Source organism: Micromonospora sp. NBC_01655 (genome assembly GCF_026339755.1).
Taxonomy (GTDB): Bacteria; Actinomycetota; Actinomycetes; order Mycobacteriales; family Micromonosporaceae; genus Micromonospora.
In genome coordinates this window covers 5,043,962-5,101,632 of sequence record NZ_JAPEQF010000001.1, presented here as the reverse complement: position 1 = coordinate 5,101,632, position 57,671 = coordinate 5,043,962, and the positions used below count along the sequence as shown (strand labels likewise).

At 73.3% G+C, this 57,671-nt stretch carries 51 protein-coding genes, 3 rRNA genes and 1 pseudogene (2 of these 55 running past the window's edge); 44 read left to right on the top strand and 11 right to left on the bottom strand.

The features are described 5' to 3' along the window. The 12 genes and pseudogenes from rplT to argH form a co-directional block, all read left to right on the top strand. Positions 1 to 387, top strand: the 3' portion of a protein-coding gene (gene rplT, locus OOK41_RS23030) for a 50S ribosomal protein L20 (protein ID WP_117671700.1). It extends 6 nt beyond the left edge of the window; the window shows 387 of its 393 coding nt (coding positions 7–393); its start codon lies off the left edge, out of view; its stop codon occupies positions 385 to 387. Between the two features lie 82 nt (positions 388 to 469). Next, positions 470 to 1,267, top strand: a complete 798-nt coding sequence (locus OOK41_RS23025) for an RNA methyltransferase (RefSeq protein ID WP_266266668.1) — start codon at positions 470 to 472, stop codon at positions 1,265 to 1,267. Between the two features lie 249 nt (positions 1,268 to 1,516). Next, positions 1,517 to 2,596, top strand: a complete 1,080-nt coding sequence (gene pheS, locus OOK41_RS23020; RefSeq protein ID WP_117671704.1) for a phenylalanine--tRNA ligase subunit alpha — start codon at positions 1,517 to 1,519, stop codon at positions 2,594 to 2,596. Between the two features lie 39 nt (positions 2,597 to 2,635). After that, positions 2,636 to 4,598: pseudogene (locus OOK41_RS23015) on the top strand (phenylalanine--tRNA ligase subunit beta). A 169-nt stretch (positions 4,599 to 4,767) separates the two neighbouring features. Beyond that, positions 4,768 to 5,769, top strand: coding sequence for an N-acetyl-gamma-glutamyl-phosphate reductase (argC, locus tag OOK41_RS23010; protein WP_266266667.1), 1,002 nt, complete (start codon positions 4,768 to 4,770; stop codon positions 5,767 to 5,769). Then, on the top strand, positions 5,766 to 6,938 hold the full coding sequence (gene argJ / locus OOK41_RS23005; RefSeq protein ID WP_266266666.1) for a bifunctional glutamate N-acetyltransferase/amino-acid acetyltransferase ArgJ: 1,173 nt from the start codon (positions 5,766 to 5,768) through the stop codon (positions 6,936 to 6,938). Before argC ends, argJ begins: the two co-directional genes overlap by 4 nt. A gap of 232 nt (positions 6,939 to 7,170) precedes the next feature. Beyond that, the gene (argB, locus tag OOK41_RS23000) at positions 7,171 to 8,166 is read left to right on the top strand and encodes an acetylglutamate kinase (protein ID WP_266266665.1); all 996 of its coding nucleotides are present in this window, start codon (positions 7,171 to 7,173) and stop codon (positions 8,164 to 8,166) included. Next, positions 8,163 to 9,344 (top strand): acetylornithine transaminase, encoded by a 1,182-nt coding sequence (locus OOK41_RS22995; RefSeq protein WP_117671719.1) that lies wholly within the window; start codon positions 8,163 to 8,165, stop codon positions 9,342 to 9,344. Before argB ends, OOK41_RS22995 begins: the two co-directional genes overlap by 4 nt. Then, positions 9,341 to 10,267 (top strand): ornithine carbamoyltransferase, encoded by a 927-nt coding sequence (gene argF / locus OOK41_RS22990; protein WP_266266664.1) that lies wholly within the window; start codon positions 9,341 to 9,343, stop codon positions 10,265 to 10,267. The genes OOK41_RS22995 and argF overlap by 4 nt, the downstream gene beginning before the upstream one ends. Then, a complete protein-coding gene (locus OOK41_RS22985) occupies positions 10,264 to 10,779 on the top strand; it encodes an arginine repressor (RefSeq protein WP_117671723.1) in 516 nt (171 codons plus the stop codon). Before argF ends, OOK41_RS22985 begins: the two co-directional genes overlap by 4 nt. Continuing rightward, on the top strand, positions 10,776 to 11,981 hold the full coding sequence (locus OOK41_RS22980) for an argininosuccinate synthase (RefSeq protein ID WP_266266663.1): 1,206 nt from the start codon (positions 10,776 to 10,778) through the stop codon (positions 11,979 to 11,981). The genes OOK41_RS22985 and OOK41_RS22980 overlap by 4 nt, the downstream gene beginning before the upstream one ends. A gap of 76 nt (positions 11,982 to 12,057) precedes the next feature. Further along, complete coding sequence (gene argH / locus OOK41_RS22975; protein WP_266266662.1) at positions 12,058 to 13,521, top strand: argininosuccinate lyase; 1,464 nt, start codon at positions 12,058 to 12,060, stop codon at positions 13,519 to 13,521. A gap of 80 nt (positions 13,522 to 13,601) precedes the next feature. Here argH and OOK41_RS22970 read toward each other — a convergent pair whose 3' ends face one another. Then, on the bottom strand, positions 13,602 to 13,955 hold the full coding sequence (locus OOK41_RS22970) for an MmcQ/YjbR family DNA-binding protein (protein WP_266267950.1): 354 nt from the start codon (positions 13,953 to 13,955) through the stop codon (positions 13,602 to 13,604). Further along, positions 13,955 to 14,437 (bottom strand): DNA-binding protein, encoded by a 483-nt coding sequence (locus OOK41_RS22965; protein WP_266266661.1) that lies wholly within the window; start codon positions 14,435 to 14,437, stop codon positions 13,955 to 13,957. The genes OOK41_RS22970 and OOK41_RS22965 overlap by 1 nt, the downstream gene beginning before the upstream one ends. Before the next feature lie 142 nt (positions 14,438 to 14,579). On the opposite strand from OOK41_RS22965, the gene OOK41_RS22960 reads away from it, so the two are divergent. From OOK41_RS22960 to OOK41_RS22940, 5 genes are all read left to right on the top strand, one after another. Next, positions 14,580 to 15,221, top strand: coding sequence for a DNA-3-methyladenine glycosylase (locus OOK41_RS22960; protein WP_266266660.1), 642 nt, complete (start codon positions 14,580 to 14,582; stop codon positions 15,219 to 15,221). Positions 15,222 to 15,317: 96 nt separating this feature from the next. Further along, positions 15,318 to 16,403: an exo-alpha-sialidase gene (locus OOK41_RS22955; RefSeq protein WP_266266659.1), complete on the top strand. Its 1,086-nt coding sequence runs from the start codon at positions 15,318 to 15,320 to the stop codon at positions 16,401 to 16,403. Further along, a complete protein-coding gene (locus tag OOK41_RS22950) occupies positions 16,404 to 16,679 on the top strand; it encodes a ubiquitin-like small modifier protein 1 (protein ID WP_266266658.1) in 276 nt (91 codons plus the stop codon). A gap of 107 nt (positions 16,680 to 16,786) precedes the next feature. Beyond that, positions 16,787 to 17,929 (top strand): LLM class flavin-dependent oxidoreductase, encoded by a 1,143-nt coding sequence (locus tag OOK41_RS22945; protein ID WP_266266657.1) that lies wholly within the window; start codon positions 16,787 to 16,789, stop codon positions 17,927 to 17,929. Next, positions 17,926 to 18,549, top strand: coding sequence for an FMN reductase (locus tag OOK41_RS22940; RefSeq protein ID WP_117671735.1), 624 nt, complete (start codon positions 17,926 to 17,928; stop codon positions 18,547 to 18,549). The genes OOK41_RS22945 and OOK41_RS22940 overlap by 4 nt, the downstream gene beginning before the upstream one ends. Before the next feature lie 150 nt (positions 18,550 to 18,699). On the opposite strand, the gene OOK41_RS22935 is transcribed toward OOK41_RS22940, so the two are convergent. Continuing rightward, on the bottom strand, positions 18,700 to 19,584 hold the full coding sequence (locus OOK41_RS22935) for a universal stress protein (protein WP_117671737.1): 885 nt from the start codon (positions 19,582 to 19,584) through the stop codon (positions 18,700 to 18,702). 297 nt (positions 19,585 to 19,881) lie between these two features. Here OOK41_RS22935 and OOK41_RS22930 point away from each other — a divergent pair, with 297 nt between their 5' ends. Further along, the gene (locus OOK41_RS22930; protein WP_266266656.1) at positions 19,882 to 20,358 is read left to right on the top strand and encodes a cyclic nucleotide-binding domain-containing protein; all 477 of its coding nucleotides are present in this window, start codon (positions 19,882 to 19,884) and stop codon (positions 20,356 to 20,358) included. A 116-nt stretch (positions 20,359 to 20,474) separates the two neighbouring features. On the opposite strand, the gene OOK41_RS22925 is transcribed toward OOK41_RS22930, so the two are convergent. Next, positions 20,475 to 20,804 (bottom strand): hypothetical protein, encoded by a 330-nt coding sequence (locus OOK41_RS22925; protein WP_266266655.1) that lies wholly within the window; start codon positions 20,802 to 20,804, stop codon positions 20,475 to 20,477. Between the two features lie 78 nt (positions 20,805 to 20,882). Between OOK41_RS22925 and OOK41_RS22920 the strand changes: the two genes are divergently transcribed. From OOK41_RS22920 to OOK41_RS22910, 3 genes are all read left to right on the top strand, one after another. Then, on the top strand, positions 20,883 to 21,365 hold the full coding sequence (locus OOK41_RS22920) for a GNAT family N-acetyltransferase (RefSeq protein WP_117671742.1): 483 nt from the start codon (positions 20,883 to 20,885) through the stop codon (positions 21,363 to 21,365). Between the two features lie 65 nt (positions 21,366 to 21,430). Continuing rightward, complete coding sequence (locus OOK41_RS22915; protein ID WP_266266654.1) at positions 21,431 to 22,072, top strand: hypothetical protein; 642 nt, start codon at positions 21,431 to 21,433, stop codon at positions 22,070 to 22,072. Positions 22,073 to 22,227: 155 nt separating this feature from the next. Then, positions 22,228 to 23,598 (top strand): hemolysin family protein, encoded by a 1,371-nt coding sequence (locus tag OOK41_RS22910; RefSeq protein WP_266266653.1) that lies wholly within the window; start codon positions 22,228 to 22,230, stop codon positions 23,596 to 23,598. Between the two features lie 124 nt (positions 23,599 to 23,722). Here OOK41_RS22910 and OOK41_RS22905 read toward each other — a convergent pair whose 3' ends face one another. From OOK41_RS22905 to OOK41_RS22890, 4 genes are all read right to left on the bottom strand, one after another. Then, positions 23,723 to 24,040: a PRC-barrel domain containing protein gene (locus OOK41_RS22905; protein WP_117671748.1), complete on the bottom strand. Its 318-nt coding sequence runs from the start codon at positions 24,038 to 24,040 to the stop codon at positions 23,723 to 23,725. Further along, a complete protein-coding gene (locus tag OOK41_RS22900; protein WP_266267947.1) occupies positions 24,027 to 24,401 on the bottom strand; it encodes a hypothetical protein in 375 nt (124 codons plus the stop codon). The genes OOK41_RS22905 and OOK41_RS22900 overlap by 14 nt, the downstream gene beginning before the upstream one ends. A 2-nt stretch (positions 24,402 to 24,403) precedes the next feature. Beyond that, positions 24,404 to 25,630 (bottom strand): NRAMP family divalent metal transporter, encoded by a 1,227-nt coding sequence (locus OOK41_RS22895; RefSeq protein WP_266266652.1) that lies wholly within the window; start codon positions 25,628 to 25,630, stop codon positions 24,404 to 24,406. An 88-nt stretch (positions 25,631 to 25,718) separates the two neighbouring features. Next, positions 25,719 to 26,102, bottom strand: a complete 384-nt coding sequence (locus tag OOK41_RS22890; RefSeq protein ID WP_207892876.1) for a PaaI family thioesterase — start codon at positions 26,100 to 26,102, stop codon at positions 25,719 to 25,721. 106 nt (positions 26,103 to 26,208) lie between these two features. On the opposite strand from OOK41_RS22890, the gene tyrS reads away from it, so the two are divergent. From tyrS to rrf, 4 genes are all read left to right on the top strand, one after another. Beyond that, positions 26,209 to 27,516, top strand: coding sequence for a tyrosine--tRNA ligase (gene tyrS / locus OOK41_RS22885; RefSeq protein WP_266267943.1), 1,308 nt, complete (start codon positions 26,209 to 26,211; stop codon positions 27,514 to 27,516). Positions 27,517 to 28,138: 622 nt separating this feature from the next. Next, positions 28,139 to 29,651, top strand: a 16S ribosomal RNA gene (locus OOK41_RS22880). Between the two features lie 376 nt (positions 29,652 to 30,027). Next, positions 30,028 to 33,134, top strand: a 23S ribosomal RNA gene (locus OOK41_RS22875). A gap of 85 nt (positions 33,135 to 33,219) precedes the next feature. After that, a 5S ribosomal RNA gene (rrf, locus tag OOK41_RS22870) occupies positions 33,220 to 33,336 on the top strand. Together the 16S, 23S and 5S rRNA genes form the textbook arrangement of a ribosomal RNA operon. Positions 33,337 to 33,427: 91 nt before the next feature. Here the strand turns inward: rrf and OOK41_RS22865 are convergent. Continuing rightward, positions 33,428 to 35,065, bottom strand: coding sequence for a hypothetical protein (locus OOK41_RS22865; protein ID WP_266266651.1), 1,638 nt, complete (start codon positions 35,063 to 35,065; stop codon positions 33,428 to 33,430). 57 nt (positions 35,066 to 35,122) lie between these two features. Here OOK41_RS22865 and OOK41_RS22860 point away from each other — a divergent pair, with 57 nt between their 5' ends. Next, positions 35,123 to 35,977, top strand: a complete 855-nt coding sequence (locus tag OOK41_RS22860; protein ID WP_266267942.1) for a Replicase polyprotein 1ab — start codon at positions 35,123 to 35,125, stop codon at positions 35,975 to 35,977. Next, positions 35,974 to 36,996, top strand: coding sequence for an HAD-IIA family hydrolase (locus OOK41_RS22855; protein ID WP_117672990.1), 1,023 nt, complete (start codon positions 35,974 to 35,976; stop codon positions 36,994 to 36,996). Before OOK41_RS22860 ends, OOK41_RS22855 begins: the two co-directional genes overlap by 4 nt. Before the next feature lie 86 nt (positions 36,997 to 37,082). Here OOK41_RS22855 and OOK41_RS22850 read toward each other — a convergent pair whose 3' ends face one another. Next, positions 37,083 to 37,421, bottom strand: coding sequence for an SCP2 sterol-binding domain-containing protein (locus tag OOK41_RS22850; RefSeq protein WP_117672992.1), 339 nt, complete (start codon positions 37,419 to 37,421; stop codon positions 37,083 to 37,085). 111 nt (positions 37,422 to 37,532) lie between these two features. On the opposite strand from OOK41_RS22850, the gene OOK41_RS22845 reads away from it, so the two are divergent. The 13 genes from OOK41_RS22845 to OOK41_RS22785 all read left to right on the top strand — a co-directional run bounded on the left by OOK41_RS22845 (position 37,533) and on the right by OOK41_RS22785 (position 53,155). Then, on the top strand, positions 37,533 to 38,114 hold the full coding sequence (locus OOK41_RS22845) for a phasin family protein (RefSeq protein WP_117672994.1): 582 nt from the start codon (positions 37,533 to 37,535) through the stop codon (positions 38,112 to 38,114). A gap of 28 nt (positions 38,115 to 38,142) precedes the next feature. Then, positions 38,143 to 38,367: a hypothetical protein gene (locus OOK41_RS22840; protein ID WP_117673032.1), complete on the top strand. Its 225-nt coding sequence runs from the start codon at positions 38,143 to 38,145 to the stop codon at positions 38,365 to 38,367. Positions 38,368 to 38,386: 19 nt separating this feature from the next. Then, on the top strand, positions 38,387 to 39,268 hold the full coding sequence (locus tag OOK41_RS22835) for a TlyA family RNA methyltransferase (protein WP_266266650.1): 882 nt from the start codon (positions 38,387 to 38,389) through the stop codon (positions 39,266 to 39,268). Between the two features lie 160 nt (positions 39,269 to 39,428). Then, positions 39,429 to 40,313, top strand: a complete 885-nt coding sequence (locus tag OOK41_RS22830; protein ID WP_117672998.1) for an NAD kinase — start codon at positions 39,429 to 39,431, stop codon at positions 40,311 to 40,313. Positions 40,314 to 40,463: 150 nt separating this feature from the next. Next, a complete protein-coding gene (gene recN, locus OOK41_RS22825; RefSeq protein WP_266266649.1) occupies positions 40,464 to 42,221 on the top strand; it encodes a DNA repair protein RecN in 1,758 nt (585 codons plus the stop codon). Between the two features lie 120 nt (positions 42,222 to 42,341). Further along, positions 42,342 to 43,520, top strand: a complete 1,179-nt coding sequence (gene steA, locus OOK41_RS22820; protein ID WP_117673002.1) for a putative cytokinetic ring protein SteA — start codon at positions 42,342 to 42,344, stop codon at positions 43,518 to 43,520. Between the two features lie 27 nt (positions 43,521 to 43,547). Beyond that, the gene (locus tag OOK41_RS22815) at positions 43,548 to 44,483 is read left to right on the top strand and encodes a copper transporter (RefSeq protein WP_117673004.1); all 936 of its coding nucleotides are present in this window, start codon (positions 43,548 to 43,550) and stop codon (positions 44,481 to 44,483) included. 67 nt (positions 44,484 to 44,550) lie between these two features. Then, positions 44,551 to 45,417: a hypothetical protein gene (locus OOK41_RS22810; protein WP_117673006.1), complete on the top strand. Its 867-nt coding sequence runs from the start codon at positions 44,551 to 44,553 to the stop codon at positions 45,415 to 45,417. Position 45,418: 1 nt separating this feature from the next. Beyond that, entirely contained in the window at positions 45,419 to 47,116 is a 1,698-nt protein-coding gene (murJ, locus tag OOK41_RS22805) for a murein biosynthesis integral membrane protein MurJ (RefSeq protein WP_266266648.1), read from the top strand. A 52-nt stretch (positions 47,117 to 47,168) separates the two neighbouring features. Continuing rightward, the gene (locus OOK41_RS22800) at positions 47,169 to 48,335 is read left to right on the top strand and encodes a glycosyltransferase family 4 protein (RefSeq protein ID WP_266266647.1); all 1,167 of its coding nucleotides are present in this window, start codon (positions 47,169 to 47,171) and stop codon (positions 48,333 to 48,335) included. Continuing rightward, positions 48,335 to 50,638 (top strand): hypothetical protein, encoded by a 2,304-nt coding sequence (locus tag OOK41_RS22795; protein WP_266266646.1) that lies wholly within the window; start codon positions 48,335 to 48,337, stop codon positions 50,636 to 50,638. The genes OOK41_RS22800 and OOK41_RS22795 overlap by 1 nt, the downstream gene beginning before the upstream one ends. 151 nt (positions 50,639 to 50,789) lie before the next feature. Beyond that, positions 50,790 to 52,553, top strand: a complete 1,764-nt coding sequence (locus OOK41_RS22790; protein WP_266266645.1) for a CTP synthase — start codon at positions 50,790 to 50,792, stop codon at positions 52,551 to 52,553. Continuing rightward, positions 52,550 to 53,155 carry an NUDIX domain-containing protein gene (locus OOK41_RS22785; protein WP_266266644.1) on the top strand — a complete coding sequence of 202 codons (606 nt, stop codon included), beginning with the start codon at positions 52,550 to 52,552 and terminating at the stop codon, positions 53,153 to 53,155. The genes OOK41_RS22790 and OOK41_RS22785 overlap by 4 nt, the downstream gene beginning before the upstream one ends. Positions 53,156 to 53,251: 96 nt before the next feature. Here the strand turns inward: OOK41_RS22785 and OOK41_RS22780 are convergent, their stop codons facing one another. Beyond that, entirely contained in the window at positions 53,252 to 53,569 is a 318-nt protein-coding gene (locus tag OOK41_RS22780; RefSeq protein WP_266267940.1) for a TM2 domain-containing protein, read from the bottom strand. Positions 53,570 to 53,793: 224 nt separating this feature from the next. Between OOK41_RS22780 and ald the strand changes: the two genes are divergently transcribed. The 4 genes from ald to OOK41_RS22760 all read left to right on the top strand — a co-directional run. Then, a complete protein-coding gene (gene ald / locus OOK41_RS22775) occupies positions 53,794 to 54,909 on the top strand; it encodes an alanine dehydrogenase (RefSeq protein ID WP_117673036.1) in 1,116 nt (371 codons plus the stop codon). After that, entirely contained in the window at positions 54,906 to 55,913 is a 1,008-nt protein-coding gene (locus OOK41_RS22770) for a site-specific tyrosine recombinase XerD (RefSeq protein WP_266267939.1), read from the top strand. The genes ald and OOK41_RS22770 overlap by 4 nt, the downstream gene beginning before the upstream one ends. A gap of 220 nt (positions 55,914 to 56,133) precedes the next feature. Then, entirely contained in the window at positions 56,134 to 57,057 is a 924-nt protein-coding gene (locus OOK41_RS22765) for a ParA family protein (RefSeq protein WP_117673016.1), read from the top strand. Positions 57,058 to 57,145: 88 nt separating this feature from the next. Next, a protein-coding gene (locus OOK41_RS22760) for a ScpA family protein (protein WP_266266643.1) crosses the window boundary here: on the top strand, positions 57,146 to 57,671 show its 5' portion. It continues 464 nt past the right edge of the window; only the first 526 of its 990 coding nucleotides appear in the window; its start codon is at positions 57,146 to 57,148; the stop codon falls past the right edge of the window.

Sequence of the window (57,671 nt, the reverse complement as noted above, 5' to 3'; positions counted from 1 at the left end):
CGCGTCAAGCGGGCTGTGAACGCCCAGAAGAAGCGTCGTACCCTGCTGGAGTCCGCGAGCGGTTACCGCGGTCAGCGCTCCCGGCTGTACCGCAAGGCCAAGGAGCAGGTGCTGCACTCGATGCAGTACGCCTACCGGGACCGTCGCGACCGCAAGGGCGACTTCCGGCAGCTGTGGATCACCCGGATCAACGCGGGTGCCCGCGCCAACGGGATGACCTACAACCGGCTGATCCAGGGCCTGCGCCTGGCCGGCGTCGAGGTCGACCGGAAGATCCTGGCCGACCTGGCCGTCAACGACGCCACCGCGTTCGCCGCGATCGTCGAGGTCGCCCGCGTCGCCGTGGCGGCCGAGGGCACCGGTGGCGCGGCGGCCCAGGCCGCCTGATCCGCCAGCACCCGACCGAGGCGCCCCCGTGTCGTCCACGACGCGCGGCGGGCGCCTCGGCCGTGCTCCGGAGCCGGACACCATGCCCTTCACCCCACGTACCCCCAGGGTCGTCGCCGCCCGCCGGCTGCACCGGCGCCGCGACCGCGACGCCGGCGGCCGGTTCCTCGCCGAGGGGCCGCAGGCCGTCCGGGAGGCCCTCGCCCGCCCCGGCACCGTCGTCGAGCTGTTCGGCACCCCGGCCGCCCTCGACCGGTACGCCGACCTGGCCGCCCACACCGCCCGCGTCGACGTGCCGGTGTCCGAGGTCACCGACGACGCCCTCGCCGCGCTCGCCGAGACCGTCGCCCCGCAGGGCCTGGTCGCCGTCTGCCGGCACCTGGACGTGCCGCTGGACGACGCGCTCGCCGCCGCCCCCCGACTGGTGGCGGTGCTCGCCGAGATCCGTGACCCGGGCAACGCCGGCACCGTGCTGCGCACCGCCGACGCCGCCGGGGCCGGAGCCGTGGTCTTCGCCGGCGACGCGGTCGACCCGTACAACGGCAAGTGCGTGCGAGCCTCGGCCGGCAGCCTCTTCCACGTCGACGTGGTCCGCGCGCCGGACCCCCTCGCCGTGGTCGCCGCGCTGCACGCCGCCGGGCTCTCGGTTCTCGCCACCACCGGGTACGGCGACAGCGACCTCGACGACCTGGCCGACGCCGGCCGGCTGGCCACCCCGACCGCCTGGCTGTTCGGCTCGGAGGCGCACGGGCTGCCCGAGGAGCTGACCGCCGCCGCCGACGCCCGGGTGCGGGTGCCGCTGCACGGGCGCGCCGAGAGCCTCAACCTGGCTGCGGCTGCCGCCGTGTGCCTGTACGCTTCAGCGAGAGCGCTGCGCTGACGTCCGAGCGTGTCCGCACCCGGTGTCGGGTGCCCGGTCGGCGGCGCGGCCCCACCGCAGGGGAGTCGTCCACATGATGAACGCGCCACGGCGTTCGTTTAGCCAGCCCGCCGGTGTCGGCGGGCGGCGGGCCTGACCCTTCCCCCTGCGCGACCTCCCACCGGCGGGCTGCGGCACAGCCGCGCGTCCGTAGACTCGCTTCGCCGCCCGTGCAGGGCCGGCGCCGCCGTGAGGGAGTGCCCGTACGCCATGACCTATCGCAACGATCCGTACGACCCGAAGCAGGTCGCCCTGCTCGACCCGGACGCCCTGGCCGGGGCCGTGGCCGACGCCGAGCAGGCGTTCGCCGCCGCCGCCGACCCCGACGCGCTGACCGCGCTGCGACCCGCGCACCTCGGTGACCGGTCCCCGGTCTCGCTGGCCCGCCGGGAGATCGGCGCGCTGCCGCCGGCCGCCAAGTCCGACGCCGGCAAGCGGGTCAACGAGGCCCGCCGGGCGATCGAGGCCGGCTACGCCGCCCGCGCCGAGGTCCTCGAACGCGAGCAGGCCGAGCGGGTGCTGGTCACCGAGCGGGTCGACGTCACGCTGCCCTACGACCGCCGGCCGCGCGGCGCCCGGCACCCGCTGAGCACGCTGATGGAGCAGATCAGCGACCTGTTCGTCGGGATGGGCTACGAGGTGGCCGAGGGGCCCGAGGTCGAGCTGGAGTGGACCAACTTCGACGCCCTCAACATCCCCGCCGACCACCCGGCGCGCGGCCTGATGGACACCTTCCACATCGCACCGCCGCCGGGCGCGGAGAGCTCCGGGCTGGTGCTGCGCACCCACACCTCCCCGGTGCAGGCGCGCACCATGCTGACCCGCAGGCCGCCGATCTACGTGGTGGTGCCCGGCCGGGTGTACCGCACCGACGAGCTGGACGCCACCCACGCCCCCGTGTTCCACCAGGTCGAGGGCCTGGTAGTGGACCGCGGCATCACCATGGCGCACCTGCGCGGCACCCTCGACCACTTCGCCCGGGCCATGTTCGGCGAGGGCGCGAAGACCCGCTGGCGGCCGCACTACTTCCCGTTCACCGAGCCGTCCGCCGAGTTCGACGTGTGGTTCCCGGAGCACCGCGACGGGCCGCGCTGGGTCGAGTGGGGCGGCTGCGGCATGGTCAACCCCCGGGTGCTGCGCGCCTGCGGGATCGACCCGGAGGTCTACTCCGGATTCGCCTTCGGCATGGGCATCGACCGGACCGTGATGTTCCGCCACGGGGTCAGCGACATGCGGGACATGGCCGAGGGCGACGTGCGGTTCACCCGCGCGTTCGGGGCCGGGGCGTAGACGGTGCGGGCACGAGTTACGGAGACGGTGATCTGAGACATGCGAGTTTCTGTCAGCTGGCTGCGGGAGTACGTCGACCTCCCGGCCGACCTGCCCGCCGATGACCTGGAGCAGGCGCTGGTCGACCTCGGCATCGAGGTCGAGTCGATCGTGGACCTGCGGGCCACGGTCACCGGCGCCCTGGTCGTCGGCGAGGTCCTGGAGATCGAGGAGCTCACCGGCTTCAAGAAGCCGATCCGGTTCTGCCGGGTCGACGTCGGCGCTGCCAACGGCACCGGCGAGCCGCAGGAGATCGTCTGCGGGGCTCGCAACTTCGCCCCCGGCGACCGGGTGGTGGTGATCCTCCCCGGCGGCGTGCTGCCCGGCGGCTTCGCCATCGGCGCGCGCAAGACGTACGGGCGTAACTCCCACGGCATGATCTGCTCCGCCAAGGAGCTGGGCCTGGGCGACGACCACTCGGGCATCATCGTGCTGCCCGAGGACGTCAAGGCCCTGCCCGGCGACGACGCCCGCCGCCGAGGTGCATCGATCTACGACGACAAGGCTGTCACCTGCTCGCCGCTGGGAGGCGACGCGCCGCCTCGAGACCGGATCGCCGGGCCGCATGCGGGCGGTCCGGCTGCTCACCGAGCACGCCGGCGGCACCGCCGGGGCGGAGATCCTCGACCTGGACCACGTCCGGCCGCGTACCCCGGTCGTCCTGCCGGCGGACCTGCCGAGCCGGCGGGTCGGGGTCACCTACTCCCCGGAGCGGGTGGTGTCCCTGCTGGAGCAGGTCGGTTGCCACGTCACCCGGGGCGCCGACCGGCTGGGCGAGGACCCGGGCGCCGCCGGGACCCCGGCGGCCGGCGGCGCGGACGTGCTCACCGTCGTCCCGCCGACCTGGCGTCCGGACCTCACCGACCCGGCCGACCTGGTCGAGGAGGTGGTCCGCCTCGACGGGTACGACCGGGTCCCGTCGGTGCTGCCCACCGCGCCGCCCGGCCGGGGGCTGACCTGGCAGCAGCGCCGCCGCCGGGCCGTGGCCCGCTCGCTCGCCGAGCGCGGGTACGTCGAGGTGCTCGCCCACCCGTTCGTCGCCGGTGAGCTGGCCGACCTGCTCGGCCTGCCGGCCGACGACCCGCGTCGGCCGGCGGTGCGGGTGGCCAACCCGCTGTCGGAGGAGGAGCCGCTGCTGCGCACCACGCTGCTCGGCCCGCTGCTCGGCATCCTCAAGCGCAACCTCGGCCGGGGCCACCGCGACGTCGCCCTCTACGAGATCGGCACGGTCTTCCACCCACGCCCCGGCGTCGGCGCCCCGCCCGCGATGGGCGTGGACCGGCGGCCCACCGACGCCGAGTTCGCCGCCGCCGACGCGGTCGTGCCCGACCAGCCCCGGCACGTCGCCGCGGTGCTGACCGGGGACGTCGAGCCGGCCGGCTGGTGGGGCGCCGGCCGGCCGGCCGGCTGGGCGGACGCGGTCGAGGCCGGCCGGGCCGTGCTCGCCGCCGCCGACGTCCCCGCCGACCGGGTCGAGGTGCGGGCCGCCGAGTACGCACCCTGGCACCCCGGCCGCTGCGCCGAACTGCTGGTCGACGGGACCGTCGTCGGGCACGCCGGTGAGCTGCACCCGGCCGTGGTGGCCGCGCTGGAACTGCCCCGGCGCACCAGCGCCATGGAGCTGGACCTAGACGCGCTGCCGCCCGCCCCGGTTGCCCCGGCCCCGACGGTCTCCGGCTTCCCGCCGGCACTGATCGACGTGGCCCTCGTCGTGGACGAGCGGGTGCCCGCCGCCGAGGTGCAGCGGGCCCTCGTCGAGGGGGCCGGCGAGCTGCTGGAGGGCGTCCGGCTGTTCGACGTCTACGCCTCCGAGCAGCTCGGCGCGGGACGCCGGTCGCTGGCGTACAAGCTGACCTTCCGCGCCCCCGACCGGACGCTGACGGTCGAGGAGGCGGTGGCGGCCCGCGACGCGGCGGTGGCCCGGGCGGCGGAGCGCTTCGGCGCCACCCTGCGCGGCGCCTGAGGTGTGCGCGGGGCCCCTTCCCTCCAGGGAAGGGGCCCCGACCCGATCAGGCGGTGAACGGCAGCGTGGCGACCGTCACCCCGTACATGACCATGCAGCGCACTGTATGACCTTGCAATAGTGCGCCGAGGGCAGGTAGCCTTCTCTGCATAGTCATGCGGAGGTGGGAATGGGTATCCGAGTTGCGGTAGCGGGGGCGAGCGGCTACGCCGGGGGCGAGCTGCTGCGCCTGGTCGCCGGTCACCCCGAGCTCGACCTGGTCGCGGCCACCGCGCACCGCCAGGCCGGCGTGCCGGTCACCGCCGTACACCCGCAGCTCGTCGGGCTGGACCTGGTGTTCGCGGCGACCGAGCCGGCGACCCTGGCCGACGCGGACCTGGTCTTCCTGGCCCTGCCGCACGGCGAGTCGGCGGCCCTGGCCGCCGCCCTGCCGGAGCCGGTCCGGGTGGTCGACCTGGGCGCCGACCACCGGCTGCGCGACGCCGCCGCCTGGACGCGGTACTACGGCGGCGAGCACGCCGGGACCTGGACCTACGGCCTGCCCGAACTGCCCGGCCAGCGCCCGGAGATCGCCGCCGCGACCCGGGTCGCCAACACCGGCTGCTACGCGGTGGCCACCACGCTCGCGCTCGCCCCGCTGGTCGCGGCCGGCGCGGTCGATCCCGCCGACGTCGTGGTGGTCGCCGCCTCCGGCACCTCCGGCGCGGGCCGGGCCGCCAAGACCAACCTGCTCGGCAGCGAGGTGATGGGCGACCTGTCGCCGTACAAGGTCGGGGCCCACCAGCACGTGCCGGAGATCAAGCAGGCCACCGGAGCGACCAGCCTCTCCCTCACCCCGGTCCTCGCGCCGATGCCGCGCGGCATCCTCGCCACGGTCACCGCCGTGCCGACCGGCGACGCCGACCCCCGGGCGGTGCTCGCGCAGGCGTACGCGGACGCCCCGTTCGTGCACCTGCTGCCCGAGGGGGCCTGGCCGCACACCGCCGCCACCCTCGGCTCGAACTCCTGCCACCTCCAGGCGGGCGTGGACGTCGACTCCGGCCGGGTGATCGTGGTCAGCGCCATCGACAACCTCGGCAAGGGGGCGGCCGGCCAGGCCGTGCAGTGCGCCAACCTGATGCTCGGCCTGCCCGAGACCACCGGCCTGTCCGTCTGGGGGGTCGCACCATGACTGTCACCACACCGAAGGGATTCCGGGCCGCCGGGGTCGCCGCCGGGCTCAAGACCAGCGGCGCCAGCGACGTCGCCCTGGTCGTCAACGACGGCCCGGACGCCGGAGTCGCCGGCGTCTTCACCGCCAACCGGGTCAAGGCCGCGCCGGTGCTGTGGACCCAGCAGGTGGTCCGTGGCGGCGTGGCCCGCGCCGTGGTGCTGAACTCCGGTGGCGCGAACGCCTGCACCGGCCCGGCCGGCTTCCAGGACACCCACGCCACCGCTGAGCACACCGCCGCCGCGCTGACCGCCGCCAGCCCCCGGCTGCGGCTCGGCGCCGCCGACGTCGCGGTCTGCTCCACCGGCCTGATCGGCGAGCGGCTGCCGATGCCGAAGCTGCTGCCCGGCGTACGGGCGGCGATCCGCGGCCTGTCCCGCGACGGCGGCACCGCCGCGGCCGAGGCGATCATGACCACCGACACCCGGCCGAAGACCACCGCGGCCGCCGGCACCGGCTGGACCGTCGGCGGCATGGCCAAGGGCGCCGGAATGCTCGCCCCGGCCATGGCGACCATGCTCTGCGTGCTGACCACCGACGCGGTGGCCGGGCCGGAGGCGCTCGACGCCGCGCTGCGCGCGGCCTGCCGGGTCACCTTCGACCGGATCGACTCCGACGGCTGCATGTCCACCAACGACACCGTGCTGCTGCTGTCCAGCGGCGCGTCCGGCATCGAGCCCACCCAGGCGGAGCTGACCGACGCCGTCACCGCCGCCTGCCACGACCTGGCCCAGCAGCTCATCGCCGACGCCGAGGGCGCCACCAAGCAGGTCGCCATCGACGTGGTCGGCGCCGCCAGCGAGGACGACGCGGTCGAGGTGGGCCGGTCGGTGGCCCGCAACAACCTGGTGAAGACGGCGCTGTTCGGCAACGACCCGAACTGGGGCCGGATCCTGGCCGCCGTCGGCACCACCGCCGCCGCGTTCGAGCCGGACGCCGTCGACGTCGCCGTGAACGGGGTCTGGGTGTGCCGCTGTGGCGCCGCCGCCGAGGACCGCTCGAAGGTCGACCTCACCGGGCGGGACGTGACCATCCGCATCGACCTGCACGCCGGCGACGCGGCGGCCACCGTGTGGACCAACGACCTGTCGCACGCGTACGTGCACGAGAACTCGGCGTACTCGACGTGAGCGCGAGGAACGCAGCGCAGCGGAGTCCCGCAGTCGCGATCGGAAGGTTGGCATCGTGAGCGCGAGGAACGCAGCGCAGCGGAGTCCCGCAGTCGCGATCGGAAGGTTGGCATCGTGAGCGCGAGGAATGCAGCGCAGCGGAGTCCCGCAGTCGCGATCGGAAGGTTGGCATCGTGAGCGCGAGGAATGCAGCGCAGCGGAGTCCCGCAGTCGCGATCGGAAGGTTGGCATCGTGAGTCTCACCGCGGACCTCTCCCGGGCCCAGGTCAAGGCCGAGACGCTGATCGAGGCGCTGCCCTGGCTGGCCCGGTTCTCCGGTGCCACCGTCGTGGTCAAGTACGGCGGCAACGCCATGGTCGACCCCGAACTCCAGCGGGCCTTCGCCGCCGACATGGTGTTCCTGCGCTACGCCGGCCTCAAGCCGGTCGTGGTGCACGGCGGCGGGCCGCAGATCTCCGCCATGCTCGGCCGGCTCGGCATCGACAGCGAGTTCAGGGGCGGCCTGCGGGTCACCACCCCCGAGGCGATGGACGTCGTCCGGATGGTGCTGGTCGGCCAGGTCGGCCGGGAACTGGTCGGGCTGATCAACGCGCACGGCCCGTTCGCCGTCGGCCTCTCCGGCGAGGACGCCGGCCTGTTCACCGCCGTGCGCCGCCCCGCGTACGTCGACGGGGAGCCGGTGGACGTCGGTCAGGTCGGCGACGTCGAGTCCGTGGACACCTCGGCGGTGACGGACCTGATCGCGGCCGGCCGCATCCCGGTGATCTCCACCGTCGCGCCGGACGCCGACGGGGTGCTGCACAACCTGAACGCCGACACCGCCGCCGCCGCGCTCGCGATCGCGCTCCAGGCCCGCAAGCTGGTCGTCCTCACCGACGTCCCCGGCCTCTACGCGAACTGGCCCGACACCGACAGCCTGGTCAGCGAGATCACCACCGACGACCTGGCGGAGCTGCTGCCGTCCCTGGAATCGGGGATGGTCCCGAAGATGGAGGCCTGCCTGCGGGCGGTGTGCCACGGCGTGCCCGCCGCACACGTCGTCGACGGCCGGGTCGCCCACTCCACGCTGCTTGAGGTCTTCACCTCGGAAGGATTCGGAACGATGGTCGTGAGCGCGAGGAGTGAGCCTGCGAGCCCCGCAGTCGCGAACAAGAATGGCTCGGTGAGCGCGAGGAGTGAGCCTGCGAGCCCCGCAGTCGCGAACAAGGAAGGCACGGTTGCGCCATGAGCACGCTGGTGGACCGCTGGCGGCAGTCGCTGATGGACAACTACGGCACGCCGCCGCTCGCGCTGGTCTCCGGTTCCGGCGCGGTCGTGGTCGACGAGGCCGGCCGGGAGTACGTCGACCTGCTCGGCGGCATCGCGGTCAACGCCCTTGGCCACGCCCACCCGGCCGTGGTGGCCGCCGTGTCCCGGCAGGTCGCCACCCTCGGGCACGTGTCCAACCTGTTCGTCGCCGAGCCGCCGGTGGCGCTGGCCGAGTTGCTGCTGGCCCTCGCGGGCCGGCCCGGCCGGGTCTTCCTCGCCAACTCCGGCGCCGAGGCCAACGAGGCCGCGTTCAAGCTGTCCCGGCTCACCGGCCGCACGCACGTGGTCGCCACCGTCGGCGGCTTCCACGGCCGGACCATGGGCGCGCTCGCGCTCACCGGCCAGCCCGCCAAGGCCGACCCGTTCCGCCCGCTGCCCGGCGACGTCACCCACGTCCCGTACGGCGACGCGGCGGCCCTGGCCGGGGCGGTGACCGACGCGACCGCCATGGTGATCCTGGAGCCGGTCCAGGGCGAGAACGGGGTCGTCGTCCCGCCCGCCGGCTACCTCGCCGAGGCCCGGCGGATCGCCACCCGGCACGGCGCGCTGCTGGTGCTCGACGAGGTGCAGACCGGCGTCGGCCGCACCGGACACTGGTTCGCCCACCAGGCCGAGGGCGTCGAACCCGACGTCGTCACCCTCGCCAAGGGCCTCGGCGGCGGCCTGCCGATCGGCGCGTGCCTGGCCTTCGGCCCGGCCGCCGACCTGCTCAAGGCCGGCTCGCACGGCACCACCTTCGGCGGCAACCCGGTGAGCTGTGCCGCCGCCCTCGCGGTGGTGTCGACCATCGCCAGTGAAGGGTTGCTCGACCACGTCAAGCGGGTCGGCGAGCGGCTGCGCCGGGGGGTCGAGGCGCTCGGCCACCCCCTGGTCGCCGAGGTGCGCGGCGCGGGCCTGCTGCTCGGGATCGTGCTCACCGCCGACGTGTCCGGCCCGGTGGCGACCGCGCTGCGCGAGGCCGGCTTCCTGGTCAACCCGGTGCAGCCCGGCGTGGTCCGGCTCGCCCCGCCGCTGGTCCTGACCACCGACCAGGTCGACGCCTTCCTGGCCGCCCTGCCCGCCGTCCTCGACGCCACCACCCCGGAGGCCACCGCATGACCCGCCACCTGCTGCGCGACGACGATCTCTCGCCCGCCGAGCAGTCGGCCGTGCTGGACCTGGCCGCCCGGATGAAGGCCGAGCGGTACACCCACAAGCCGCTGGCCGGCCCGAGGTCGGTGGCGGTGCTGTTCGACAAGCAGAGCCTGCGCACCCGGATCTCGTTCGACGCCGGCATCGCCGAGCTGGGTGGCCACCCGCTCGTGGTGGACACCCAGGTCACCCACTTCGGCCGGGGCGAGACCCTCGCCGACGCCGGCCGGGTGCTGTCCCGCTACGTGGCCGCGATCGTGCTGCGCACCCACGGCGACGACCGGATCGCCGAGGTCGCCGCCGGGGCGAGCGTGCCGGTGGTCAACGCCCTCACCGACGGCTTCCACCCCTGCCAGCTCCTGGCCGACCTGCTCACCGTCCGCGAGCGGTGCGGCGGCACGCGGGGCCGGACGCTGGCGTACGTCGGGGACGCGGCGAACAACATGTCCCACTCGTACCTGCTGGCCGGGGCGACCGCCGGGATGCACGTGCGGGTCGCCGGGCCGGACGGGTTCGACCCCGACCCCGAGGTGGTCACCCGGGCCGCGCAGATCGCCGCCGGCACCGGCGGGTCGGTGCGGGTGCTGCGCGACGCGGTGGCGGCGGTGCGGGACGCCGACGTGCTGGCCACCGACACCTGGACCTCGATGGGGCAGGAGTCCGACGGGCTGGACCGGATCACCCCGTTCCTGCCGTACCAGCTCAACAAGCAACTGCTCGGCCACGCCGCGCCGGACGCGATCGTGCTGCACTGCCTGCCCGCCCACCGGGGCGAGGAGATCACCGACGAGGTGCTCGACGGCCCGCAGAGCGCCGTGTTCGACCAGGCGGAGAACCGGCTGCACGCCCAGAAGGCGCTGCTGGCGTTCCTGTTGGAGAGCCGGGTATGACCGCCCCGCTGACCCGCGCCGCCCGGCACGCCCGGATCGTCGAGCTGATCCGCGACAAGGCGGTCCGCTCGCAGACCGAGCTGGCCGACCTGCTCGCCGGCGACGGCGTCGGAGTGACCCAGGCCACCCTGTCCCGGGACCTCAAGGAGCTGGGCGCGGTCACCGCCCGGGGCGGTGACGGGCGCCCCGTGTACGTCATCCCCGAGGACGGCCACCGCCCGCTGCGCGACGCCGAGGCCGCCCCGGCCCGGCTGGTCCGGCTGCTGCGGGAGCTGCTCAACGAGGTCGACTCCAGCGGCAACATCGCCGTGCTGCGCACCCCGCCGGGCGCAGCCCAATACCTGGCCAGCGCGTTGGACCGAGCGGGCCTGCCCGAGGTCGTCGGCACCATCGCCGGCGACGACACCATCCTCGTCGTGGCCCGCGAGGCCGTCGGCGGTGCCGCGTTGGGCGAGAAGCTCGCCGCGTGGTCCCGCCGGGAAGAGAACGTCGAAGGGAACGCCACACCATGACCGAGCGGGTCGTCCTTGCGTACTCCGGAGGGTTGGACACCTCCGTCGCGATTCCGTACCTGGCCGAGCAGACCGGCGCCGAGATCATCGCGGTGGCGGTGGACGTCGGGCAGGGCGGCGAGGACCTCGCCGCCATCCGGCAGCGCGCCCTGGACTGCGGGGCCGTCGAGTCGGAGGTGGTCGACGCGCGCGACGAGTTCGCCGCCGACTACTGCCTGCCGGCGATGCGGGCCAACGCCCTCTACATGGACCGGTACCCGCTGGTCTCCGCGCTGTCCCGGCCGCTGATCGTCAAGCACCTGGTGGCCGCGGCCCGCAAGCACGGCGGCACCATCGTGTCGCACGGCTGCACCGGCAAGGGCAACGACCAGGTCCGCTTCGAGGTCGGCCTGGCCGCGCTCGCCCCCGACCTGAAGATCATCGCCCCGGCCCGGGACTTCGCCTGGACCCGGGACAAGGCGATCGCGTTCGCCGAGGAGAAGGGGCTGCCGATCGACGTGTCGGCCAAGTCGCCGTACTCGATCGACCAGAACCTGTGGGGCCGGGCCGTGGAGACCGGCTTCCTGGAGGACATCTGGAACGCCCCCGTCGAGGACCTGTACTCGTACACGTCGGACCCGGCCGAGCCCCGCGACGCCGACGAGGTGGTCATCACCTTCGACGCCGGCGTGCCGGTCGCGATCGACGGCGAGACCGTCACCCCGTACCAGGCGATCCTGGAGCTGAACCGGCGCGCCGGAGCGCAGGGCGTCGGCCGGCTCGACATGGTCGAGGACCGGCTCGTCGGCATCAAGAGCCGCGAGGTGTACGAGGCCCCCGGCGCGATCGCGCTGATCGCCGCCCACCAGGAGCTGGAGGCGGTCACCGTCGAGCGGGACCTGGCCCGGTTCAAGAAGGGCGTCGACCAGCGCTGGGGCGAGCTGGTCTACGACGGCCTGTGGTTCTCCCCGCTGAAGCAGGCCCTGGACGCCTTCATCGACGACGCCCAGCAGCAGGTCTCCGGCGAGGTGCGGCTCACCCTGCACGGAGGCCGGGCCACCGTGACCGGCCGGCGCTCCGAGGCCAGCCTGTACGACTTCGGCATGGCCACCTACGACACCGGCGACACCTTCGACCAGTCCCTGGCCAAGGGCTTCGTGCAGTTGTGGGGCCTGCCCAGCAGGATGGCCGCCGCGCGGGACGCCCGGTTGGCCGGCTCCTGACCAGTGCGGGCGCGAGGAGTGAGCGAGCGCAGCGAGTGAGCCCCGCAGTCGTGAGTGAAAGGCAGACTCAGCAATGATGAGCGGCGTGGACGACAAGAGCCTCACCGAGAACAGCGCCGCGACCAACCGTACGAGCCTGTGGGGCGGCCGGTTCGCCGGCGGCCCCTCCGAAGCCCTGGCCCGGCTGTCGGTCAGCGTGCAGTTCGACTGGCGCCTCGCCCCGTACGACCTCGCCGGGTCCCGGGCGCACGCCCGGGTCCTGGCGGGCGCGGGCCTGCTCGACCCGGAGGAACTGGGCCGGATCCTCGCCGCCCTGGACGACCTGGAGGCCGCCTGCGCCTCCGGGGCGTTCCGCCCCACCGTGGACGACGAGGACGTGCACACCGCCCTGGAGCGCGGGCTGCTGGAGCGGCTCGGCAGCCTCGGCGGCAAGCTGCGCGCCGGCCGGTCCCGCAACGACCAGGTCGCCACCGACCTGCGGCTGTACCTGCGCGACCACGCCCGGGGCGTGGCCGGCCGGCTGGTCGAGCTGGCCGAGGCCCTCGTCGAGCAGGCCGAGCGGCACGTCGACACCGCCGCGCCGGGGATGACCCACCTCCAGCACGCCCAGCCGGTCACCTTCGGTCACTGGCTGCTGGCCCACGTGCAGCCGCTGCTGCGCGACCTGGACCGGATGCGCGACTGGGACCACCGGGCCGCGATCAGCCCGCTCGGCGCGGGCGCGCTCGCCGGCTCCGGCCTGCCGTTGGACCCGGTGGCCGTCTCCAAGGAGCTGGGCTTCCGTACGTCCTTCGCCAACTCGATGGACGCCGTCGCCGACCGCGACTTCGTCGCCGAGTTCCTCTTCATCACCGCGATGGTCGGGGTGCACCTGTCCCGCCTCGGCGAGGAGGTGGTGCTCTGGACGTCGCAGGAGTTCGGCTGGGTCGAGCTGGACGACGCCTTCGCCACCGGCTCGTCGATCATGCCGCAGAAGAAGAACGCGGACATCGCCGAGCTGGCCCGGGGCAAGTCCGGCCGGCTCGTCGGTGGCCTGATGAGCGTGCTCACCATGCTCAAGGGCCTGCCGATGACGTACGACCGGGACATGCAGGAGGACAAGGAGCCGGCCTTCGACGCGGTCGACACCCTGGAGCTGCTGCTGCCGGCCCTCGCCGGGATGATCTCCACGATGACCGTCCGCGTCGACCGCCTGGTGGCCGCCGCCCCCGTCGGCTTCTCCCTGGCCACCGAGGTCGCCGACTGGCTGGTCCGCCGCAACGTGCCGTTCCGGGACGCGCACGAGATCACCGGCAAGCTGGTCGCGCTCTGCGCGGTCCGCGACTGCGCCCTCGACGAGGTCTCCGACGCCGACCTGGCGACGGTCAGCGAGCACCTCGACCCGTCGGTGCGCGACGTGCTCTCGGTGCCCTCGGCGCTGGCCGCGCGGATCACCCCCGGCTCCACCGGCCCCGGCCCGGTCGCCGACCAGCTCGCCGCCGCCGCCGACCAGCTCGCCGGCTGGCGGGAGTGGGCCGCCGAGGTGGTCGTACCCCGCTGACGACCCGGTCGTGACGCGGCGCGCGGGGTTCTCCCGCGCGCCGCGTCCGTCGTTCCCGCCCGCGTCCGCCCCCGGCTGGCTCAGCCGGCCGCGGGGCGTTCGCGCCTCGGCAGCTTCGCCACCACCGCCTCGTACGAGGCGTCCACCGCCTCGCGCAACTCGTCGTCGCCGATCGCCCCGCCCAGCCGCAGGCTGTTCCAGCCGTACCGGCCGATGTGGGAGGAGGGGGCGGCGTCGGCGGGGAACCGGTGCAGCCACTCGTCGGCCAGCTCCCGGGTCGGGCCGCACTTGAGGCCCACCCGGTCGCCGGACTCCGGCCCGAGGAACGCGAAGATCCGGCTGCCCACCTTGGCCACCGCCTCCTCGCCCCACGGCTGGTCGAGCCACGCCCCGGGCTTCGCCAGGCAGTGCGCGAGCAACTCGGCGCGCTCCATCACGGCCGCCCGCCGTCGACGGTGGCCCCGGCGGCCGGGCCGGGCCCGTCCTCGTCGGCCCCGGCTCCGACCCGCCCGGTGAGCCGCTCGAAGCGCTGGCGGGCGGCCTGCGCCGAGCCGAGCCCCAGCCCGTGGGCGACCGCCTGCCAGGTGAGCCCCCGGTCCCGGGAGAGCCGGAGCAGCCCGGCCTCCAGCGCGTCCACCTCGGCGCGCAGGTGCGGGACGAGGGTGAGCGCGGCGACCAGGTCGGCCGAGTCGACCGGATCCTCCCCGTCGGCCAGCTCCGCCCCGCCGGCGGCCAACGCGGTCACCAGGGCCACCGCCTCGTACGGGTCGAGCACGTCCGGGTGGGCGTAGCGGTGGCGGCGGGCGTCGTCGCCCGCGTGCCGTTCGGCGATCCGGGTCAGTGCGGCGTACGTGCGGTGCGCCCGGGCCCGCCCGGGGTCGGGCGCGGCGAACGGGTCCTGCTGCTCCACGGTCATGCCCCGATACCAACAGATAAACGGACTGATGTCAACGACATGTTCATACTCCGTGTTTGACTTATTTGAGTCTGACTGCAACCCCGATTGCCGAGAAGGCCGTCGTCGTGCCGGTCGGAGCGGTGCCGGATAGGGTCGGGTGATGGCGCCGTACCCCGACGTGCCGGCGACCGACGCCGGCCTGGCCACGCTGGCCGACCTGCTGGCCGGCCCGGTCGTGCCGGCCGCCCGGGGCCTGCTCGGCTGCCGGCTGTCGGCCGGCGGGGTCACCGTCCGGATCACCGAGGTCGAGGCGTACGCCGGCACGGCCGGCGACCCGGCCTCGCACGCCCACCGGGGCCGCACCCCGCGCAACGCCGTGATGTTCGGCCCGGCCGGGCACGCCTACGTCTACTTCACCTACGGCATGCACTGGTGCGTGAACGTGGTGACCGGGCCCGACGGGGAGGCGTCGGCGGTGCTGCTGCGGGCCGGCGAGGTGATCGAGGGCGTCGAGGTGGCCCGGGCCCGCCGCACCGCCGTACGCCGGGACGTGGAACTCGCCCGGGGCCCGGCCCGGCTCTGCGCCGCCCTCGGCATCGACAGGGCGGTGTACGGCTGCCACCTGCTCGGCGACGGCCCGGTGCGGCTGCGCCCGGCCGCCGAGCCGGTGCCCGATTCGGCGATCGCGGCCGGCCCCCGGGTCGGGGTGACCGGCGCGCATGACGTGCCGTGGCGGTTCTGGCTCGCCGGCGACCCGACGGTGAGCCAGTACCGCCGGCACGTGCCCCGCGCCCGTCGCTGACCGGCGGCGCTCGCCCCGGCGAGTCCCGCCGGGATTCTGTCGGACCGGGTGGCGATACTCAGGTCATCTGCTCTCCCGGCTCACCGGAGGACGCTCATGACGACCCTGCTCGCGATCGGCACCGGCAAGGGCCTCTTCCTCGCCACCAGCACCGACGGCCGTCGGAGTTGGGAGATCGGTGGCCCGCACTTCCCGATGACCGGGGTCTACGCGGTGGCGGTGGACAAGCGGCGCGCCGTTCCCCGTCTGCTCGCCGGGATGACCAGCTCGCACTTCGGGCCCAGCGTGGCCACCAGCGACGACCTGGGGTCGTCCTGGCACGAGCCCGAGCACGCCCCGGTCGCCTTCCCGGCGGACACCGGGGCGAGCCTCGGCCGGGTCTGGCAACTCACCCCCGCCGGGCCGACCGAGCCGGACGTGGTGTGGGCCGGCACCGAGCCGTCGGCGCTCTTCCGCTCCGCTGACGGCGGTCACACCTTCGAGCTGGTCCGTGCGCTCTGGGACCATCCCCACCGCACGCAGTGGGGCGCGGGCTTCGGCGGGCAGGCGGTGCACAGCGTCCTGCCGCACCCGCACGACCCGGCCCGGCTCGTGGTGGCCATGTCGACCGGCGGGGTCTACCGGTCCGACGACGCGGGGGCGAGTTGGGTGCCGGGCAACACCGGCATCCACGCCTACTTCCTGCCCGACGAGTGGCCCGAGTTCGGCCAGTGCGTCCACAAGATCGCCCGGGACGCCGGCGACCCCGAGCGGCTCTACGCCCAGAACCACCACGGGGTCTACCGCTCCGACGACGGTGGCCGCAGCTGGGCGTCGATCGCCGCCGGCCTGCCCAGCGACTTCGGCTTCCCGATGGTGGCCCATCCCGCCCGTCCCGGGATGATCTGGTCGTTCCCCCTCGTCGCCGATTCGCAGCGCTTCCCGGTGGGCCACCGCTGCCGGGTCTACCGTTCCGCCGACGCCGGCGGGACGTGGGAGCCGCTCTCCGCCGGCCTGCCCGACGGCCCGTTCTACCCGGCGGTGCTGCGCGACGCGATGTGCGCCGACGACGCCGACCCGGCCGGGGTCTACTTCGGCACCCGCTCCGGCGAGGTCTACGCCAGCCGCGACGAGGGCGACTCGTGGTCCCTCGTCGCCGCCCACCTGCCCGACGTACTGTGCGTCCGGGCCGTGGAGGTCTGAGTGGTCACCGTTCTGGTGCCCGGTCCGCTGCGCGGCGAGGTCGGCGGTGCGGCGCGGCTCACCGTCCGGGCCGACGGCACGCTGCGCGACGTCCTCGACGAGCTGGCCCACGGCTGGCCCCGGCTGTCCCGGCGGCTCCGCGACGAGCGCGGTGAGCTGCGCCGGTACGTCAACGTCTACGTCGACGGGGAGGACTGCCGGCACGCCGGCGGCCTGGCCGCGCCGGTCCGTCCCGGCGCCGAGGTGCAGGTGCTGCCCTCGGTGGCCGGTGGCTGACCCCCCGGGCCCACCGGCCCGCCCGACGGAATAGTTGATTCATCAAATATGTTGTGCGCTGCGTCCGGGGGCCGGGGACGGTCCCGGTAGTCAGCGAGGAGCGGGTCATGCAGTTCGGGATCTTCACCGTCGGCGACGTCACCGTCGACCCGACCAATGGGCGGGAACCGTCGGAGCACGAGCGGATCAAGGCGATGGTGGCCATCGCCCGCAAGGCCGAGGAGGTCGGGCTCGACGTCTTCGCCACCGGCGAGCACCACAACCCGCCGTTCGTGCCGTCGTCGCCCACTACCATGCTGGGCTGGATCGCGGCCCGCACCGAGCGGCTGCTGCTCTCCACCGCGACCACGCTGATCACCACCAACGACCCGGTGAAGATCGCCGAGGACTACGCGATGCTCCAGCACCTCGCCGACGGCCGGGTCGACCTGATGCTCGGCCGGGGCAACACCGGCCCGGTCTACCCGTGGTTCGGCCAGGACATCCGCAACGGCATCCCGCTGACCATCGAGAACTACGACCTGCTGCGCCGGTTGTGGCGGGAGGACGTGGTCGACTGGTCCGGCCGGTTCCGTACCCCGTTGCAGTCGTTCACCTCGACCCCGCGCCCGCTGGACGGGGTGCCGCCCTTCGTCTGGCACGGCTCGATCCGCAGCCCGGAGATCGCCGAGCAGGCCGCCTACTACGGCGACGGGTTCTTCGCCAACCACATCTTCTGGCCGAAGGAGCACACCCAGCGGATGGTCGGCCTGTACCGGGAGCGCTTCGCCCACTATGGTCACGGCTCGCCCGACCAGGCGATCGTCGGCCTCGGCGGCCAGGTGTTCATGCGGCGCAACTCGCAGGACGCGGTCCGGGAGTTCCGTCCGTACTTCGACAACGCCCCCGTCTACGGCCACGGGCCGTCGCTGGAGGAGTTCACGACGCAGACCCCGCTGACCGTGGGCAGCCCGCAGCAGGTCATCGACCGGACCCTCGGCTTCCGCGACTACGTCGGCGACTACCAGCGCCAGCTCTTCCTGGTCGACCACGCCGGCCTGCCGCTGAAGACCGTGCTGGAGCAGCTCGACATCCTCGGCGAGGAGGTGGTCCCGGTGCTGCGCAAGGAGTTCGACTCGCTGCGTCCCGCGCACGTGCCCGAGGCGCCCACCCACGCCTCGCTCGTCGCCGCCCGAGCCGTCGCCGGACCGGCCGCCGGGTCCACCGCCGGGTCGGCCGCCGCCGGTGCGGGGACGGAGGCCGGCCGATGAGCCGCCGCACCCTGGCCGTGGTGTCCGCCGGGCTCTCCCAGCCCTCGTCCACCCGGCTGCTCGCCGACCAGCTCGCCGCGGCCACCCGCGACGAGCTGGTCCGGGCGGGCGGCGAGGTCGAGCTGCGCCCGATCGACCTGCGCGACCACGCCCACGACGTCGTGAACAACCTGCTCACCGGCTTCCCGCCACCGGCGCTGCGGCAGGCCCTGGACGCCGTTGCCGGGGCCGACGGCATCGTCGCGGTCACGCCGATCTTCAACGGGTCGTACACCGGGCTGTTCAAGTCGTTCTTCGACGTGCTCGACGCCGGCTCGCTGGTGGACCGGCCGGTGCTGATCGCCGCCACCGGCGGCACGGCCCGGCACTCCCTGGCCCTGGAGCACGCACTCCGGCCGATGTTCGCGTACCTGCGGGCGGTGGTCGTGCCCACGGCGGTCTTCGCCGCGCCGGAGGACTGGTCCGGCGGGACCGCCGAGGGCGCCCTGCGTGCCCGCGTCGTCCGCGCGGGCGGGGAGCTGGCCGACCAGGTGCGCCGGCGGCCCACCGCCGCCCCGCCCGACCCGTTCGCCCTCACCACCAGCTTCGACCAGCTGCTCGCCGGCGGCGACCCGGCCTGACCGGCCCGCCGCCCACGGCGGGCGGCAGGGCTCGCAGACGGCCGCCCCGCCCGGCGGACGCCGTACCCGGTCTTGGCTGGTGCCGGCCGGGCGGTGGACGGGGCGGGGCCGGTGGGTCGGCGCGGGCCGGTCCGGTACCGCCCGAGCGGCTCAGTCCTCGCCGGCCGGGCGCGGGTGGGCGACCAGCACCGGGCAGTGCGCGTGCTGCACCAGCGCCTGGCTGACCGAGCCGAGCAGCAGCCCGGCGAAGCCACCGCGCCCGCGGGAGCCGACCGCCACCAGGGTCGCGCCCCCGCTCGCCTCGATCAGCGCCCGCGCGGGCCGGTCCGCCCGCAGCGGCCGCCGCTCGACGGCCAGCCCGGGGTGCGCCGCCGCCACCTCGGCGGCGGCCCCGGCGAGCAGGTCCGCCGACTCGGCCCCGGCCGCGGCCCCGGCCTCCACGACCTCGTCGGGCACCGGCCGGTCGGCGCCGGTCGGGGCGACGTGCGCCAGCGTCAGGCCGGTGCCCCGGCGGGCCGCCTCGTCGGCGGCGAGCGCCACCGCGAGCCGCCCCGGCTCCGACCCGTCCACCCCGACGACCACCGGGCCGCCGACCGGAATGGGCTGCTCCTCGGGGCGGACCACGAGCACCGGGCAGCGCGCGTGCCCGGCCACCTGGGCGCTGACGGAGCCGAGCAGCAGGCCGGCGAAGCCGCCCAGGCCACGGCTGCCGACCACCACCAGCTCCGCCCGGCGGGACTCCTCGACCAGGCTCACCGCCGGACCGCCGGCCACCTGGCGCACCTCGACGTCGACGTCGGGCCAGCGTCCGCGCAGCTCGGCCGCCGCCCGGTCGAGCATCCGCCGGGACTCGTCGGTCGGCGCGGGCACCCCCAGGTCGTACGGATTGACCGGCACGCCGTAGCCGAGCGGGTGCAGGTAGCCGTGCACCAGCAGCAGCGGTCGGGACCGCCCCGCGGCCTCCTGCGCCGCGTACTCGGCGGCGACCAGGCTCGACGGCGATCCGTCCACGCCCACCACGACAGGTCGGTTCATCAGCTCTCCCTGGCTCGGTCAGAGGTCATTGTCGGCGGGCTCGCCCCCGATCACCGGGATTTGCCCGGACACGCCGCCCGGCACGCCGTCCCACTCCACCGTGTCGCGGACGCCCCGGCGGTGGCAGGGGCGTAGCGCCCGCCCGGACCGGGACCAACGGCCCTGCCGCCAGCGACCCACCGAGGGGTCGAATGGGGCAGGCGGGGTCCGCCGAACCCGCTGCCCGCCGGCTGACGCGCCCAGACCCGACGGCCCAGACCCGACGGACCCGCACCCGCCGAGGCGAGAGGAGGCACCATGACCCCGCTCGACATGCTCCGCACCCACCCGTTCCTGGCCGGCGTGCCGGAGCCCTGGCCGACCCGGCTGACCGGGTACGCCCGCCCCGTCGCCTGGCACCCCGGCCACCGCCTGTTCCGGGCCGGTCAGCCCGCCGAGCGGTTCTGGCTGGTCCGGAGCGGGGAGGTGGCCCTGGACTTCCCGGTGCCCGGGCGCGGCGACGTGGGGATCGAGACCATCGGCCCGGGCGGGGTGCTCGGCTGGTCCTGGCTGTTCCCGCCGTACCGGTGGCAGTTCGGGGCGGTCGCGGTGCGGCGCAGCACCGCCGTGGAGTTCTCCGCGGCCGGGGTGCGCCGGCTGATGGAGTCCGACGACGCCTTCGGCCGGCAGCTCACCACCCGGTTCATGAGCGTGGTGGTGGACCGTCTCCAGGCGGCCCGGGTTCGCCTGCTGGACCTGTACGGCTACCCGGCGGCCCTGCCCCCGGCGGGCTGACCGGCCCCGGCGCGCCCACTCGACCTGCTCTGCCGAGGCCCGGACGCCGGTGGCCCGGCGACATGGACCACTGGTGACGGCCCGATGCGCGCCTGGCCACCACCGTCGGCTGCCCGTCACCCGTCGCCGGTGGACTCCCGCCCGGACGCACTGCCCTGGGCGTCGACGCGCTGGTGGACGATCAGCTCGTCGACCTCCAGCCGCCCGATGCGCAGGTCCCGGATCACGGCCCGGCGGATCGCCAGCCGGCCGATGGCGAGGACGGCCACCGCGACCATCCCGCCGGTCAGCGCCGAGACGGCCAACGCCCCGGTGGCCGCCGCCCCCACCGCCCGCGCCCCGATCGCCAGCCCCCCGGTCGCCGCCGCGCCGGTGGCGGTCGCGCCGGTGAGCCGGACCCCGGCAACCCTGGACCGGCCACGTCGGACCAACCGGTAGCTACTCATCCCCAGATCCTGCCATGCCCACCCCCACCCCCACCCTCCTCCCTCCCACCCTCCCAGGGGGAGGGGTAGCCTGCTGCGGTGAGCGCCGAGGAGCTGCGACTGCGCCTGGTGCGCGATGAGGACCTGTCCCACTTCTTCGCCTTCGAGCAGGACCCGGAGGCCAACTGGGTGGCCGCCTTCGGCCCGGCCGATCCGGCCGACCGGGCGGCGTTCGACGCGCACTGGCGGCGCATCCGCGCCGACCCGGCCATCGTCACCCGCACCGTCACTGTCGACGGCGTCGTCGTGGGCCACGTGGCCGCCTTCCCCGTCGGGGAACAGACCGAGGTCAGCTACTGGATCGACCGGGCCCGCTGGGGTCGCGGGTACGCCACCCGGGCGCTCGCCGCGCTGCTGGCCGAGCTGCCGCAGCGGCCGGTGCACGCCCGTGCCGCCAAGGACAACGCCGCCTCCCTCGCCGTGCTGCGCAGGTGCGGCTTCGTCGTCCGCGGCGAGGACCGGGGGTACGCCAACGGTCGCGGCACCGAGGTCGACGAATGGGTCCTGGAACTCGCCGGCTGACCCGGACGCGGCACCGGGCGGCGGCCCGGCGGGCGAGCCGAGCTGGTTACCACTAGTCTCGCGGGGTGAACTGGCTGGACTTGATCGGCTGGATCGGCTCGGCGCTGCTGGTCTGGTCGCTGCTGCAGGCGCGCGTCCTGCGGCTGCGTGCGCTCAACCTCGTCGGCTGCCTCGTGCTGATCGGCTACAACGCGGCCCTCGCCGTGTGGCCGATGGTCGGGCTCAACGTGGTGCTCGCCGTGATCAACGTGTGGTACCTGCGGAAGATGCTCACCACCCGGCACGACGAGCAGACGTACCAGGTGGTGGAGGTGGGGGTCGACGACCAGTTCCTGGCACACACCCTGCGGGTGCACGCCACCGACATCGCCCGGTTCAACCCCGACTTCCGCTGGGGCGGGCAGACCGCCCGGCGCTCGGCGTTCCTGGTGGTCCGGGCCGACGAGGTGGTCGGGGTGGTGCTGTCGCACGCCGAGGGCGACGACGTCGCCCAGGTCGACCTGGACTACGTCACCCAGCGGTTCCGCGACTTCACCCCCGGGGAGTTCGTCTACCGGCGCAGCAGCCTCTTCACGGACCGGGGGTTCCGTCGGGTGGTCAGCCCGCCCGGCATGGTCGCCCCCTACTACCACCGGCTCGGCTTCCGCCCCGTGGGCGGCTCGTACGTGCTCGACCTGCCCGCCCCGCCCGTCGCCGACCGGGTCTGAGCCGCCGGTCGGCGAGTCCTGACCAGCCGGTCGACCGGATCAGGATTCGCGGACCCGGGCGCTGGGCACAGACAGCCCTGCACCGACCGGGGCCGCCGGGCGGTGCCGCCGGTCGTACCCGACCGGGGTCGTCCTCGTGAGGGAGAGAACCGGGCGTGCAGAGCTACTGGAGCCAACTGGCCCTGGTCGGAGTCCTGGTCGTCCTCAACGCGATCTTCGCGGGCAGCGAGATGGCGCTGGTCTCGCTGCGGGACAGCCAGGTCCAGCGGCTGGAGCGGACCAGCCGGGCCGGCCGGGTGCTGGCCCGCCTCGCCAAGGACCCGAACCGCTTCCTGGCCACCATCCAGATCGGCATCACCCTGGCCGGCTTCCTCGCCTCCGCCGCCGCGGCCGTTTCCCTGGCCCGGCCCCTGGTGCCGCTGCTCGGGGTGTTCGGCGGCGCCGCCGAGACGGTGGCCATCGTGGCGGTCACCCTGGCCCTGACCTTCGTCACCCTGGTCTTCGGCGAACTTGCTCCCAAGCGGATCGCCATGCAGGCCGCCGAGCGCTGGGCGCTGCTGGTGGCCCGCCCGCTGGACCTGCTGGCGACCCTCACCCGGCCGGCCGTCTGGGCGCTCGGCGCCACCAGCGACCTGGTCGTCCGCCTCGTCGGGTTCAACCCGAAGCACGAGCCGGAGGAGATCGGCCCCGACGAGCTGCGCGACATCGTCGCCGGCAACCACGGCTTCACCAAGGAACAGCGGACCATCATCGCCGGCGCGGTGGAGATCGCCGACCGGCGGCTGCGCGCGGTCCTCGTACCCCGGTTACAGGTCTTCACGCTCGACAGCGGGACCACCGCGGAGGCTGCCCGGCTGGTGCTGGCCGCCACCGGGCACTCCCGCGCGCCGGTGGTGCGCCACGGCGGCCTCGACGACGCGGTCGGCGTCATCCACCTGCGCGACCTGGTCGGGGTGCCGGTCGACCGGCCGGTCGACGAGTGCGCCCGCCCGCCGATGCTGCTGCCAGACTCGCTGCCCGTGGTCGACGCGCTGCGCCAGTTCAAGGCCGAACGGCAGCACATCGCCCTGGTCGTCGACGAGCGCGGCGCGGTCGACGGGATCGTCACCCTGGAGGACATCCTGGAGGAGATCGTCGGCGAGATCTACGACGAGACCGACCGGGACGTGCACGGCGTGCGCACCGAGGCCGACGGCGCGCTGCTGCTGCCCGGCACCTTCCCCGTGCACGGCCTGCCCGACATCGGCGCGGAGCTGCCCGGCCGGCCCGCCGGCGACTACACCACGGTCGCCGGGCTGCTGCTCACCCTGCTCGGGCACATCCCCACCGTCCCCGGCGAGGACGTCACCATCGACGGCTGGCAGCTGGAGGTCGCCGACATCGACCACCGGGCCATCACCGCCGTACGGCTGCGTCGGGCCGCTGCCCCCGCCGGGCCGGACGCCGACGAGAGCACCGGGAGCGCCGAGAGCACCGGGAGCGCCGACGCCGACGCCGAACCCGCCCTCGACCCGGCGCGCGGCTGACCGCCGGTCGCAACCCGCGCTCACCCCGCCGACGCGGCGCCGGCGGTCGACCCGCTGGTCGTGGCCGCCGCGGCCGGTCCGCCGGTCGACGTCCGCGACCGGCCCCGGGCAGGTCGGCGCAGGTTCATCGCTCATCCGCCGGCTCCCCGAACGGGAAGCCGGGCACCGGAGGGACCAACCGGACCAGGTCGGCCGGCACCTGTTGGCTGCCACGGCTGAGCTGCCGGGCCACCAGGCGGATCAGCCACGGCCCCGACGGGTGCCGCTCCGGCCCGATCAGTCGTCCGCTCATCCGGCTGTACCAGTGCCGCGCCACGATCAGGTCGGTCAGCCGTAGCCGCCCGCCCGGGCCCGCGTCGCGCACCACCACGTCCACCACCCGGCCCAACCGCCGCCCGTGCAGGTCGTACGCGGTCCGGCCGAGCAGCTCACCCGCCCGCACGGTCCGACCCCGGGATCCGGTCGATCAGGTGCCGGCGCAGCCAGTCCTCCACCGGTGAGCCGGGCAGCTCGTCGAGGCGGACCCGCAGCCGCACCGCGCTGTCCACCCGCTCCACCAGCGGGTACGGGATGCGCATCGGCGCCGCCGGCGAGCTGTCGACGAACCAGTCCGCCACCGCGACGAGGAGCCGCCCGATCCGCCCGCCCATCCGCTGCCCGAGCGCGACCTGCCCGGACAGCACGGCCCGCACGTACGGCACCCCGTCGGTGTCGATCCCGAACTCCACGTCGTCGACCTTGCCGACCAGTCGCCCGTCCCGGTCGACGATCTGCCGGTCGAGCAGCTGCCGGCCGAGCTGCATCCTCACCGGCCCATCCCCGTCACCACCGCCAGCGGGATCGCCGCCACCGACGCGGCGATGATGACCAGCAGGAACACGGCCCCCAACAGGTTCAGCAGCGGGCCGTTCACCCGGTCGCCCAGGTACGTCCGGTCGTTCGCCACGATCAGGATCGGCAGGTACGTCAGCGGCAGCGCCACCGCGCTGATGATCAGCATGTACTCGGTCAGCGCCACCGGGTCGATCGTGGTCAGCAGCACCAGCACCCCGAGCAGGATGCTGACCAGCAGCACGCTGTGGAACCGGGCGGCCTCCCGGGGGCTCACCCGCTTGCCCCACTGCCAGCCGAAGTACTGCGCCGCCGCGTACGCCGCGCCCAGCCCGGTCTCCAGCGCGGCGCCGAAGGTCACCGCGAAGAACGCCAGCGCCGCCACCGCCAGCCCCGCGCCCCCGAACGCCAGCACCACCGGGTGCGCCACCTGGTCGAGGGAGCCCAGCGACGTCCCGGTCGGATGGAACACGACCGCCGCCGTGGCGATCAGCGACAGGGCGAGGAACCCGCCGACCGGGAAGCCGATCAGCACGCTGAACCGGGCGTCGGCCAGGTCCGCGCCGCTCCATCGCTCCTCCACCCCGCCGGAGGAGAAGAAGAACACCTCGTACGGGCTGACCGTCGAGGCGAACAGCGCCACCGCCACGAACCAGTACGCCCCCCAGCCCTGTCCCGCCGCCCCGCCGTGCAGCGCACCCCGGCCGAGCGCCGCCCAGTCGGTGGGCAGCCAGAACAGCGCCACCGCGAACACCACCAGGGCCAGCCCGGCCAGCCCGAACACCCGCTCCATCAGCCGGAACCGCATCCGCCACAGCACCAGCCAGACCGCCAGGGCGGCGACCGGCACCCAGATCAGGTAGCTCAGCCCGGAGGCCAGTTGCAGGGCCAGCGCCACGCCGCCCAGCTCGGCGGCGAGGGTCAGCACGGTCACCAGGTAGGAGGCCACCAGGTTGACCAGCGCCACCCGCGGTCCCAGCCGCTCCCGGACCAGGTCGAACACCGCCCGCCCGCTGACCGCCGCGATCCGTCCGGCCATCTCCGCGTACGCGCAGATGCCGACCACCCCGAGCAGCAGCACCCAGGCGTGCGCCATGCCGAAGCGTGCCCCCGCCTGGCTCGCCGCCACCAGGTCGCCCACGTCGACGAAGCCGCCGACGGCCGAGAGGACGCCGAGCGTGGCGGCGAGGAGCTTCCTCACCTCGGGGGTCGGTCAGCGGATGCCATCGCCGCGACGATAACCGGGCGTACAGCCACTCATGCCCCGAAACGGGCATCCGGCGGGTTGCTCAGTCCGCGGTCAGGTTCTGCAACCGGACCTGCCCCCGGGAGACCAGCCGCCCGGCGTCGTCGGAGATCTCCACCTGCCAGAGCTGCTGGCTGCGGCCCCGGTGCACCGGGGTGCCGACGGCCGTCAGCTCGCCGTCGCGCACCGCCCGGAGGAAGTCCGTCTGGTTCGACACCCCGACCACCCGGCCCCGCCCGCCCAGCCACAGCGAGCCGCCGACGCTCGCCGCCGTCTCCACCACCGCGCAGTACACCCCGCCGTGCTGGATGCCGTACGGCTGGTGCAGCTCGGGACGGACCCGCCACCGGATCACCACCCGGTCCCCGCTCACCTCGTCGAACTCCAGGCCGAGCAGGGCCACGAAGCCCCCGGTCAGGTCCGGCATCTCCACGACGGTCCTCCTCGCGCACGGAAGGGGCCAGCCTAGCCAACCGTGATCAGGGGCAAACCCGGTACGGCCCCGCCCGGGGGATGGGGGAGAATCGGTGACCGTGACCGACAGCAGCCTCCCGCCGCCCGGGCGGGACACCCTCACCGAAGACCTGCGGTGGCGAGGCCTCATCCAGGACTCGACCGGCCCCGACGAGCTGCGCGCGCTGCTCGACGGCGGGGCGGCCACCTTCTATGTGGGCTTCGACCCGACGGCGGCCAGCCTGCACGTCGGCCACCTCATGCAGGTCGCCACGGCCCGCCGGCTCCAGCTCGCGGGGCACCGCCCGCTGCTGCTCGTCGGCGGGGCCACCGGCCAGATCGGCGACCCGAAGGAGAGCGCCGAGCGGGCGCTGAACCCGCCCGAGGTGGTCGCCGGCTGGGTGGGCCGCATCCGCGACCAGCTCTCGCCCTTCGTCGCGTACACCGGGGACAACGCGGCGCGACTGGTCAACAACCTGGACTGGACCGGCGAGATGTCGGTGGTCGAGTTCCTCCGCGACGTCGGCAAGCACTTCCCGGTGAACAAGATGCTGGCCCGGGAGGTGGTGAAGGCCCGGCTGGACAGCGGCATCAGCTTCACCGAGTTCAGCTACCAGCTACTCCAGGCCAACGACTTCTACGAGCTGCACCGTCGGCACGGCTGCCAGCTCCAGTTCGGCGGCTCCGACCAGTGGGGCAACATCACGGCAGGCGTGGACTACGTCCGGCGCCGGGGGGCGGGGCCGGTGCAGGCCTTCGTCACCCCGCTGGTGACCAAGGCCGACGGTACGAAGTTCGGCAAGACCGAGGGCGGGGCCGTCTGGCTCGACCCGGAGCTGACCAGCCCGTACGCGTTCTACCAGTTCTGGCTCAACGCCGACGACCGGGACGTGGTCCGCTACCTGCGCTACTTCAGCTTCCGCCCCCGTGAGGAGATCGAGCAGCTGGAGAAGGAGACGGCGGAGCGCCCGGCGGCCCGGCTCGCCCAGCGGGCCCTCGCCGAGGAGCTGACCACCCTGGTGCACGGCGAGCGGGAGATGGCCCAGGCGGTCGCCGCCAGCCAGGCGCTGTTCGGCCGGGGGTCGCTGGACGAGCTGACCCCCGAGACGCTGCGGGCGGCGCTGGCCGAGGCCGGGCTCGTCCACCTCACCGAGCTGCCCGACGTGGCCGGCCTGCTCAAGGAGTCGGGCCTGGTGCCGAGCATGAAGGAGGCCCGGCGGGTGATCTCCGAGGGCGGCGCGTACGTCAACAACAACCGGATCACCGAGGTCGACGCGACGGTGGCGGCCGAGGAACTGCTGCACGGCCGGTACCTGGTCCTGCGCCGCGGCAAGAAGTCCTTCGCCGGGGTGGAGCTGCGTGACCGGGCGGGTACGTCGAGAGTGTGACGCGGGACGCCCCCGGCGGATTTGACGATCAATCCGCCGGGGGCGTAACTTTCTCTCTGTCAGCGCGGAACGGACGAAGCAGGCGAAAGTCCTGAAGGCCGGAGCGCGGAAATGAGTTCCGGGCGGCGAGGGTGGTACTCCTCGGAGCCCGGGCCGGGCGGGGCCCCGGATCTGCCGCAGGGTGGATTTGGCGAGGCGAGACCGACCGGGTATGGTTCACCGCCGGTAGGGAACCGGGCGAGTTCGCGGGTCACCGCGGCGGCCGGCCTGCCGGAAACCACGGACGAGGCGGCGCAAGCCGCCGAATATGTGGTGCCCGTTATTCGGGTGGAAGCGGGTCGGATCGGGTTACTCCGGTTTGACATGGCGGAAACCGGCGGGTAACGTAGTAAAAGTGCCCGGCGCGAGAGTGGCGGGTGTGGGATGAACGAAGTGCCCCGGATGGGGGTTCCACTGGGTGGGATTCGCCGGATGGTGTGTGGTTGTTCTTTGAGAACTCAACAGGGTGCTTGATAAGCCAGTGCCAAATTGATTTATACCCCGGACTGGTCGGGCTTTTGCTCGGTTGGTTGGGATTCCTTTGGCAACACTTTTGTTGTCGGGACAGTTTTTCAACAAGTTTTTGTTGGAGAGTTTGATCCTGGCTCAGGACGAACGCTGGCGGCGTGCTTAACACATGCAAGTCGAGCGGAAAGGCCCTTCGGGGTACTCGAGCGGCGAACGGGTGAGTAACACGTGAGCAACCTGCCCTAGGCTTTGGGATAACCCTCGGAAACGGGGGCTAATACCGGATAAGACTTCTGACCGCATGGTTGGGGGTGGAAAGTTTTTCGGCCTGGGATGGGCTCGCGGCCTATCAGCTTGTTGGTGGGGTGATGGCCTACCAAGGCGACGACGGGTAGCCGGCCTGAGAGGGCGACCGGCCACACTGGGACTGAGACACGGCCCAGACTCCTACGGGAGGCAGCAGTGGGGAATATTGCACAATGGGCGGAAGCCTGATGCAGCGACGCCGCGTGAGGGATGACGGCCTTCGGGTTGTAAACCTCTTTCAGCAGGGACGAAGCGTAAGTGACGGTACCTGCAGAAGAAGCACCGGCCAACTACGTGCCAGCAGCCGCGGTAAGACGTAGGGTGCGAGCGTTGTCCGGATTTATTGGGCGTAAAGAGCTCGTAGGCGGCTTGTCGCGTCGACTGTGAAAACCCGCAGCTCAACTGCGGGCCTGCAGTCGATACGGGCAGGCTAGAGTTCGGTAGGGGAGACTGGAATTCCTGGTGTAGCGGTGAAATGCGCAGATATCAGGAGGAACACCGGTGGCGAAGGCGGGTCTCTGGGCCGATACTGACGCTGAGGAGCGAAAGCGTGGGGAGCGAACAGGATTAGATACCCTGGTAGTCCACGCTGTAAACGTTGGGCGCTAGGTGTGGGGGGCCTCCGGTTCCCTGTGCCGCAGCTAACGCATTAAGCGCCCCGCCTGGGGAGTACGGCCGCAAGGCTAAAACTCAAAGGAATTGACGGGGGCCCGCACAAGCGGCGGAGCATGCGGATTAATTCGATGCAACGCGAAGAACCTTACCTGGGTTTGACATGGCCGCAAAACTCACAGAGATGTGGGGTCCTTCGGGGGCGGTCACAGGTGGTGCATGGCTGTCGTCAGCTCGTGTCGTGAGATGTTGGGTTAAGTCCCGCAACGAGCGCAACCCTCGTTCGATGTTGCCAGCGCGTTATGGCGGGGACTCATCGAAGACTGCCGGGGTCAACTCGGAGGAAGGTGGGGATGACGTCAAGTCATCATGCCCCTTATGTCCAGGGCTTCACGCATGCTACAATGGCCGGTACAATGGGCTGCGATACCGTGAGGTGGAGCGAATCCCAAAAAGCCGGTCTCAGTTCGGATCGGGGTCTGCAACTCGACCCCGTGAAGTCGGAGTCGCTAGTAATCGCAGATCAGCAACGCTGCGGTGAATACGTTCCCGGGCCTTGTACACACCGCCCGTCACGTCACGAAAGTCGGCAACACCCGAAGCCGGTGGCCCAACCCTTGTGGAGGGAGCCGTCGAAGGTGGGGCTGGCGATTGGGACGAAGTCGTAACAAGGTAGCCGTACCGGAAGGTGCGGCTGGATCACCTCCTTTCTAAGGAGCACCTTCCGATGAAAGTCGGTAAGGAGCCCGCGCTGCCCGGATGTGGTGGTGGGGTGCTCGGATGGCGGAGACACTGGTGAGTTTTTCTTCGGCAACGGCCGGGGCGTCTAGTACAGCTGCCTTTTGGGGTGGTGGGAACGGTTTGCTCCTGGTGCGGCTGGGGGATGGCGTAGAGCACCCTGTTGGGTCCTGAAGGAACAACCGTTGGTTGTTGTTTCAGAGACTGGTCCGAGGTTGTGTGCTTCGGGAGTCTGCCAGGCATGGCCTGGTCTCGCATACCGCCGGCGGTTGTCGGGTTTGGTGTGGGGCTGTGGGTTGTGGGTTGGTCGTTTGTTGAGAATTGCACAGTGGACGCGAGCATCTTTGTGGTCAAGTTGTCAAGGGCGAACGGTGGATGCCTTGGCACCAGGAGCCGATGAAGGACGTGGGAGGCCGCGATAGGCCTGGGGGAGCTGTCAACCGAGCTGTGATCCCAGGGTGTCCGAATGGGGAAACCTGGCATCAGTCATGTGATGTCACCCGCACCTGAATGCATAGGGTGTGTGGAGGGAACGCGGGGAAGTGAAACATCTCAGTACCCGTAGGAAGAGAAAACAAGAGTGATTCCGTGAGTAGTGGCGAGCGAAAGCGGATGTAGGCTAAACCGGTTGCGTGTGATACCTGTCAGGGGTTGCGTGGTCGGGGTTGTGGGACCCTGCTGAGTGTACTGACATGCATTCGAGGAGTTATAAAGCCAGTTGCTAGCCGAACAGTCTGGAATGGCTGACCGTAGGCGGTGAGAGTCCGGTAGGTGAAAGTGGCTGGTCTTCTGTGGGTGTTCCCGAGTAGCGGCGGACCCCTGTAATCTGCCGTGAATCTGCCAGGACCACCTGGTAAGCCTAAATACTTCCTGGTGACCGATAGCGGACGAGTACCGTGAGGGAATGGTGAAAAGTACCCCGGGAGGGGAGTGAAATAGTACCTGAAACCGTTCGCCTACAATCCGTCGGAGCCTTGCGGGGTGACGGCGTGCCTTTTGAAGAATGAGCCTGCGAGTTAGTGGCATGTGGCGAGGTTAACCCGTGTGGGGGAGCCGTAGCGAAAGCGAGTCTGAATAGGGCGTTCAGTCGCGTGTCCTAGACCCGAAGCGGAGTGATCTAGCCATGGGCAGGCTGAAGCGCGGGTAAGACCGCGTGGAGGGCCGAACCCACCAACGTTGAAAAGTTGGGGGATGACCTGTGGTTAGGGGTGAAAGGCCAATCAAACTCCGTGATAGCTGGTTCTCCCCGAAATGCATTTAGGTGCAGCGTCGCGTGTTTCTTGCCGGAGGTAGAGCACTGGATGGTCTAGGGGGCCCACAAGCTTACCGAAATCAGCCAAACTCCGAATGCCGGTAAGTGAGAGCGCGGCAGTGAGACTGCGGGGGATAAGCTTCGTAGTCGAGAGGGAAACAGCCCAGATCACCAGCTAAGGCCCCTAAGCGTGTGCTAAGTGGAAAAGGATGTGGGGTCGCATAGACAACCAGGAGGTTGGCTTAGAAGCAGCCACCCTTTAAAGAGTGCGTAATAGCTCACTGGTCAAGTGGTTCCGCGCCGACAATGTAGCGGGGCTCAAGCACACCGCCGAAGCTGTGGCATTCACATTTTAATCTCGCGTGCCCTTGATGGTGCGTGCAGGTGTGTGGATGGGTAGGGGAGCGTCGTGCCGGGGGTGAAGCAGCGGGGTGACCCAGTTGTGGACGCGGCACGAGTGAGAATGCAGGCATGAGTAGCGAAAGAAGGGTGAGAAACCCTTCCGCCGGATGACCAAGGGTTCCAGGGCCAGGCTAATCCGCCCTGGGTGAGTCGGGACCTAAGGCGAGGCCGAGAGGCGTAGTCGATGGACAACGGGTTGATATTCCCGTACCCGCGAAAGAGCGTCCCTGATGAACTTCGTTGTGCTAACCATCCGATCTTGGTGAGGTCTTCGGACTGATCTGGGGGAGCGTGGGAACCTGGCGGGTAGTAGTCAAGCGATGGGGTGACGCAGGAAGGTAGCTGATCCCGGCCGGTGGTTGTGCCGGGGTAAGCGTGTAGGCCGTGTTGTAGGCAAATCCGCAACACATGTGGCTGAGACGTGATGCCGAGCCGATTCAGGTGAAGTCAGTGATCCTATGCTGCCGAGAAAAGCCTCTAGCGAGTTCTTAGCGGCCCGTACCCCAAACCGACACAGGTGGTCAGGTAGAGAATACCGAGGCGATCGGGCGAACTGTGGTTAAGGAACTCGGCAAATTGCCCCCGTAACTTAGGGAGAAGGGGGGCCGGAGACGTGAAGCCCCTTGCGGGTGGAGCGTTGTATGGCCGCAGAGAGCAGGGGGAAGCGACTGTTTACTAAAAACACAGGTCCATGCGAAGAAGTAATTCGATGTATATGGACTGACGCCTGCCCGGTGCTGGAACGTTAAGGGGACCTGTTAGCTCTTCGGGGCGAAGCGGAGAACTTAAGCGCCAGTAAACGGCGGTGGTAACTATAACCATCCTAAGGTAGCGAAATTCCTTGTCGGGTAAGTTCCGACCTGCACGAATGGCGTAACGACTTCCCCACTGTCTCAACCACAGGCCCGGCGAAATTGCATTACGAGTAAAGATGCTCGTTACGCGCGGCAGGACGGAAAGACCCCGGGACCTTTACTATAGCTTGACATTGGTATCCGAATTAGCTTGTGTAGGATAGGTGGGAGCCGGTGAAGTCCATACGCCAGTATGGGTGGAGGCAATCTTGAAATACCACTCTGGTTGATTTGGGTATCTAACTTCGGGCCGTTATCCGGTTCAGGGACAGTGTCTGGTGGGTAGTTTAACTGGGGCGGTTGCCTCCTAAAGGGTAACGGAGGCGCCCAAAGGTTCCCTCAGCCTGGTTGGCAATCAGGTGTTGAGTGCAAGTACACAAGGGAGCTTGACTGTGAGACTGACAGGTCGAGCAGGGACGAAAGTCGGGACTAGTGATCCGGCACTTGCGAGTGGAAGCGGTGTCGCTCAACGGATAAAAGGTACCCCGGGGATAACAGGCTGATCTTCCCCAAGAGTCCATATCGACGGGATGGTTTGGCACCTCGATGTCGGCTCGTCGCATCCTGGGGCTGTAGCAGGTCCCAAGGGTTGGGCTGTTCGCCCATTAAAGCGGTACGCGAGCTGGGTTTAGAACGTCGTGAGACAGTTCGGTCCCTATCCGCCGTGCGCGTAGGATACTTGAGAAGGGCTGTCCCTAGTACGAGAGGACCGGGACGGACGAACCTCTGGTGTGCCAGTTGTCCCGCCAGGGGCACGGCTGGTTGGCTACGTTCGGAAGGGATAACCGCTGAAAGCATCTAAGCGGGAAGCCTGCTTCAAGATGAGGTATCCCACCCCTCTTTGAGGGGGTAAGGCCCCCAGCTAGACGACTGGGTTGATAGGCCGGAGATGTAAGCTCGGTAACGGGTTGAGTTGACCGGTACTAATAGGCCGAGGACTTGATTACTAAGCTGCTACGCGTCCACTGTGCAACTCTCGGCAAATGAACAACAGACCAGTTGTGTTGGTGTTGTTTGATATGTCGATAGAGTTACGGCGGTCATGGCGGAGGGGAAACGCCCGGTTACATTCCGAACCCGGAAGCTAAGCCCTCCAGCGCCGATGGTACTGCACTCGGGAGGGTGTGGGAGAGTAGGACACCGCCGGACATTCTTTCCAGTCGAGGGCCGCCCCATCCGGGTCGGCCCTCGACTGCGTAGCGTCGGTTCCGGCGCAATCAGAAAGGATGTACCTGTGAGTTCAGGACCGCACGACGGCGAGCGTCCTCGTCGTTACGAAGACCGCTCCGACCGACGTGACGGGGCGCCCCGACGCGATGACCGCCCCCCGTACCGCGGCGACCGCGACGACCGATCCGGTGGCCCGCGGGGCGGCCAGGGCGGCCGTGACGGTGGCTTCCGTGGTGGGGAGCGCCGCGAGGGCGGGTACCGCGGTGGTTCCCGTGACGACTCCCGCTCCGCCGGCGGCGGTTACCGCCGGGACGGCGACAGCCGGGACGGTGGCTTCCGCGGGGCACCGGGAGGCGAGGGCCGGGACTTCCGTGGCGGTGACCGCCGGGAGGGCGGCTTCCGCTCCGGATCGCGTGACGGCGGCCCGCGTGAGGGCGGTTTCCGCGGCGGCGACCGTGAGGGCGGCTCCCGTCGTGACGGTGACAGCCGTCCGGGTGGCTTCCGCGGCGGTGACCGCGAGGGCGGTTTCCGCTCGGGCCCGCGTGAGGGCGGTTTCCGTGGCGGGGAGCGCCGCGAGGGTGGTTTCGGTGGTGACCGTCGTGAGGGTGGTTTCCGTTCCGGTCCGCGTGAGGGTGGCTTCCGCCGTGACGGTGACGGCCGGCAGGGTGGTTTCCAGGGTGGTGACCGCCGCGAAGGCGGTTTCCGTGGCGGTGACCGTCGTGAGGGTGGCCCGCGTGAGGGCGGTTTCCGTGGTGGGGACCGTCGTGATGCCCCGCGTGAGGGTGGCTTCCGTTCCGGACCCCGTGATGGTGCCCCGCGTGAGGGTGGCTTCCGTGGCGGGGAGCGCCGCGAGGGTGGTTTCGGTGGTGACCGCCGTGAGGGTGGTTTCCGTTCCGGTCCGCGTGAGGGTGGCTTCCGCCGTGACGGTGACGGCCGGCAGGGTGGTTTCCAGGGTGGTGACCGCCGCGAAGGCGGTTTCCGTGGCGGTGACCGTCGTGAGGGTGCCCCACGTGAGGGTGGTTTCCGTTCCGGACCCCGTGACGGTGCCCCGCGTGAGGGCGGTTTCCGTGGTGGGGACCGTCGTGATGGTGCCCCGCGTGAGGGTGGCTTCCGTGGCGGGGAACGTCGCGAGGGTGGCTTCCGCCGTGACGGTGACGGCCGGCAGGGTGGTTTCCAGGGTGGTGACCGTCGCGAGGGTGGTTTCCGTGGCGGGGACCGTCGTGAGGGTGGCCCGCGTGAGGGTGGCTTCCGTTCCGGACCCCGTGACGGTGCTCCGCGTGAGGGTGGCTTCCGTGGTGGTGACCGTCGTGAGGGCGGTTTCCGGTCCGGTCCGCGTGAGGGCGGCCCCCGTGAGGGTGGCTTCCGGGGCGGGGAGCGTCGCGAGGGTGGCTTCGGTGGCGACCGCCGCGAGGGCGGCTTCCGTGGTGGCGACCGTGAGGGTGGCTTCCGGGGTGCGGACCGGGCCGGTCAGGGCGAGCGTCCGCGCCGTGACGACCGACGTGGGTTCGAGGATCGGCGGCGGGAGGGCGGCTACGGTGCCGGCCCCGCCCGCGAGGACCGGCGGGACCGCGCAGGGGCGGCGGAGGGCGACCGTACCGGGGACGCGCCCGCGCTGCCCGACGAGATCGTCGCGACCGACCTGGACTCGACCGTCCGCGCCGAGCTGCTCTCGCTGGCCAAGCCGGTGGCCGACACCGTCGCCCGGCACCTGGTCGCGACCGGCCAGCTGATCGACGAGGACCCGGCCGAGGCGCTGGCGCACGCGATGGCCGCCCGGCGGCTCGCGTCGCGGATCTCGGCGGTCCGGGAGGCGGTCGGGCTGGCCGCGTACCACGCGGGGGAGTGGCAGACGGCGATCGCCGAGCTGCGCACGTACCACCGGATGACCGGGTTGCAGAGCCACCTGGCGGTGCTCGCCGACTGCGAGCGTGCGCTCGGCCGGCCGGAACGGGCCATCGACCTGTTCCGGGGTGCCGACCAGGAGAAGCTGGACCAGGCCGTCGCGATCGAGCTGCTGATCGTGGCCGCCGGCGCGCGTGGTGACCTCGGCCAGAAGGACGCCGCGGTGGCGATGCTCCAGGTCCGGGAGCTGACGAGCGAGGCGACCGAGCCGTGGACCGGCCGCCTTCGCTACGCGTACGCCGACGCGCTGCTCGCGGTCGGGCGGCGCGAGGAGGCCCGGGAGTGGTTCTCCCGGGCGGCCGACGTCGACACCGACGGCGAGACCGACGCGGCCGAGCGGCTGCTGGAACTCGACGGGGTGCTGATCGAGGGCGACGACGAGGACGACGAGCCGGCCGAGGAGATCGCCGCCGGGCCGGGGAGCCCGGGCGCGGTGCCGGCCGAGCCGGACGCCGACCTCACCGGCGCTGCCGACCGGGACGACGACGAGGACGGCCTCGGTGCCGACGACCTTGACGACGACCCCGACGGGCCGGACGCCGCTGCCGACCGCGAGGACGATGACGAGGACGAGGACGACGACGCCGGGCGACGCACCGACGACCCGGCCAAGGACGAGCTGACCGACGACGAGGCCGACACCGTCGCGCCCCGGACCGGGTCGGCGCGCGGCGAGGAGCCGACCGGCGACCGTGAGCAGGGCGCGGACCAGCGGTGACCACGGACGCAGAGGGTCGGCTGGCCGACGGGTACTCGCTGGTCGTCTTCGACCTGGACGGGGTGATCTACCTGATCGACCGGCCGATCCCCGGCGCGGTCGAGGCGGTGGCTCGGCTGCGTGCTGAGGGCCGGGCGATCGCGTACGCCACGAACAACGCGTCCCGCCGCTCCAGCGACGTCGCCGACCTGCTCACCGGGATGGGCGTGCCCGCCACCCCGGAGGAGGTGCTGACCTCCGCCGCGGCCTCCGCCGAACTGCTGGCGGAGCGGCTGCCCGCCGGCTCGGCGGTCCTGGTGGTGGGCGCGGAGGCGCTGCGCGCCGAGGTCGGCGCGGTCGGGCTGCGCCCGGTCTCCCGGGCCGACGACGCCCCGGCCGCGGTGGTGCAGGGGTACGGCCCGCAGGTCTGCTGGACGGACCTGGCGGAGGCGTCGCTGGCGGTGCGGGCGGGCGCCACCTGGATCGCCACGAACACCGACCGAACCCTGCCCAGCGGGCGGGGCCCGCTGCCGGGCAACGGATCGCTGGTGGCCGTGCTGCGCACCGCGCTGAACCGGGACCCGGACGTGGTGGTGGGCAAGCCCGAGCCGGCGCTGTTCGCCACCGCCGCCCGCCGGGCCGGCGAGGGGTGCACCCTGGTGGTGGGCGACCGGCTGGACACCGACATCGAGGGCGCGCGGCGGGCCGGGCTGGACAGCCTGCTGGTGCTCACCGGTGTCAGCGACGTGGCCGAACTGCTGGCCGCCGCCCCGGCGCGCCGCCCGACGTACGTCTCGGCCGACCTGGCCGGGCTGTTCGACCCGGCGGCGGTGGTCCGGGTGCCCGGCGACCCGGAGACGGGCGGCTGGTCGGCGACCGTGACCGACGACGGCGCGCTGGAGCTGACCGGGTCGGGCCGGGCACTGGACGCCCTGGCCGCGCTCTGCGCCGTCGCGTGGGCCGCGGACGCCGGCCCCACGGTCCGGCCGGGCTCGCCGGAGGCCACCGAGGCGCTGGCGGCCCTCGGCCTGACGGACTGATCCGGACGCCGGCCCCCGCGCGAGCGCGACGGGGGCCGGCGTCCCGGCCGGCGGTGCACGCCGCGCGGGCGCCAACGCCGCGACGGTCAGAGCAGCTTGCGGAGCTTCAGCAGGTCGAACGGGTTCGCCTTGATCGAGACCCGCTTGGACGCCACCGCCCGGGTGACGTCGAGTTCGCCGCGGACGAGGGCGAGCAGGTCGTCGCTGCTGGTGCTCAGCGCGATCTTCGCCTTCGGGTCGTCGCCGTCGGTCAGGTCGAGCAGCCGGCCGTCGGTGAGCCGGCCGTGGAAGGCGGCACCCAGGTCGGTCACCCGGCAGGCCAGGGACCGGTCGAGGTCGATCCGCTCCCGTACGGTCTCGGCGTTGCGGTCCAGCCGGGCGGCCAGATCCTGCAACGCCTGCCGGCACTCGTCCACGCTGGCCACATCGTCTCCTCACGCTCGCCACGCCCGTTTCCCGGCACCGTACCGCAATGGACGTCGCGCGGCGCCCGGTAGCGTGACACCTGGAATCCCACCCCGCGGAAGGACTCAGGCATGCAGGACGCGTGGCGCGCCTACCTCGGACTGGCCATGGGCCTGACGGAGGCGCCCCGGAAGAAGGCCCAGGACGTCGTGCGCCGGCTGGTCGGCTCCGGCGAGGCGACAGCCACCCAGCTCCAGGCCCTGGCCGAGGAACTGGTCTCGACCGGCGTGGCCAACCGGGAGGCGCTGACCAAGCTGGTGCGCTTCGAGGTGGACCGGGCCCTCGGCGCGGTGGGGCTGGCCACCGCCGACGAGGTGGCCGAGCTGACCCGCCGGGTGCGCGAGCTGGAGCGTCAGCTCCGGGAGGCCGCGGCGGGCCCCGTCGGGCCCGCGCTCCCGGCCGGCGCGGCGGAGCCCGCCGCCCCGCCCGCGGCCGGCGCGGCGGAGCCCACGGGCCCCGTCGCCACGGACACGGTGGCGACGCGGGCCATGGCGAAGAAGACGGTGGCCAAGAAGGCCGTCGCGAAGAAGACCATCGCCCGCAAGCCGCCGGCCACGGTGAGCCGCACCGGTGCCGACGCGGGCGGCGGGGAGCCGGCCCGGCCGGTGAAGGCGGTGCCGCCGCGCAAGCAGCAGCCGGGCGGTGCGGCGTGAGCGTACCCGTGACGGGTCGGACCGGGCGGTGAGCACGCCGTTTCGGCCCGCGCCGCCGCCCGGTCCCCGACCTGGCCCGCCGCCGCGCCCGGTCGCCGTCGACGACGACGGGGAGGTCCGGCACCCGGCGGTGGACGCCGCCGTCCAGGCGATGGCGAACGCCGCCGCGCTCTCGCCGGCAGACCAGATCCCGCAGTACGAGGCGGCGTACCAGACGCTGCGCGAGACGCTCGCCACCATCGACCAGTCCTGACCGACCGGAGAACCGTTCCATGGCACGTCGCACCCGGCTCGACGCCGAACTCGTCCGCCGCGGGCTGGCCCGCTCCCGGGAACAGGCCGCCGCGCTCGTGGAGGCCGGGCGGGTCCAGCTCCGCGGCGTGCCGGCCCGCAAGGCCGCCGCGATGGTCGATCCCGCCGACCCGCTGCTGGTCACGGGCGCCGACCCCGGCTCGGAGTACGTCTCCCGGGGCGGGCACAAGCTGGCCGGCGCGCTGGCCGCGTTCGTCCCGGGCGGCCTGGCGGTGGCCGGCCGCCGCTGCCTCGACGCCGGCGCGTCGACCGGCGGCTTCACCGACGTGCTGCTGCGCGCCGACGCGGCCGAGGTGGTCGCCGTGGACGTCGGATACGGCCAGCTCGCCTGGTCGCTGCGCACCGACGAGCGGGTACGCGTCCTCGAACGCACCAACGTTCGCACCCTGACGCAGGAGGTGATCGGCGGAGAGGTCGACCTGACGGTGGCTGACCTGTCGTTCATCTCGCTGCGGCTGGTGCTGCCGGCGCTGGCCGCCTGCACCCGGCCCGACGGTGACCTGGCGCTGATGGTCAAGCCGCAGTTCGAGGTCGGCAGGGAACGGGTCGGGGCCGGCGGGGTGGTCCGCGACGAGGCGTTACGTGCCGAGGCCGTCCTCGACGTGGCGGCGGCGGCGGCCACGCTCAGCCTGGGGCTGGCGGGCGTGACCGCGAGTCCCCTGCCGGGGCCGAGCGGCAACGTCGAGTTCTTCGTATGGTTACGCCGGGGCGCGCCGGCGGCCGACCCGCGGCGGGTGCGGGCCGTCGTGGCGGCCGGCCCGCAGGGCCCGCCCCCGTCGGGCGCCACGCCGGACGCGACCCCGCAGGAGCCGGAAACGGCCCCGGAGGAGGTGGCAGGGTGAGCGTGAGGAGTGAGCTTGCGAGCCCCGCAGCCGCGAGCGGGGATGGCAGGGTGAGCGTGAGGAGTGAGCTTGCGAGCCCCGCAGCCGCGAGCGGGGATGGCAGGGTGAGCGTGAGGAGTGAGCTTGCGAGCCCCGCGGTCGCGGGCGGAGGGTGGATTCGGTGAGTCGTACCGCGCTGCTCGTGACGCACACGGGTCGGCGCCGCAGCACCGAGCACGCCAGGGCGGTCGCGGCGGACCTGATCGCCGCGGGCTTCGAGGTGCGGGTGGTGGCCGAGGAGGCCGAGGACCTGGACCTGCCCGGCGTGGTGCCGGTGACCGGCCCGGAGGCCGCGCAGGGTGCGGAGATCGTCTTCGCCCTCGGCGGGGACGGCACGTTCCTGCGCGCGGCCGAACTGGCCCGCCCGACGAGGGTGCCACTGCTCGGCATCAACCTCGGCAAGGTCGGTTTCCTCGCCGAGGCGGAGATCGACGACCTCGACGTGGCGGTGCGCGACGTGGTCGAGCGGAACTATACGGTGGACGAACGGCTCACCCTCGACGTGACCGCGGAGTTCGACGGCGGTCCGACGATCGAGTCCTGGGCGCTCAACGAGATCAGCGTCGAGAAGGGCGAGCGGGCCCAGATGCTGGAGCTGCTCGTCGACGTGGACGGCCGGCCGCTGTCCCGGTACGGCTGTGACGGCGTGGTGTGCGCCACGCCGACCGGCTCCACCGCGTACGCGTTCTCCGGCGGCGGGCCGGTGGTCTGGCCCGAGGTGGAGGCGCTGCTGCTGGTGCCGATCAGCGCGCACGCGCTGTTCAGCCGGCCCCTGGTCACGGCGCCCACGTCGACGTTCTCGATCACGGTGGACCCGTTCACCACCCTGGCCGTGCTCTGCTGCGACGGCCGGCGCGTGTACGACCTGCCGCCGGGCGCCCGGGTCACGGTGCGTCGCGGCGCGTTGCCGGTGCGTGTGGTGCGACTGCGGGCCCGGTCGTTCACCGACCGGCTGGTGGCGAAGTTCGGGCTGCCGGTGCACGGCTGGCGGGGCAACCGAAGGTGAGCGAGGTCTCCCCGGTGGCCCGCCTGCGGTGACCAGCGGGTCGGACGGGCTGGCCGGCGGTGGGCCGGGCGGGCGGTCGCCCGGGTCGACGCCGCGTTCCGGCCGCGCCGGCTGGTCAACTGTCGGGGACCGCGTCTACTGTCGGGTGCTGTGCTGGAAGAGCTGCGCATCACCGGACTGGGCGTCATCGAGGACACCACGCTGCCGTTGACCGGCGGGATGAACGTCATCACCGGCGAGACCGGTGCCGGCAAGACGATGGTGGTGACCGGCCTCGGCCTGCTCTTCGGTGGCCGGGCCGACGCCGGCCGGGTGCGCGCCCAGCCGGGTCGCGCCTTGGTCGAGGGGCGGCTGCGCCTCGCCGGCCGGATCGCGGCGGCCGTACACGCCCGGGTCACCGACGCCGGCGGCGAGCCCGACGACGACGGCGCGCTGCTGCTGAGCCGGACGGTCACCGTGGAGGGGCGTTCCCGGGCCCACCTGGGCGGGCGCAGCATGCCGGTGGCGATGCTCGGCGAGGTCGGCGAGCAGGTGGTGGCGGTGCACGGCCAGTCCGACCAGCTACGCCTGCTGCGGCCGGCCGAGCAGCGGGCCGCGCTGGACCGGTTCGCCGGGCCGGAGCACGAGAAGCTGCTCGACGCGCTGCGCGAGGCGTACACCCGGTGGCGGACGGTGGTCGACGACCTGGCCGACCGGCGGCGCAACGCCCGGGCCCGCAGTCAGGAGGCCGACCTGCTCCGGCTGGGGCTGGACGAGATCAGCCGGGTCGACCCGCAGCCGGGCGAGGACGACGAGCTGCGGGCGGAGGCGCAGCGCCTGGAGCACGCCGAGGGGCTGCGCACGGCGGCGCAGACGGCGCACCAGTGCGTGGCCGGCGGCGCGGAGCCGACCGACGAGACGCCGGACGCCACGGCGCTGCTCGGGCTGGCCCGGCGCACGCTGGAGGCGCAGGCCGGCACCGACGCGGCCCTGGGCGACCTGGCGGTTCGGTTGGAGGAGGCGGCGACCCTGGTCGCCGACGTCTCCGCCGAGCTGTCGACGTACCTGGCCGCGCTGGACGCCGACCCGGCGCGGTTGCAGACCATCTACGAGCGGCGGGCGGCGTTGCGGGGGCTGACCCGCAAGTACGCCGACGACGTCGACGGGGTGGTCGCCTGGGCGGAGCGGGCCCGCACCCGGCTGTCCGACCTGGACATTTCCGACGAGTTCCTCGACGAGCTGGACCGGGAGGCGTCCCGGCTGGCCGGTGAGGTGACCGAGCTGGCCGGGCGGGTGTCGACGTCCCGACAGGAGGCGGCTGCCCGGTTCGCCGAACAGGTCACCGTGGAGCTGGCCGGGCTGGCCATGCCGCACGCCCGGATCGAGGTGGCGGTGCTGCCCCGGCCGGTGGGGAAGTCGGAGCCGAGCCTGCCGGTCAACGGCGTCGAGGTCGGCGTGGGCCCGGACGGCGGCGACGAGGTGGAGCTGCGGCTGTTGGCCCATCCCGGGGCACCGTCGCTGCCGTTGCAGCGCGGCGCGTCCGGCGGTGAGCTGTCCCGGGTGATGCTCGCCATCGAGGTGGTTTTCGCCGGTTCCGGCGGCCCGCCCACCCTGGTCTTCGACGAGGTCGACGCGGGCGTCGGCGGCCAGGCGGCGGTGGAGATCGGCCGTCGGCTGGCCCGGCTGGCCCGTAGCCACCAGGTGTTGGTGGTCACCCACCTGCCGCAGGTGGCCGCGTTCGCCGACCGGCACCTGGTGGTGGCGAAGGACATCGGGGGCGCGGTGACCACCAGCGGGGTGCGGGTGGTGGAGGACACCGCGCGGGCCCGCGAGCTGGCCCGGATGCTGGCGGGTTTGCCGGACTCGGATCTGGGTATCGCCCACGCGGAGGAGCTGTTGGCCGTCGCGGCTCGGGAAAGGCGGCCCTGACCGCGGCCGATTGTGAGCGCAGGCACACCAGTGTGCGCTGCGGTGTGCTTCCCTGGGTAGGCGGCCCTGCCCAGGCATGTCGCGACAGAAAAGCCTGCCTCACATGCCAGGATGGTCACGATGCGTCTACCCACGTTGCGCCGGAACCGGAACGCGGAACCGGACACAGTCCTCGGCACCGCGCGCCTTGATCGCCGGACGAAGCGCCTGGTCGGCCGGCTGCGCCCGGGCGACATCGCGATCATCGACCACGTCGACCTGGACCGGGTGGCGGCCGACTCGCTGGTCGCCGTCGGGGTCGCCGCGGTGCTCAACGCCAAGCCGTCGGTCTCCGGCCGGTACCCGAACCTCGGCCCCGAGGTGCTGGTCGCTGGCGGCATCCCGCTCCTGGACGACCTCGGTGAGGGGATTTTCGAGCAGGTCCGGGAGGGCGACACCGTCCGGATCGAGGGCAACACCGTGTACGTCGGCGGCGCGCCGGTCGCGCACGGTGCCCTCCAGGACGCCGAGACGGTGGCCAAGGCGATGGCCGACGCCCGGGAGGGGCTGTCGGTGCAGTTGGAGGCGTTCGCCGCCAACACCATGGACTACCTCCGGCAGGAACGCGACCTGCTCCTCGACGGTGTCGGCGTGCCGGACATCCAGACCCAGGTCCGGGGCCGGCACTGCCTGATCGTGGTGCGCGGCTACGACTACAAGGCCGACCTGGACGTGCTGCGCCCGTACATCCGGGAGTTCAAGCCGGTGCTGATCGGCGTGGACGGCGGGGCGGACGCGCTGGTCGAGGCGGGCTACACCCCCGACATGATCATCGGGGACATGGACTCGGTCACCGACGACGTGCTGCGCTGCGGCGCCGAGGTGATCGTGCACGCGTACCCGGACGGGCGGGCGCCGGGGCTGCCCCGGGTCAACGGGCTGGGCGTCCCGGCGATCACCTTCCCGGCGGCGGCGACCAGCGAGGACCTGGCGATGTTGCTGGCCGACGAGAAGGGCGCCTCGCTGCTGGTGGCGGTCGGCACCCACGCCACCCTGGTCGAGTTCCTCGACAAGGGCCGGGGCGGGATGGCCTCGACGTTCCTCACCCGGCTCAAGGTCGGCGGGAAGCTGGTGGACGCCAAGGGCGTCAGCCGGCTCTACCGGCAGAGCATCTCCGGCTCCTCCCTGCTGTTGCTGGTGCTCGCGGCGGTGGCGGCGATGGCCTCCGCCGTGGCGGTCTCCACCGTCGGCAAGGCGTACCTGGGCGTGGTCAGCGAATGGTGGAACAATTTCGTGTTCCAGCTCGGCCAGTTCTTCTAGCTCCCGACCGATCAAGAGGCTGCAAGCGTGATCAATTTCCGCTACCACGTGGTGTCCCTGACCGCGGTCTTCCTGGCCCTGGCCATCGGCCTGGTGGTCGGTACGGCCGCACTCAACGGCCCGGTGGCCGACTCGCTCAAGGAGCGGGTGAACGGGCTGAGCAAGGACAACCAGCTGATGCGCCAAAAGGTCAACGACATGCAGAAGGAACTGGAGATGGAGGAGCAGTTCGCCGCCGAGATCGCGCAGGTGGTGCTGCCGAGCAAGCTCACCGGCCGCCGGGTGGTGCTGGTCACCCTGCCGAACAAGCGGGAGCACACCGAGGGCGTGCTGAAGATGCTCCAGACCGCCGGGGCGACCCTCACCGGCCGGGTCGACCTCCAGGACAAGTTCATCAACCCGGACAACAACAGCAACCTGATGGAGTTGGCCGTCACCGCCGCCCGGCCCAGCGCCCCCGCCTCCGGCCTGCCCGGCAACGGCCACGGCGTGGAGACCTCCAGCGCCCTGCTGGCCAGCGTCCTGCTGGACCGGGCCGGCGGCACCCCCGTCACCGAGGCCGACCGCAAGGCGGTGCTGGCGTCGTACACCAACGCCGGGTACCTGACGACCGACGCGAAGGTGACCGGGCCCGCCGAGGCCGTGGTGCTGGTCAGCGGGCAGCCGTACGTGGACAAGGACTCGGTGAAGAAGGACGAGTCGGTGGTCAAGGTCGCCGAGCAGTTCGACCGGGCCGGCGCGATCGTGGTGGCCGGCACCGGTTCGGCCGGCGGGAACGTGGTGGCGGTGGTCCGGGGCGACCCGGTGCTGTCGCAGACCATCTCCACCGTCGACGACGCCAACACCACGCAGGGTCAGCTCGCCACCAGCCTGGCGCTGGTGCAGCAGGTCGTCGAGAAGAAGGCCGGCCAGTACGGCGTGGGCGACAACGCGGCCGCGCTGGTGCCTAGAATGCCCCAGTGAGCGAACGACGTACCCGGCTGTCCGATCCCGCCCGCGGCGACCGCGGCGTCCTGAACGGGGTGACCGCGTGAGCCTGCTGGGCCGCCTGCTGATCGCCGGGGCCGGCGCCGCCGCCGCCCGGTACGCGCTGCGCGAGGTGCGCACCTCGCCGGTCGCCCCGGCCCTGGAACGCACCAACTTCCGGGGCCGCACCCTCACCCTGGCCGCCGGCCCGGCGCTCGCCGCCGGTGCCGCGGCGGCCGGCGCGTTCGGCGCGCCCAGCGGGCCCGCCGGAGCCGCCGCGTTGGTGGCCGGCGTGGGCGGGGGAGCGGTCGGCGTCTACGACGACGTGGTCGGCGCCCGGCCGGAGCAGCGGGCCGCCAAGGGCTTCGCCGGGCACCTCGCCGCGCTGCGGGAGGGGCGGGTCACCGCCGGCCTCGTCAAGATCGTCGGAGTGGGCGCGGCCGGGCTCGGCGCCGCCGCGCTGCTCGCCGCCGACTCCACCGTCGCCGCCCATCCCCGCCGGCAGCGCCACGGCGCGGTCGGCCGCACCGTCGACGTGCTGCTCGGCGCCGGGGTGATCGCCGGCACCGCCAACCTGCTCAACCTGCTCGACCTGCGGCCGGGCCGGGCACTCAAGTCCGGCCTGCTGCTCGGCGCGCCGCTGGCCGGGGGCCCGCACGGCGGGATCGCCGCCGGTGCGGTGGGCGCCGCCGCCGGCCTGCTCGGCGAGGACCTCGACGAACAGGTGATGGTCGGCGACGGCGGGGCCAACGCGCTCGGCGCGGTGCTCGGGGTGGCCCTCGCGGCCCGCACCGGGCCGCTCGGCCGGGCCGCCGTGCTCGCCGTGCTCGCCGGGCTCACCGCGGCCAGCGAGAAGGTCAGCTTCACCCAGGTCATCCAGGCCACCCCGGGCCTGCGCGAGCTGGACGCACTGGGCCGGCGCACCGACTGACGTGAAGACCCCGGCACCCCTCGCCGGCGCCGGCCGGGTGGCCGGAGCGGCCGCGCTGATCGCCGTACTCACCGTGGTCAGCCGGCTCGCCGGCTTCGGCCGCACCCTGGTGTTCACCTGGACGCTGGACTTCGGCGACCTCGGTGACATGTACGTCGTCGCCAACACCGTGCCCAACATCATCTTCGAGATCGTGGCCGGCGGGGCGCTGGCGAGCCTGGTCGTACCGCTGCTGGCCGGCCCGGTCGCGGCGGGGGACCGGCGGACGGTGGCCGCGACCACCGGGGCGCTGCTGACCTGGACGGTGACGCTGCTGGTGCCGCTGGCCGTGGCGGTCGCGCTGCTGGCCGGGCCGATCGTCGAGGCGTTCAGCTCCGGGCGCAGCCCGGCGGAGCTGGCCGCCGGCGCCCGGATGCTGCGGGTCTTCGCCCCCCAGTTGCCGCTCTACGGCATCGGCATCGTGCTCACCGGGGTGCTCCAGGCGCACCGCCGCTTCGCCTGGCCGGTCATCGCCCCGCTGCTGTCCAGCCTCACCGTGATCGCGGTGTACCTGGCCTTCGGCGCGGCCGAGGGGCGCCGAGCCACGGTCGCCGGAGTGAGCCGGGGTGGCGAACTGGTGCTCTCCGGCGGCACCACCCTCGGGGTGGTGGTGCTGTCGCTGTCGCTGCTGATCCCGCTGCGCCGGCTGGGCCTGCGGCCGCGCCCCGGGTACGCCTTCGGCGCCGACGCCCGGGCCCGCGTCGGCGGGCTGGCGATGGCCGGTGTGATCACCGTCGCCGCCCAGCAAATCGCCCTCGCGGTGCTCATCAGGAGCACCTCCGGCGGACCCACCGGCTCCCTCCAGGTGCTCAATCTGGCCCAGACGATGTACCTGCTGCCCTGGGCGGTGCTGGCCGTGCCCCTCGCGGTCGCCGCGTACCCGACCCTGGCGGCGGCGTCCGCGGCCGGCGACGAGGAGACGTACCGGGGCACCCTCGCCTCGACCACCCGCGGGGTGTTCCTGTTCAGCTGCCTCGGCGCGGCGGCGCTGGCCGGCACCGCCGCGCCGGTCGCCGCGTTCTTTCGCCCGGACGACCCTGCCCCGGTCGCCGCCGGGATCGCCGGCTTCGCCCCCGGGCTGCTCGGCTACGGGCTGTTCGCGGTGCTCTCCCGGGCCCTGTACGCCCGGGGCGACACCCGGCCGGCCACCGCCGCGATCACCGTCGGCTGGCTCGCCGTGCCGCTGGCCGTCGCCCCGCTGGCGGCGCTGCTGCCCCGCGCCGACCGGGTGCTCGCGGTGACCCTGGCCAACTCGGCCGGGATGCTGCTGCTCGGCGCCCTGCTGCTGGTCGCGGTGCGCCGCACGGCCGGGCCTGCCACGCTGGCCGGCGGGGCCCGCGCCGGGGTGGCCGGGCTGCTCGGCGGGGCGCTCGGCGCGCTCGCCGGGGCGGGCGTCGCCCGGGCGCTGGCCGGGGCCGGCGACGGCACCCCGACGGCACCGGCGGCACTCGTGCAGGGCATGCTGTCCGCAGCCGTGGTCGGCGTCGCGTTCCTCTCCGTCGTGTATTTGACCGACCGGCGGGACGTCCGGCCGCTGCTGGCCGCCGTGCGCCGCCGGCTGGGCGGGGCGGGCCGGGGAGCCGGGCGGGCCGACGGGCCTCGGCAGGAGGGCGTGGTCCCCCCGGAACGGGGCGACGGAAAGGAGACGGTGTCCGGGTGAGCGCGACGACGTGCGGCGGGCCGACGGCGGTGGCGGGCCGGGGGTGGTCGCGGTGACGGACGCGACGCCGAACGTCCGCCGAAACGGCACCGTGGCACTGCTGCTCGCCTCCAGCACCGGCGGCGTCGGTCAGCACGTCCGCTCCGTCGCCCGGGGGCTCGCCGAGGCGGGCACCCCGGTGCTGGTCTGCGGTCCGGCCGCCACCGAGGAACAGTTCGACTTCACTGGCGTGGGTGCCCGGTTCCGGCCGGTGGAGATCCCGGCCAGCCCCACCCCCGCCGACGCCCGGGCGGTCGTCGCGCTGCGCCGCGCGCTGGCCGCCGAGCCCGTCGCCGTGCTGCACGCGCACGGGCTGCGCGCCGGGCTGGTCGCCGTCCTCTCCCGGCCGGCGGCCCCACTGGTGGTCACCTGGCACAACGCGGTCCTCGCCCGGGGGTTGCGCGGCGGCCTGTCCCGCCTCGCCGAGCGGATCGTCGCCCGGGGCGCCCGGGTCGCGCTCGGCGCCTCGACCGACCTGGTCGAGCGGGCCGCCGCGCTCGGCGCCACCGACGCCCGGCTCGCCCCGGTCGCCGCGCCGGCACTGCCCGCGCCGCGCCGCCGCCGGGCCGCCGTCCGCGCCGAGTTCGGGGTGGCCGCCGACCAGCCGCTGATCGTCTCGGTCGGCCGGCTGCACCCGCAGAAGCGGTACGACGTGCTCATCGACGCCGCCGCCCGGTGGCGCAACCGGACCCCGCCGCCGGTCGTGGTGATCGCCGGCAGCGGGCCGGCGTACCTGCCGCTGGCCGCCCGGGTCTCCGCAGCCCGCGCCCCGGTCACCCTGCTCGGGCACCGCACCGACGTGGCCGACCTGCTGGCCGGCGCCGACCTGGCCGTGGTGACCAGCGACTGGGAGGCCCGCCAACTCTTCGCCCAGGAGGCGCTGCATGCCGGCGTGCCGCTGGTGGCGACCGCCGTCGGCGGCCTGCCGGAGCTGGTCGGCGACGCGGCCGTGCTGGTGCCCCCCGGCGACGTGGACGCGGTCGACGCCGCGGTGCGGGAACTGCTCGACGACGACGCCCGCCGGGCCGGGCTGGGCCGGGCCGGGGCACAGCGGGCCCGGACCTGGCCCACCGAGGCGGACACGGTCGCGGAGCTGGCCGCGCTCTACGCGGAGTTGGCCCCCGACGCCCCCGCTCCGGGTACCCCCGACGCCGACGCCCCGTCGACGGGACATCGGTGATGCTGCGCAGAGTCACGCCGGTCCTGCTGACCCTGCTGGTCGTGGTTCTCGGCGTCGCCGCCCTCGCCGCGCGGCCGGCCGGCGAGGCACCCCGGCGCACCGCCGACTTCGTGGTCCTCGCCGGGGTGGCGGGCCTGCGCTGGGACGACGTGGACCCGCAGACCACCCCGACGCTGTGGCGGATGGCGCAGGAGGGCTCGATCGGCTCCCTGTCGGTGCGCTCCGCGCACCGGCCCACCTGCCCCGTCGACGGCTGGCTGACCCTCGGCGCCGGCAACTTCGCCGCCTGGAACGGCAGCCGCGGCACGGGCGCCTGCCCGCCCGTCGGGGTGACCGTGGAGCAGCCCGACGGCATCGGCGCGAACCTGCCCGACCAGGAGGGCGTCGTGCAGCACAACCAGCGGCGCCTGTCCTGGGGCGCGGTGCCCGGCTCGCTGTCGGAGTCGGTGCGCTGCTCGGTCGCGGTCGGCCCCGGGGCGGCGGTGGCCGCTGCCCGCCCGTTCGGTCGGGTCGACCGGTACGCCGCGGTGCTGCCGGACGACCCGGCCCCACTGCTCGGCTCCTGCGTGCTGAGCATCGTCGACCTCGGCACCGTCTCCGGCGAGGACCCGGCGGCGCGGGCCGCGCAGGCCCGCCGGGCCGACGCCGACCTGGCCCGGGTGCTCGCCGCCCGGCCCCCACGGTCCCTGGTGCTGGTCGCCGGGGTCTCCGACACCGACCTGCCGTCGCGGCTGCACGTCGCCGTCGCCGACGGCCCCGGCTGGGAGCGGGGCTGGCTCACCTCGCCGACCACCGGCCGGGAGGGCTACCTGCAACTGGTCGACCTGGCACCGACCGCCCTCGCCGCGCTCGGCCGCCCGATGCCGGAGCGGCTGTTCCTCGGCCGGCCCGCGGTCTCCGTCGACGGCCGGCCGGGAGACCTGCCGTCCGCGCTCGCCGCGCCGGCCGACGCGGACCGGGAGTCCGCCGCCCAGCAACGGGTCGCCGGCTGGTTCTTCGCCCTGCTCGCCGGGGCGCAGGTGCTGCTCGCCCTCGTGGTGCTGCCGCTGCTGCGCCGCGCCCGCCGGCACGCCGGGCCGGTGGGCCCCGCCCCGGTGCCCCGGCGGGTGGTGGCGGCCGTGGAACTGCTGCTCGTCGCCGCCGCCCTGGCCGTGCCGGCGGCCCTGCTCGCCGACGTCGTGCCGTGGTGGCGCGGCGAGCACGCGGGCTGGTGGTTCGCCACCGTGACGGCGCTGCTGGTGGTCGGGGGGACCGCCGCCGTCCGGTTCGCCCCCGGGCACGCCTCGACGCTCGGCCCGCTCGGCGCGGTCGCCGGCCTGGCCGCCCTCGTCGTCGCCGCCGACGTGCTCACCGGGGCCCGGTTGCAGCTCAACGGGGTGGTCGGCTACTCGGCCCTGCAGGGCGGCCGGTTCGCCGGCCTGGGCACCATCGGGCTCGGCGTGTTCATCGCCGGGTCCCTGCTCTGTGCCGGCTGGCTGGCCCAGCGGGTCCGTCGCCAGTGGCGGCCCATGGTGGTGGTCGCCGTCGGCGGGCTCGCCGTGGTGGTGGTCGGCAGCCCGTACCTGGGGGCGGACTCGATCGGCGCGATCGCGCTGACCGCCGGGGTGAGCGTGGCCGCGGCGATCAGCACCGGCGGCTGGCTGACGGTCAGCCGGCTGGCCTGGGCCACCATGGCCGGGCTGGCCCTCACCATCGGCTACGCGGTGATCGACCTGCGTCGGCCGGCCACCGAGCGGGGCAGCCTCGGCCGGTTCCTGGCCGCGCTCGGCGACGGCACCGGCGGGCTGACCGTGCACCGCTCCAGCAGCGCCAACTTCGAGACGCTGGTGAACAGCCCGCTGACCGTGCTGGCCCTGGCCGGCGCCCTGCTGGTCTGGTTCGCGCTGCTCCAGCCGTGGGGCGGCCTGATGCGGCTGTTCGGCATCTACCCGGCGATGCGGGCCGCGATGGCCGGTACGGCGGTGGCCGCCGGCATCGGCGGGGCGCTCAGCGGTTCCGCGCTCGACGTCGCCGGGGCCGCCGGAGCGCTGGTGGTGCCGATGGCGGCCCTCGCGGCGCTGCGGGTGCTCGACCACTCCACCGACCGGACCCAGCCGGTCGACGGCGGCCCGGCCAACGGCCGCCCCGCCGGGTCCGGGCGCGCCCCGGACCGGGGCGACCTGGACGCGGCGGCGGGCCGGAACGGCGACCCGGCGGCAAAGCGCCCGGCGGACGCCCCGGCCGGCGACGACGGCGACGGGGACCCGGCCCGACGCGCGCCGGGCCGGGATGCCCGCGCATCGACCGAGGTCACGACGGCCTGACCCCCCGGCGCTGCTCCGCCGGGGGACCTCGGGTGCGGCCTGCGGGCCCGGCCCGGGGAGGTGTTACCGTGGAATCCCGTGGATCGCGTGATCACTTTGCTGATCGGCACGGCGGTCTGCACGACCGCGACGGACGACACGGGAGCAGGCCTTGGCCCCTTCAGCACGGACGACCAGGCACATTTTCGTCACCGGGGGAGTCGCCTCCTCGCTGGGTAAGGGCCTCACCGCCTCCAGCCTCGGCAGTCTGCTGAGCGCGCGCGGGCTGCGCGTGGTGATGCAGAAGCTCGACCCCTACCTCAACGTCGACCCGGGGACGATGAACCCCTTCCAGCACGGCGAGGTGTTCGTCACCGAGGACGGCGCCGAGACCGACCTGGACGTCGGGCACTACGAGCGTTTCCTGGACCGGAACCTGTCCGGCAAGGCGAACGTCACCACCGGCCAGATCTACTCCGAGGTGATCGCCAAGGAGCGCCGCGGCGAGTACCTGGGCGACACCGTCCAGGTCATTCCGCACATCACCAACGAGATCAAGGCGCGGATCCTCGGCATGGCCGACCCGGACGGCGACGGCCAGGTGCCGGACGTGGTGATCACCGAGGTCGGCGGAACCGTGGGCGACATCGAGTCGCTGCCGTTCCTCGAGGCGATCCGGCAGGTCCGCCACGACCTGGGCCGGGACAACTGCTTCTACCTGCACGTCTCCCTCGTGCCGTACCTGGCCCCGTCGGGGGAGCTGAAGACCAAGCCCACCCAGCACTCGGTGGCCCAGCTGCGCAGCATCGGCATCCAGCCGGACGCGCTGGTGCTGCGCTGCGACCGGGAGATCCCGGACAAGGTGAAGCAGAAGCTGTCGCTGTACTGCGACGTCGACCGGGAGGCCGTCACCGCCGCCCCGGACGCGCCGAGCATCTACGACATCCCCAAGGTGCTGCACCGGGAGGGCCTGGACGCGTACGTGGTGCGCCGGCTCGGCCTGTCCTTCCGCGACGTGGACTGGGCGAGCTGGGACGACCTGCTGGACCGGGTGCACCAGCCGCACCACACGGTGACGGTGGCGGTGGTCGGCAAGTACGTCGACCTGCCCGACGCGTACCTGTCGGTCAGCGAGGCGATCCGGGCGGCCGGGTTCGGCCACCGGGCCCGGGTGCAGTTGCGCTGGGTGCCCAGCGACGACTGCGTCACCCCGGCCGGCGCGGCGGCGGCCCTGGCCGGCGTGGACGGCATCGTCATCCCCGGCGGCTTCGGCGTGCGCGGCATCGAGGGCAAGATCGGCACCGCACGGTACGCCCGGGAGAACGGCGTGCCCCTGCTCGGCCTCTGCCTCGGCCTGCAGTGCATGACCATCGAGGTGGCCCGCCACCTCGCCGGCCTGGACGGGGCGAACTCGCTGGAGTTCGACGAGGAGGCCGCGCACCCGGTCATCGCCACCATGGCCGACCAGGAGGACATCGTCGCCGGCCGGGGCGACCTGGGCGGCACCATGCGGCTCGGGGCGTACCCGGCGCGGCTCGCCGAGGGGTCGCTGGTCGCCGAGGCGTACGGCAGCACCGAGGTCAGCGAGCGGCACCGGCACCGGTACGAGGTGAACAACGCCTACCGCGACCAGCTCACCAAGGCCGGGCTGGCCGTCTCCGGAACCTCCCCGGACGGCCGGCTGGTCGAGTTCGTGGAGCTGGACCGCGCCCTGCACCCGTTCTTCGTGGCCACCCAGGCGCACCCCGAGCTGAAGAGCCGGCCGACGCGACCGCACCCGCTGTTCGCGGCGTTCGTGAAGGCCGCCGTGGCGTACTCCGAGGCCGACCAACTCCCGGTCGACCTGGACGCCGCCCCGGCGGCGGGGAAGGCGGCCCGCCGGGCCGACCGCAACGGCGGCGCGGCCGTCGAGAAGAAGCCGGCGTCGGCGTCGTGAGCGCCGTGGAGCACCGCTACGAGGTGACCGGGCGGCACCAGGTCTGGGCCGGGCGGATCTTCTCCGTGGTCACCGACGAGGTCACCATGCCCGGCGGCGGCACCTCCGCCCGCGACTACGTCAGGCACGTCGGCGCGGTGGCCGTCGTGGCGGTGGACGACGCCGGCCAGGTGGTGCTGATCCGGCAGTACCGGCACCCCGTCGGCCGGCACCTGTGGGAGCTGCCGGCTGGCCTGATGGACGTCTCCGGGGAGGACCTGGCCGCCGCGGCGGCCCGCGAGCTGGCCGAGGAGGCCGACCTCACCGCCGGCACCGTCGACGTGCTGGTCGACCTGCACAGCTCGCCCGGCTTCACCGACGAGGTGGTCCGGGTCTTCCTGGCCCGGGACCTGGCCGACGTGCCCGCCGAGCGCCGCCACCAGCGCAGCGAGGAGGAGGCCGACCTCCAGGTGGTCCGGATCGACCTGGACGAGGCGGTGCGGATGGTGCTGGCCGGCGAGATCACCAACGCCTCCGCCGTGGCCGGGCTGCTCGCCGCCGCCCGCGCCCGGGACACCGGCTGGTCGGTGCCGCGCCGCCCGGACGCGCCGCTGCCGCGCTGAGCGGCCGGGCCGGTGACCGGGACCGGCCGGCGGGTACGACGACGAGGGGGGCCGTGCGGCGCGAACCGCACGGCCCCCCTCCGTCACTGCCGGACGTCAGTCGCGCAGGGGGCGGCCCTGCCCGTCGACACCACCGTTGATCAGGATCAGGATGCCGTCGATGACGCCCCAGAGGCTGCCGAAGCCGCAGGTCACGAGTGTCACCACGAGCTGCAGCACGCCGGTCTTGGTGTCGCCCATGTAGAACCGCCCGACGCCGAAGCCGCCGAGCACGATGCCGAGGACGCCCGCCACGACCTTGCTCTTGTCGGAGACGCCCTGCGGGTACTGCTGGTAAGGAGGTGTGGTCATGGGGCGACACCCTAGTGATCCGCTCGCGTCTTGTCCGCCGCGCCGCACCGGAGGTGGGACGATGGGTCGCCAACACTGTCCTGACGGCTGATCCGATCTCCACCGCCGGCCCGGCCGATGCCTGACACATCGTCAGCACCGCCGTGGACCGGATGTCACAGTGTCGGCGCTGCGCGGCGGACGGCGCGCCTAGACTGCCGCCGACGGGACCGGTGGACCGCGGCGGCAACGGGGCCGCAGCGCACCGTGCGGTCGGGGTGGGACGCCCCGAGAGAGGTGTCTGCATCGTGAAGGTCGGAATCCCCCGCGAGGTCAAGAACCACGAGTACCGGGTGGCGATCACGCCGGCGGGCGTCAACGAGTTCACCCGCGGCGGCCACCAGGTCTTCGTCGAGTCCGGCGCCGGCGTCGGGTCCAGCATCACCGACGACGAGTTCGCCGCGGCCGGGGCGAAGATCCTGGCCACCGCCGACGAGGTGTGGGAGACCGCCGAGCTGGTGCTCAAGGTCAAGGAGCCGATCGCCGAGGAGTACCACCGGATGCGCGAGGGGCAGGTGCTCTTCACCTACCTGCACCTGGCCGCGTCCAAGGTGTGCACCGACGCGCTGGTCGACCGGAAGGTCACCGGCATCGCGTACGAGACCGTCGAGCTGCCCGACCGGTCGCTGCCGCTGCTCGCCCCGATGTCCGAGGTGGCCGGCCGGCTCGCCCCGCAGGTCGGCGCGTACCACCTCCAGCGGCAGGGGGGCGGGCGCGGCATCCTGATGGGCGGCGTCTCCGGCGTGTACGCGGCGAAGACCGTGGTCATCGGCGCCGGCGTGTCCGGGATGAACGCCGCCGCGATCGCGCTCGGCCTGCAGGCCGAGGTGCTGCTGCTGGACAAGAACGTCGCCCGGCTGCGCCAGGCCGACGCCATCTACCGGGGCCACCTGCAGACGGTCGCCTCCAACGCGTACGAGATCGAGCGGGCCGTGCTCGACGCGGACCTGGTCATCGGCGCGGTGCTGGTGCCGGGCGCGAAGGCCCCGACGCTGATCTCCAACGAGCTGGTCTCCCGGATGAAGCCGGGCAGCGTGCTGGTCGACATCTCCATCGACCAGGGTGGCTGCTTCGAGGACTCCCACCCCACCACGCACGCCGAGCCGACGTACCAGGTGCACGAGTCGATCTTCTACTGCGTGGCGAACATGCCCGGCGCGGTCCCGCACACCAGCACCTACGCGCTGACCAACGTCACCCTGCCGTACGCCCTGGAACTGGCCAACCGGGGCTGGCGCGACGCGTTGCGCCGCGACCCGGCCCTGGCGCTGGGCCTGAACACCCACGACGGACGGGTCGTCTACGGCCCGGTCGCCGAGGCGCACGGCCTGCCGGCCCTGCCGCTGGACGAGGTGTTGGCCTGACCGACGACGCGCGGGGCGCGACGCCCGACGGGGCCGGGGCGGGCGAGGAGCCCGCGCCGGCCCTGCGTCGCGCCGTGCGGGGCTACCTCGACCACCTCACCGTCGAGCGCGGACTGTCGGCGAACACGCTCTCGTCGTACCGCCGGGACCTGGAGCGCTACCTCGCGACGCTCGCCGCGGCCGGCGTCGTCGACCTGGCCGCCGTCGACACCGGCCAGGTCGAGGCCCACCTGGCCCGGCTGCGCGCCGGCGGCGACGGCCACCCGCCGCTGGCCGTCTCCTCGGCCGCCCGGGCGGCCAGCGCCGTGCGCGGCCTGCACCGCTTCGCGCTGCGCGAGGGGCTGGCCGGCGTCGACCCGAGCCGCGACGTCCGGCCGCCGACCCCGCCGCGCCGGCTGCCCCGCGCGCTCGCCGTCGACCAGGTGGTCCGGCTGCTGGAGATCGCCGGGTCGGTGGCCGCCACCGGCGAGGGCGCGCCGCTCGCGCTGCGCGACCGGGCGCTGCTGGAGTTCCTGTACGGCACCGGGGCGCGCATCTCCGAGGCCGTCGGCGCCGTCGTCGACGACCTGGACGCCACCGAGGGGACGGTGCTGCTGCGCGGCAAGGGCGGCCGGACCCGCCTCGTGCCCATCGGCGGGTACGCCGTCGAGGCGCTGCGCGCCTGGCTGGTGCGGGCCCGGCCCGCGCTGCTCGCCGCCGGCCGGGGCACCCCGGCGGTCTTCGTCAACGCGCGCGGGGCGGCGCTGACCCGGCAGGGCGCGTGGACCATCCTGCGCCGGGCCGCCGAGCGGGCCGGCCTGCCGGTGACCGGCCCCGGTGCGGTCTCCCCGCACACCCTGCGCCACTCGTACGCCACCCACCTGCTCGACGGCGGCGCCGACGTGCGGGTGGTGCAGGAGTTGCTCGGCCACGCCTCGGTGACCACCACCCAGGTGTACACGTTGGTCACCGTGGAGCGGCTGCGTGAGGTGTACGCCACCGCCCATCCCCGCGCCTGCGGCTGACTGGGTCGAGGCGTACCGCCCCCCGCCTGGGCCGACGGGCCGGGCCGGTACGGCGCACCGGCCGACACGCCGTACCGGTGCCGAACGCCCTGCTTGCCGGTGGCGTACAGTCGGCATGGCGCGGACCTTGCGGGGCGGATGACGGGGGTGCGCAGCGGCGCCGCGAGGGACGTCGGACGGCTCCGACGCCGGGTGGTCGTCGGGAGGGGGCAACGAGGACATGGCTGGCAACGGTGACCGTGCCGAGACCTGGACGTCGGAGCTCCGCGAGCAGCAGGCCACGCTCGGTGCGGACCTTGGCCCGGCGGACCCGGCGGCCTACACGATGCGCAAGCCGATCCCCGAGCCGATGCCCACCGACCGGCACGGGCCCGCCCGGATCATCGCGATGGCCAACCAGAAGGGCGGCGTCGGCAAGACCACCACGACCATCAACCTGGGCGCCGCACTGGCCGAGTACGGCCGCAAGGTGCTGCTGGTCGACTTCGACCCGCAGGGTGCCCTCTCGGTGGGGCTGGGGGTCAACCCGCACAACCTCGACCTGTCGGTCTACAACCTGCTGATGCAGGACGACGTCACCGCCGAGGACGTCCTGATCAAGACGGACGTGGCGGGGCTGCACCTGCTGCCGGCCAACATCGACCTCTCCGCGGCCGAGATACAGCTCGTCAACGAGGTCGCCCGGGAGATGGCCCTGGCCCGGGTGCTCAGGTCGATCCGCAAGGAGTACGACTACGTCCTGATCGACTGCCAGCCCTCGCTGGGCCTGCTGGCGATCAACGCGCTGACCGTCGCGCACGGCGTGCTCATCCCCCTCGAATGCGAGTTCTTCAGCCTCCGCGGGGTGGCCCTGCTGCTCGACACGATCGACAAGGTGCGCGAGCGGCTCAACTTCGACCTGGAGTTGGAAGGCATCCTCGCCACCATGTACGACAGTCGCACCACCCACTGCCGGCAGGTGCTCCAGCGGGTGGTCGAGGCGTTCGGCGACAAGGTCTACCAGACGGTGATCACCAAGACCGTCAAGTTCCCGGAGTCCACGGTGGCCGGCGCCCCCATCACCACCCTCGACCCGGCCTCGTCCGGCGCCCGCAACTACCGCCAGCTCGCCCGCGAGGTGATCGCCCAGCAGACGGAGCGGTAGCCCCCGTGCGCCGTCGTCCCGGTGTGCGCCCCCGATCCGGGGCGTACCTTCCCGTCCGGGCCCGGGGAGCGCGGACTACGGTCGTCCGGTGACCGCCCCGCCCCTCGACCCGCCCGCCACGCTCCCGCCCGCCGAGGCCGGGGCGGCCGTCGACGTTGACGCGGCGACCGGGTTCACCGTCCGGCTGGACAACTTCACCGGCCCGTTCGACCTGCTGCTGCAACTGATCGGCAAGCACAAGCTCGACGTCACCGAGGTGGCCCTGCACCGGGTCACCGACGAGTTCATCGCCTACATCCGGGCGATGGGCGACCAGTGGGACCTGGACGAGGCCAGCGAGTTCCTGCTGATCGCCGCCACCCTGCTCGACCTGAAGGCGGCCCGGCTGCTGCCCGCCGCCGAGGTGGAGGACGAGGCGGACCTCGCCCTGCTGGAGGCGCGGGACCTGCTCTTCGCCCGGCTGTTGCAGTACAAGGCGTACAAGGAGGCGGCGGCGCACATCGCCGCGCTGGAGGCAGTCGGCGGCCGGCGGTACCCCCGGGCGGTGACCCTGGAGCCCCGGTACGCCGAGGCGCTGCCCGACCTGGTCCTCGGCATCGGCCCGGAGCGGCTGC

Bases quoted from the DNA above. Each gene is read 5' to 3' on its own strand.
- OOK41_RS23025 (WP_266266668.1), top strand. From the start codon at position 470: ATGCCCTTCACCCCACGTACCCCCAGGGTCGTCGCCGCCCGCCGGCTG.
- pheS (WP_117671704.1), top strand. From the start codon at position 1,517: ATGACCTATCGCAACGATCCGTACGACCCGAAGCAGGTCGCCCTGCTC.
- argC (WP_266266667.1), top strand. From the start codon at position 4,768: ATGGGTATCCGAGTTGCGGTAGCGGGGGCGAGCGGCTACGCCGGGGGC.
- argJ (WP_266266666.1), top strand. From the start codon at position 5,766: ATGACTGTCACCACACCGAAGGGATTCCGGGCCGCCGGGGTCGCCGCC.
- OOK41_RS22995 (WP_117671719.1), top strand. From the start codon at position 8,163: ATGAGCACGCTGGTGGACCGCTGGCGGCAGTCGCTGATGGACAACTAC.
- argF (WP_266266664.1), top strand. From the start codon at position 9,341: ATGACCCGCCACCTGCTGCGCGACGACGATCTCTCGCCCGCCGAGCAG.
- OOK41_RS22985 (WP_117671723.1), top strand. From the start codon at position 10,264: ATGACCGCCCCGCTGACCCGCGCCGCCCGGCACGCCCGGATCGTCGAG.
- OOK41_RS22980 (WP_266266663.1), top strand. From the start codon at position 10,776: ATGACCGAGCGGGTCGTCCTTGCGTACTCCGGAGGGTTGGACACCTCC.
- argH (WP_266266662.1), top strand. From the start codon at position 12,058: ATGAGCGGCGTGGACGACAAGAGCCTCACCGAGAACAGCGCCGCGACC.
- OOK41_RS22970 (WP_266267950.1), bottom strand. From the start codon at position 13,955: ATGGAGCGCGCCGAGTTGCTCGCGCACTGCCTGGCGAAGCCCGGGGCG.
- OOK41_RS22965 (WP_266266661.1), bottom strand. From the start codon at position 14,437: ATGACCGTGGAGCAGCAGGACCCGTTCGCCGCGCCCGACCCCGGGCGG.
- OOK41_RS22960 (WP_266266660.1), top strand. From the start codon at position 14,580: ATGGCGCCGTACCCCGACGTGCCGGCGACCGACGCCGGCCTGGCCACG.
- OOK41_RS22955 (WP_266266659.1), top strand. From the start codon at position 15,318: ATGACGACCCTGCTCGCGATCGGCACCGGCAAGGGCCTCTTCCTCGCC.
- OOK41_RS22945 (WP_266266657.1), top strand. From the start codon at position 16,787: ATGCAGTTCGGGATCTTCACCGTCGGCGACGTCACCGTCGACCCGACC.
- OOK41_RS22940 (WP_117671735.1), top strand. From the start codon at position 17,926: ATGAGCCGCCGCACCCTGGCCGTGGTGTCCGCCGGGCTCTCCCAGCCC.
- OOK41_RS22935 (WP_117671737.1), bottom strand. From the start codon at position 19,584: ATGAACCGACCTGTCGTGGTGGGCGTGGACGGATCGCCGTCGAGCCTG.
- OOK41_RS22930 (WP_266266656.1), top strand. From the start codon at position 19,882: ATGACCCCGCTCGACATGCTCCGCACCCACCCGTTCCTGGCCGGCGTG.
- OOK41_RS22925 (WP_266266655.1), bottom strand. From the start codon at position 20,804: ATGAGTAGCTACCGGTTGGTCCGACGTGGCCGGTCCAGGGTTGCCGGG.
- OOK41_RS22900 (WP_266267947.1), bottom strand. From the start codon at position 24,401: ATGCAGCTCGGCCGGCAGCTGCTCGACCGGCAGATCGTCGACCGGGAC.
- OOK41_RS22890 (WP_207892876.1), bottom strand. From the start codon at position 26,102: ATGCCGGACCTGACCGGGGGCTTCGTGGCCCTGCTCGGCCTGGAGTTC.
- OOK41_RS22860 (WP_266267942.1), top strand. From the start codon at position 35,123: ATGGCCGCCCGGCGGCTCGCGTCGCGGATCTCGGCGGTCCGGGAGGCG.
- OOK41_RS22845 (WP_117672994.1), top strand. From the start codon at position 37,533: ATGCAGGACGCGTGGCGCGCCTACCTCGGACTGGCCATGGGCCTGACG.
- OOK41_RS22835 (WP_266266650.1), top strand. From the start codon at position 38,387: ATGGCACGTCGCACCCGGCTCGACGCCGAACTCGTCCGCCGCGGGCTG.
- steA (WP_117673002.1), top strand. From the start codon at position 42,342: ATGCGTCTACCCACGTTGCGCCGGAACCGGAACGCGGAACCGGACACA.
- OOK41_RS22795 (WP_266266646.1), top strand. From the start codon at position 48,335: ATGCTGCGCAGAGTCACGCCGGTCCTGCTGACCCTGCTGGTCGTGGTT.
- OOK41_RS22765 (WP_117673016.1), top strand. From the start codon at position 56,134: ATGGCTGGCAACGGTGACCGTGCCGAGACCTGGACGTCGGAGCTCCGC.